58 protein-coding genes and 1 pseudogene (1 of these 59 only partly in view) are annotated in these 54,591 nt (G+C 56.8%); 33 read left to right on the plus strand and 26 right to left on the minus strand.

Features of this window, described 5'->3' with window-relative positions; genetic code table 11:
* Positions 1-418, plus strand: a 418-nt coding sequence (locus ACEN2J_RS03575; protein WP_442103349.1) for an IS4 family transposase, incomplete at its 5' end; no start/stop codon positions are given.
* A gap of 21 nt (positions 419-439) precedes the next feature.
* Positions 440-1,642: pseudogene (locus ACEN2J_RS03580) on the plus strand (cytochrome D1 domain-containing protein); the annotation flags it as partial.
* A gap of 169 nt (positions 1,643-1,811) precedes the next feature.
* Here the strand turns inward: ACEN2J_RS03580 and ACEN2J_RS03585 are convergent.
* From ACEN2J_RS03585 to ACEN2J_RS03615, 7 genes are all read right to left on the minus strand, one after another.
* Positions 1,812-2,651: an amidohydrolase family protein gene (locus ACEN2J_RS03585; protein ID WP_442103351.1), complete on the minus strand. Its 840-nt coding sequence runs from the start codon at positions 2,649-2,651 to the stop codon at positions 1,812-1,814.
* Position 2,652: 1 nt separating this feature from the next.
* Complete coding sequence (locus tag ACEN2J_RS03590) at positions 2,653-4,167, minus strand: UxaA family hydrolase (RefSeq protein WP_442103353.1); 1,515 nt, start codon at positions 4,165-4,167, stop codon at positions 2,653-2,655.
* Between the two features lie 9 nt (positions 4,168-4,176).
* Complete coding sequence (locus tag ACEN2J_RS03595; protein ID WP_442103355.1) at positions 4,177-4,971, minus strand: SDR family oxidoreductase; 795 nt, start codon at positions 4,969-4,971, stop codon at positions 4,177-4,179.
* A gap of 56 nt (positions 4,972-5,027) precedes the next feature.
* On the minus strand, positions 5,028-5,972 hold the full coding sequence (locus tag ACEN2J_RS03600; protein ID WP_442103356.1) for an ABC transporter substrate-binding protein: 945 nt from the start codon (positions 5,970-5,972) through the stop codon (positions 5,028-5,030).
* Between the two features lie 71 nt (positions 5,973-6,043).
* Positions 6,044-7,042 (minus strand): ABC transporter permease, encoded by a 999-nt coding sequence (locus tag ACEN2J_RS03605; protein WP_442103358.1) that lies wholly within the window; start codon positions 7,040-7,042, stop codon positions 6,044-6,046.
* Positions 7,039-8,559 carry a sugar ABC transporter ATP-binding protein gene (locus tag ACEN2J_RS03610; protein ID WP_442103360.1) on the minus strand — a complete coding sequence of 507 codons (1,521 nt, stop codon included), beginning with the start codon at positions 8,557-8,559 and terminating at the stop codon, positions 7,039-7,041. Before ACEN2J_RS03610 ends, ACEN2J_RS03605 begins: the two co-directional genes overlap by 4 nt.
* A complete protein-coding gene (locus ACEN2J_RS03615; protein ID WP_442103362.1) occupies positions 8,556-8,720 on the minus strand; it encodes a hypothetical protein in 165 nt (54 codons plus the stop codon). Before ACEN2J_RS03615 ends, ACEN2J_RS03610 begins: the two co-directional genes overlap by 4 nt.
* 127 nt (positions 8,721-8,847) lie before the next feature.
* Here ACEN2J_RS03615 and ACEN2J_RS03620 point away from each other — a divergent pair, with 127 nt between their 5' ends.
* Entirely contained in the window at positions 8,848-9,777 is a 930-nt protein-coding gene (locus ACEN2J_RS03620; protein ID WP_442103364.1) for a GntR family transcriptional regulator, read from the plus strand.
* Here ACEN2J_RS03620 and ACEN2J_RS03625 read toward each other — a convergent pair.
* Positions 9,761-10,183, minus strand: coding sequence for an RbsD/FucU family protein (locus tag ACEN2J_RS03625; RefSeq protein WP_442103366.1), 423 nt, complete (start codon positions 10,181-10,183; stop codon positions 9,761-9,763). The genes ACEN2J_RS03620 and ACEN2J_RS03625 overlap by 17 nt on opposite strands.
* A gap of 27 nt (positions 10,184-10,210) precedes the next feature.
* Entirely contained in the window at positions 10,211-11,134 is a 924-nt protein-coding gene (locus ACEN2J_RS03630; RefSeq protein ID WP_442103367.1) for a LysR family transcriptional regulator, read from the minus strand.
* Positions 11,135-11,233: 99 nt separating this feature from the next.
* Between ACEN2J_RS03630 and ACEN2J_RS03635 the strand changes: the two genes are divergently transcribed.
* The 4 genes from ACEN2J_RS03635 to ACEN2J_RS03650 all read left to right on the plus strand — a co-directional run bounded on the left by ACEN2J_RS03635 (position 11,234) and on the right by ACEN2J_RS03650 (position 14,250).
* Entirely contained in the window at positions 11,234-12,493 is a 1,260-nt protein-coding gene (locus ACEN2J_RS03635; protein WP_442103369.1) for a urate hydroxylase PuuD, read from the plus strand.
* Positions 12,494-12,542: 49 nt separating this feature from the next.
* Entirely contained in the window at positions 12,543-12,893 is a 351-nt protein-coding gene (locus ACEN2J_RS03640; protein ID WP_442103370.1) for a CidA/LrgA family protein, read from the plus strand.
* Complete coding sequence (locus ACEN2J_RS03645; RefSeq protein WP_442103372.1) at positions 12,890-13,606, plus strand: LrgB family protein; 717 nt, start codon at positions 12,890-12,892, stop codon at positions 13,604-13,606. The genes ACEN2J_RS03640 and ACEN2J_RS03645 overlap by 4 nt, the downstream gene beginning before the upstream one ends.
* Positions 13,607-13,761: 155 nt before the next feature.
* Positions 13,762-14,250 (plus strand): hypothetical protein, encoded by a 489-nt coding sequence (locus tag ACEN2J_RS03650; protein WP_442103374.1) that lies wholly within the window; start codon positions 13,762-13,764, stop codon positions 14,248-14,250.
* An 84-nt stretch (positions 14,251-14,334) separates the two neighbouring features.
* On the opposite strand, the gene dctP is transcribed toward ACEN2J_RS03650, so the two are convergent.
* The 6 genes from dctP to ACEN2J_RS03680 are packed head-to-tail and all read right to left on the minus strand — an operon-like array spanning position 14,335 to position 19,907.
* Positions 14,335-15,393, minus strand: coding sequence for a TRAP transporter substrate-binding protein DctP (dctP, locus tag ACEN2J_RS03655; RefSeq protein WP_442103375.1), 1,059 nt, complete (start codon positions 15,391-15,393; stop codon positions 14,335-14,337).
* Between the two features lie 29 nt (positions 15,394-15,422).
* Positions 15,423-16,712 carry a TRAP transporter large permease gene (locus ACEN2J_RS03660; RefSeq protein ID WP_442103377.1) on the minus strand — a complete coding sequence of 430 codons (1,290 nt, stop codon included), beginning with the start codon at positions 16,710-16,712 and terminating at the stop codon, positions 15,423-15,425.
* The gene (locus tag ACEN2J_RS03665; RefSeq protein ID WP_442103379.1) at positions 16,712-17,302 is read right to left on the minus strand and encodes a TRAP transporter small permease; all 591 of its coding nucleotides are present in this window, start codon (positions 17,300-17,302) and stop codon (positions 16,712-16,714) included. The genes ACEN2J_RS03660 and ACEN2J_RS03665 overlap by 1 nt, the downstream gene beginning before the upstream one ends.
* A gap of 45 nt (positions 17,303-17,347) precedes the next feature.
* Complete coding sequence (locus ACEN2J_RS03670) at positions 17,348-17,860, minus strand: flavin reductase family protein (protein ID WP_442103381.1); 513 nt, start codon at positions 17,858-17,860, stop codon at positions 17,348-17,350.
* Positions 17,860-18,750, minus strand: a complete 891-nt coding sequence (locus tag ACEN2J_RS03675) for an aldo/keto reductase (protein ID WP_442103383.1) — start codon at positions 18,748-18,750, stop codon at positions 17,860-17,862. The genes ACEN2J_RS03670 and ACEN2J_RS03675 overlap by 1 nt, the downstream gene beginning before the upstream one ends.
* Positions 18,750-19,907, minus strand: coding sequence for an LLM class flavin-dependent oxidoreductase (locus tag ACEN2J_RS03680; RefSeq protein WP_442103385.1), 1,158 nt, complete (start codon positions 19,905-19,907; stop codon positions 18,750-18,752). Before ACEN2J_RS03680 ends, ACEN2J_RS03675 begins: the two co-directional genes overlap by 1 nt.
* A 90-nt stretch (positions 19,908-19,997) precedes the next feature.
* Here ACEN2J_RS03680 and ACEN2J_RS03685 point away from each other — a divergent pair, with 90 nt between their 5' ends.
* The 5 genes from ACEN2J_RS03685 (at position 19,998) to ACEN2J_RS03705 (ending at position 25,356) form a co-directional block, all read left to right on the plus strand.
* A complete protein-coding gene (locus ACEN2J_RS03685; RefSeq protein ID WP_442103387.1) occupies positions 19,998-20,699 on the plus strand; it encodes a GntR family transcriptional regulator in 702 nt (233 codons plus the stop codon).
* 41 nt (positions 20,700-20,740) lie between these two features.
* On the plus strand, positions 20,741-21,859 hold the full coding sequence (locus ACEN2J_RS03690; protein WP_442103388.1) for a Gfo/Idh/MocA family protein: 1,119 nt from the start codon (positions 20,741-20,743) through the stop codon (positions 21,857-21,859).
* A gap of 353 nt (positions 21,860-22,212) precedes the next feature.
* A complete protein-coding gene (locus ACEN2J_RS03695) occupies positions 22,213-23,220 on the plus strand; it encodes a DctP family TRAP transporter solute-binding subunit (protein WP_442103390.1) in 1,008 nt (335 codons plus the stop codon).
* A 63-nt stretch (positions 23,221-23,283) separates the two neighbouring features.
* Positions 23,284-23,964 (plus strand): TRAP transporter small permease, encoded by a 681-nt coding sequence (locus ACEN2J_RS03700; protein WP_442103392.1) that lies wholly within the window; start codon positions 23,284-23,286, stop codon positions 23,962-23,964.
* A gap of 3 nt (positions 23,965-23,967) precedes the next feature.
* Positions 23,968-25,356, plus strand: coding sequence for a TRAP transporter large permease (locus ACEN2J_RS03705; protein ID WP_442103393.1), 1,389 nt, complete (start codon positions 23,968-23,970; stop codon positions 25,354-25,356).
* 96 nt (positions 25,357-25,452) lie between these two features.
* Here ACEN2J_RS03705 and ACEN2J_RS03710 read toward each other — a convergent pair whose 3' ends face one another.
* Positions 25,453-26,409, minus strand: a complete 957-nt coding sequence (locus ACEN2J_RS03710) for a LysR family transcriptional regulator (RefSeq protein WP_442103395.1) — start codon at positions 26,407-26,409, stop codon at positions 25,453-25,455.
* A 142-nt stretch (positions 26,410-26,551) separates the two neighbouring features.
* On the opposite strand from ACEN2J_RS03710, the gene ACEN2J_RS03715 reads away from it, so the two are divergent.
* The 9 genes from ACEN2J_RS03715 to ACEN2J_RS03755 are packed head-to-tail and all read left to right on the plus strand — an operon-like array spanning position 26,552 to position 34,037.
* Positions 26,552-27,337, plus strand: coding sequence for a transporter substrate-binding domain-containing protein (locus ACEN2J_RS03715; RefSeq protein ID WP_442103397.1), 786 nt, complete (start codon positions 26,552-26,554; stop codon positions 27,335-27,337).
* A 58-nt stretch (positions 27,338-27,395) separates the two neighbouring features.
* Positions 27,396-28,187 (plus strand): creatininase family protein, encoded by a 792-nt coding sequence (locus ACEN2J_RS03720; protein WP_442103399.1) that lies wholly within the window; start codon positions 27,396-27,398, stop codon positions 28,185-28,187.
* 8 nt (positions 28,188-28,195) lie between these two features.
* Positions 28,196-28,843: an amino acid ABC transporter permease gene (locus tag ACEN2J_RS03725; RefSeq protein ID WP_442103400.1), complete on the plus strand. Its 648-nt coding sequence runs from the start codon at positions 28,196-28,198 to the stop codon at positions 28,841-28,843.
* Between the two features lie 12 nt (positions 28,844-28,855).
* Positions 28,856-29,512: an amino acid ABC transporter permease gene (locus ACEN2J_RS03730; protein ID WP_442103402.1), complete on the plus strand. Its 657-nt coding sequence runs from the start codon at positions 28,856-28,858 to the stop codon at positions 29,510-29,512.
* Between the two features lie 11 nt (positions 29,513-29,523).
* Positions 29,524-30,294, plus strand: coding sequence for an amino acid ABC transporter ATP-binding protein (locus tag ACEN2J_RS03735; protein WP_442103404.1), 771 nt, complete (start codon positions 29,524-29,526; stop codon positions 30,292-30,294).
* 1 nt (position 30,295) lies between these two features.
* Positions 30,296-31,627 (plus strand): aminotransferase family protein, encoded by a 1,332-nt coding sequence (locus ACEN2J_RS03740; RefSeq protein ID WP_442103406.1) that lies wholly within the window; start codon positions 30,296-30,298, stop codon positions 31,625-31,627.
* The gene (locus tag ACEN2J_RS03745; protein WP_442103408.1) at positions 31,628-32,554 is read left to right on the plus strand and encodes a 3-keto-5-aminohexanoate cleavage protein; all 927 of its coding nucleotides are present in this window, start codon (positions 31,628-31,630) and stop codon (positions 32,552-32,554) included.
* Positions 32,551-33,018: a GNAT family N-acetyltransferase gene (locus tag ACEN2J_RS03750; protein ID WP_442103410.1), complete on the plus strand. Its 468-nt coding sequence runs from the start codon at positions 32,551-32,553 to the stop codon at positions 33,016-33,018. The genes ACEN2J_RS03745 and ACEN2J_RS03750 overlap by 4 nt, the downstream gene beginning before the upstream one ends.
* The gene (locus tag ACEN2J_RS03755; protein ID WP_442103412.1) at positions 33,015-34,037 is read left to right on the plus strand and encodes a histone deacetylase family protein; all 1,023 of its coding nucleotides are present in this window, start codon (positions 33,015-33,017) and stop codon (positions 34,035-34,037) included. The genes ACEN2J_RS03750 and ACEN2J_RS03755 overlap by 4 nt, the downstream gene beginning before the upstream one ends.
* Here the strand turns inward: ACEN2J_RS03755 and ACEN2J_RS03760 are convergent.
* From ACEN2J_RS03760 to msrB, 3 genes are read right to left on the minus strand one after another with little or no spacing between them, the layout of a single operon-like run.
* Positions 34,034-35,224, minus strand: a complete 1,191-nt coding sequence (locus ACEN2J_RS03760; protein ID WP_442103413.1) for a cation:proton antiporter — start codon at positions 35,222-35,224, stop codon at positions 34,034-34,036. The two genes, ACEN2J_RS03755 and ACEN2J_RS03760, sit on opposite strands and share 4 nt — an antisense overlap.
* A 58-nt stretch (positions 35,225-35,282) precedes the next feature.
* A complete protein-coding gene (msrA, locus tag ACEN2J_RS03765) occupies positions 35,283-35,795 on the minus strand; it encodes a peptide-methionine (S)-S-oxide reductase MsrA (RefSeq protein WP_442103415.1) in 513 nt (170 codons plus the stop codon).
* Positions 35,795-36,238, minus strand: a complete 444-nt coding sequence (gene msrB / locus ACEN2J_RS03770) for a peptide-methionine (R)-S-oxide reductase MsrB (RefSeq protein ID WP_442103417.1) — start codon at positions 36,236-36,238, stop codon at positions 35,795-35,797. Before msrB ends, msrA begins: the two co-directional genes overlap by 1 nt.
* A 230-nt stretch (positions 36,239-36,468) precedes the next feature.
* Here msrB and ACEN2J_RS03775 point away from each other — a divergent pair, with 230 nt between their 5' ends.
* From ACEN2J_RS03775 to ACEN2J_RS03795, 5 genes are all read left to right on the plus strand, one after another.
* Positions 36,469-37,311: a flagellar motor protein MotB gene (locus ACEN2J_RS03775; protein WP_442103419.1), complete on the plus strand. Its 843-nt coding sequence runs from the start codon at positions 36,469-36,471 to the stop codon at positions 37,309-37,311.
* Between the two features lie 115 nt (positions 37,312-37,426).
* Positions 37,427-38,737 carry a flagellar hook protein FlgE gene (locus ACEN2J_RS03780; protein WP_442103421.1) on the plus strand — a complete coding sequence of 437 codons (1,311 nt, stop codon included), beginning with the start codon at positions 37,427-37,429 and terminating at the stop codon, positions 38,735-38,737.
* Between the two features lie 12 nt (positions 38,738-38,749).
* Complete coding sequence (gene flgK / locus ACEN2J_RS03785) at positions 38,750-40,204, plus strand: flagellar hook-associated protein FlgK (protein WP_442103423.1); 1,455 nt, start codon at positions 38,750-38,752, stop codon at positions 40,202-40,204.
* Position 40,205: 1 nt separating this feature from the next.
* Positions 40,206-41,213 carry a flagellin gene (locus ACEN2J_RS03790; protein ID WP_442103425.1) on the plus strand — a complete coding sequence of 336 codons (1,008 nt, stop codon included), beginning with the start codon at positions 40,206-40,208 and terminating at the stop codon, positions 41,211-41,213.
* A complete protein-coding gene (locus ACEN2J_RS03795) occupies positions 41,210-42,307 on the plus strand; it encodes a flagellar basal body P-ring protein FlgI (RefSeq protein ID WP_442103427.1) in 1,098 nt (365 codons plus the stop codon). The genes ACEN2J_RS03790 and ACEN2J_RS03795 overlap by 4 nt, the downstream gene beginning before the upstream one ends.
* Positions 42,308-42,432: 125 nt before the next feature.
* Here the strand turns inward: ACEN2J_RS03795 and ACEN2J_RS03800 are convergent, their stop codons facing one another.
* Positions 42,433-43,014: a DNA-3-methyladenine glycosylase I gene (locus ACEN2J_RS03800; protein WP_442103428.1), complete on the minus strand. Its 582-nt coding sequence runs from the start codon at positions 43,012-43,014 to the stop codon at positions 42,433-42,435.
* Positions 43,015-43,150: 136 nt separating this feature from the next.
* On the opposite strand from ACEN2J_RS03800, the gene ACEN2J_RS03805 reads away from it, so the two are divergent.
* The 4 genes from ACEN2J_RS03805 to yddG all read left to right on the plus strand — a co-directional run bounded on the left by ACEN2J_RS03805 (position 43,151) and on the right by yddG (position 47,095).
* A complete protein-coding gene (locus ACEN2J_RS03805; protein ID WP_442103430.1) occupies positions 43,151-43,981 on the plus strand; it encodes an EAL domain-containing protein in 831 nt (276 codons plus the stop codon).
* A 145-nt stretch (positions 43,982-44,126) separates the two neighbouring features.
* The gene (locus ACEN2J_RS03810; protein ID WP_442103432.1) at positions 44,127-45,302 is read left to right on the plus strand and encodes an acetyl-CoA C-acetyltransferase; all 1,176 of its coding nucleotides are present in this window, start codon (positions 44,127-44,129) and stop codon (positions 45,300-45,302) included.
* Between the two features lie 92 nt (positions 45,303-45,394).
* Positions 45,395-46,117 (plus strand): acetoacetyl-CoA reductase, encoded by a 723-nt coding sequence (gene phbB, locus ACEN2J_RS03815; protein ID WP_442103433.1) that lies wholly within the window; start codon positions 45,395-45,397, stop codon positions 46,115-46,117.
* 117 nt (positions 46,118-46,234) lie between these two features.
* Entirely contained in the window at positions 46,235-47,095 is an 861-nt protein-coding gene (gene yddG, locus ACEN2J_RS03820) for an aromatic amino acid exporter YddG (protein WP_442103435.1), read from the plus strand.
* 5 nt (positions 47,096-47,100) lie between these two features.
* On the opposite strand, the gene ACEN2J_RS03825 is transcribed toward yddG, so the two are convergent.
* The 3 genes from ACEN2J_RS03825 to ACEN2J_RS03835 form a co-directional block, all read right to left on the minus strand.
* Positions 47,101-47,265 (minus strand): DUF465 domain-containing protein, encoded by a 165-nt coding sequence (locus tag ACEN2J_RS03825; RefSeq protein WP_442103436.1) that lies wholly within the window; start codon positions 47,263-47,265, stop codon positions 47,101-47,103.
* Between the two features lie 100 nt (positions 47,266-47,365).
* The gene (locus ACEN2J_RS03830; RefSeq protein ID WP_442103438.1) at positions 47,366-48,124 is read right to left on the minus strand and encodes a tRNA1(Val) (adenine(37)-N6)-methyltransferase; all 759 of its coding nucleotides are present in this window, start codon (positions 48,122-48,124) and stop codon (positions 47,366-47,368) included.
* A gap of 21 nt (positions 48,125-48,145) precedes the next feature.
* Entirely contained in the window at positions 48,146-48,361 is a 216-nt protein-coding gene (locus ACEN2J_RS03835; protein WP_442103673.1) for a putative signal transducing protein, read from the minus strand.
* 75 nt (positions 48,362-48,436) lie between these two features.
* Between ACEN2J_RS03835 and ACEN2J_RS03840 the strand changes: the two genes are divergently transcribed.
* Positions 48,437-49,438 (plus strand): polyprenyl synthetase family protein, encoded by a 1,002-nt coding sequence (locus tag ACEN2J_RS03840; RefSeq protein WP_442103440.1) that lies wholly within the window; start codon positions 48,437-48,439, stop codon positions 49,436-49,438.
* Here ACEN2J_RS03840 and ACEN2J_RS03845 read toward each other — a convergent pair.
* The 3 genes from ACEN2J_RS03845 to ACEN2J_RS03855 form a co-directional block, all read right to left on the minus strand.
* Positions 49,431-50,264, minus strand: coding sequence for a 4-(cytidine 5'-diphospho)-2-C-methyl-D-erythritol kinase (locus tag ACEN2J_RS03845; protein ID WP_442103442.1), 834 nt, complete (start codon positions 50,262-50,264; stop codon positions 49,431-49,433). The two genes, ACEN2J_RS03840 and ACEN2J_RS03845, sit on opposite strands and share 8 nt — an antisense overlap.
* Positions 50,254-51,996, minus strand: a complete 1,743-nt coding sequence (locus ACEN2J_RS03850) for a tetratricopeptide repeat protein (protein WP_442103444.1) — start codon at positions 51,994-51,996, stop codon at positions 50,254-50,256. The genes ACEN2J_RS03845 and ACEN2J_RS03850 overlap by 11 nt, the downstream gene beginning before the upstream one ends.
* Positions 51,997-52,106: 110 nt before the next feature.
* Complete coding sequence (locus tag ACEN2J_RS03855; protein ID WP_442103445.1) at positions 52,107-53,756, minus strand: 4Fe-4S dicluster domain-containing protein; 1,650 nt, start codon at positions 53,754-53,756, stop codon at positions 52,107-52,109.
* Between the two features lie 297 nt (positions 53,757-54,053).
* Here ACEN2J_RS03855 and greA point away from each other — a divergent pair, with 297 nt between their 5' ends.
* Both greA and ACEN2J_RS03865 read left to right on the plus strand, forming a co-directional pair.
* Positions 54,054-54,524, plus strand: coding sequence for a transcription elongation factor GreA (gene greA, locus ACEN2J_RS03860; RefSeq protein WP_442103446.1), 471 nt, complete (start codon positions 54,054-54,056; stop codon positions 54,522-54,524).
* Positions 54,525-54,578: 54 nt separating this feature from the next.
* A protein-coding gene (locus ACEN2J_RS03865; RefSeq protein WP_442103447.1) for a hypothetical protein crosses the window boundary here: on the plus strand, positions 54,579-54,591 show its beginning. Its footprint extends 995 nt past the window's final position; 13 of the gene's 1,008 nt are visible here — the first part of the coding sequence; its start codon is at positions 54,579-54,581; its stop codon lies off the right edge, out of view.

A 54,591-nucleotide genomic window follows, 5' to 3' on the forward strand; every position in this document is an offset into this window, starting at 1 on the left:
CGCGCTGCGCTGGAAGATCGAGACCTTCTTTCGGACCCTGAAAACCGGGTGCCGGATCGAAGAGATGCGCTTGGCCACGGCCGATCGCCTGGCCAACTGCATCGCGTTGTGCTGCGTCGTGGCCTGGCGCGTGTCATGGCTGACGATGCTGAGCCGCGAGGCACCGGAAGCAGCGCCGACTGCAGTATTCACCGAAACCGAGCGCCACATGCTCGAACAGGCTACACCGGAAAGAAAGCGACAAGCGCCGCGCAATCTTGATTTCTATGTCAGGGCGGTCGCGCGGCTCGGTGGTTATCTCGATCGCGCTTCCGACACGCCGCCGGGGACGACCGTCATATGGCGAGGCTTCTCACGCCTAGCCGATCTCGTCGAGGGAGCCCGCATCGCAACGTCGCCGCCAGACACTTATGGGTAACTGCAAGGGTCATCGACCGGTTACACCCCCGCCACGGCGCCGGTTTTCAAGGCCGACCCGACGAATATCACGCTGGTTGTGGAAACCGGCGACCACCATGTCTCGGTCTTGGATGGCGACACATTCGACGTGCTCGACCGGTTTGAAACCCCGTTTGCCGTGCATGGCGGGCCAAAGTTCAGCCCCGATGGCCGCTATGTGTTCATTATGTCGCGCGATGGTTGGGTGCAGAAATACGACATCTGGTCGCTGCAACAGGTGGGCCGCGTGCGCGCAGGCCTTAACTCGCGCAATATCGCGATGAGCCGTGATGGCAAATGGTTGGCTGTTGCCAATTATTTGCCGCGCACGCTGACCATTCTTGCCACCGATGATCTAAGTGTGGTGAAAGTGATCAATGTGGCAGGCCATGACGGCACGCCAAGCCGCGTTTCCGCCGTGTACCAAGCCCCGCAGCGCAACAGCTTTGTTCTGGCGCTAAAGGATGTGCCCGAGATTTGGGAGGTCGCGACCAACCCCAACGCGGGCCCGTTTTATGACGGTTTCGTCCATAGCCATGAAAAATCGATGGAGGAAGGCCTTGCCGCCGAGAAGGGTCTTTTCGCCCGCCGCAGGATTAAGATTAACGCGCCTTTGGATGACTTCTTTTTCACCCCCGATTACCAAAACCTGATCGGCACCAACCGCGATGGTAACAAAGGTGTGGTCGTTAATATGGTTGTCGGGCATGAGATTGCCGAGCTGCCCTTGCCCGGTATGCCGCATCTAGGGTCGGGCATCACTTGGACCAGCCACGGGCGCAAGGTTATGGCCACGCCGCATTTGCAAGAAGGTGTGCTGTCGGTGATCGACCTTGAAACCTTTAAGCTGGTGAAAACCATTCAGATGGAAGGGCCGGGGTTTTTCCTGCGCAGCCATGAAAACTCAGCTTACGTCTGGGCCGATGTGTTTTTTGGCCCGAACAAAGGCAAGATGCATATCATTGATAAAGAAAGCCTTGAAATTGTCCGCACGCTTGATCCGGCACCGGGTAAAACTGTGGCGCATACTGAATTTACCAAGGATGGCCGTTACGCGCTGGTCTCTATCTGAGAAGATGAAGGCGCGGTGATTGTCTATGATGCGAAAACCTTTGCAGAAGTAAAACGGCTGCCGATGCGCAAGCCTTCGGGGAAGTATAATGTCTGGAACAAAATCACCTTTAGCGACGGCACCAGCCACTAAAAGCTTGTGGGTTTTGGGGGCGCTGCTTTGGCCTTTTGCCACCTCGGCCGTGTCGATTAACCTATTTATGTTGGGTCTTTTAACCCAAGCGATTGGGCTGCCTGCCCTTGGGCTTGCCCGCCACCTATGCCGCAGCGCGCTGGGTGCGCAGCTTGATTGCGCAGGCGTCTTAGGCGGCTAGCCTATAGATGCGGCGGGCATTGTGCTGCGCAATCGCTTCGGCTTCATCCGGGCTAAGGGCGGCCAGCAGTGCGCGGCTTTGGTCGATCCATTTGGGCATGCCCGCACCGAGGTTTGCCACTGGCCAATCGCTGCCCCAAACAATCCGGTCGGGGCCAAAACAATCCAGCACATGGGCGACCCAAGGGGCAAGGTCATCGGTTTCAAACTTGTCCGGCGCGCAATAGGCGGTGATACCGGACAGTTTGCAATTCAGGTTCGGGAATGCCGCCAAGCGCCGCATTGACGCCGCCCAAGGCGTAAAGCCGCCGCCCGCAATATCGGGCACGCCGCAGTGGTCGAGCACAAAGACTTGGTCATCACAGGCCCGCAGTAATTCCTCGGCCACACCATGTTGGCGGGCAAGGAAGCACAGGTCAAACGGCAGACCTTTGGCCCCGATTTTGCGCAGGTTTCGGCGAAAGGTTTCCCCGCGCGACAGGTCATCGGGGGATTCGTGCAGAATGCGGCGATAGCCTTTGATGCCAAGATCGGGCGCTTCCTCCAGCCACGCGTCAAAGCCTGCATCGGTCTCGGGGCGGCAGGCCGCGACTTGGCCCAACAACCGCCCACCGATCAAGCCGACGATCAAGCGCGCCTCGTTTTGATAGTCGGCCTCATCTGCATCGGCTTCCATAAAGAGGGTGCCGATGATGCCTTTATCCTTGGTCAACGCGTCATAATCGGCCAGTGTGTAGCTGCCGTTTGACAAGGTCTGATGCGTTTCGACCCAGCCGTAGCTAAGTTCGTCGCGGTAGATAAGGTGTTGATGCGTATCTAGAAACTCCAATCTACATCACCGCCCCAATTTGCCACGGAACAAACTCTGCCCCGCCAAACCCCAAGCCTTCGGATTTCGTAATCTCACCTGATGCCACGCGAATAAACAGCTCAAACATTTCGGCACCTTTGGCAGCAAGGCTGACATCGCGGTCGATGATGTCGCCGGTGTTAAGGTCCATGTCTTCTTCCATGCGGGTGAACATGTCGGTGTTGGTCGCCACTTTGATACAGGGAACGGGTTTATAGCCGGAAACCGACCCGCGCCCTGTGGTAAACACAATCAGGTTCGCGCCCGAGGCCACTTGGCCCGTTACAGAACACGGGTCATAGCCGGGGCTGTCCATGAAAACAAAGCCCTTTTGGGTGATTGGCTCGGCGAATAAATACACGCCCGCCAATGGCGCAGACCCACCTTTAGCCACCGCCCCCAGCGATTTTTCCAAAATGGTCGTTAGCCCGCCGCGCTTGTTGCCAGGGCTGGGGTTGTTGTTCATCTCGCCCTTGTTGCGGGCGGTGTAATCTTCCCACCAGTGGATTCGATCGACCAGTTTTTGTCCTATTTCGGGCGTCACGGCGCGGCGCGTCAGCAGGTGTTCGGCGCCGTAAATCTCGGATGTTTCTGATAGGATCGTCGTGCCACCATGGCGCACCAACAGGTCCGAGGCGACCCCCAGCGCGGGATTGGCCGTAATGCCGGAATAGCCATCTGACCCACCACATTGCATGCCAATTACCAACTCGGAAACCGAAATAGGTTCACGCGTGCAGGCATCCGCCTTGATTGCCATTTCGCGCAGCATTTCGACTCCGCGCTCCACCGTGCGCCGCGTGCCGCCGGTTTGCTGAATGGTCATATAGCGAAAATTGCCATCATCGCGCATCCGTGCCGCACCGATCAGATCGGGGATCTGCATCACTTCACACCCCAACCCCACCAGCAGAATACCCGCAAAATTGGGGTTGCGGGCATAGCCTTGCAAGGTGCGAAATAGGGTGTCGTACCCCTCATTCTCACCCGACATACCGCAGCCGGAACTGTGGACGATTGGCACAATGCCATCGACGTTTTTCAACGCGCGGAACCAATCGGTTTTCTCAGCTTCTTCCGCGATGAACCGCGCGACCGAGCCAGAGCAGTTAACTGATGTCAAAACGCCCAAATAGTTGCGCGTGCCAGACCGGCCATCACTGCGGCGATAGCCTTGGAACACGCGCTGTTCCGTTATCGCGGGCAGGGGGGTGGCTTGCATCCCAAAGGCGTAGTCCTGCGCGTGATCGGCCATTGCAAGGTTTTGCACATGCACATGGGCGCCTTGCGCAATATCACAGGTAGCAGCGCCGATGATCTGGCCATAGCGGCGGATATTTTCGCCCGCTGCAATCGCTTGGTTGGCGATTTTATGGCCGCGCTTTACACCCTCGGAGACTGTGTAGCCGCCAGTGGCGTCGCCCGCCGTAAGATCGGCAAGAGCGATATCAACATTGTCTTCAACGTGCAGGCGGATGCTGGTTTGGTTGGTCATGGGCCACCTTTAGGCGTGGGGGGAAAGCGTAGAAAGCGAGCGGTCTAGGTGGGTATAGCCGCCATCGACAAACAGCCATTGCCCCGTGGTATGGCCCGCGCGGGGCGACAGGGTAAAAACGGTCGTCGCAGCGATTTCATCATCCAGCGTCATGCGCCCTTCTAGGGGAATGCGGGCGGTAATCTCGGCCAGTTTTGCAGTCGGATCATCCAGTGATTTCAGCCAGCGGTCATAGAGCGGGGTCATCACCTCGGCCGGAATAACGGCGTTTACGCGCACGCCATCCGCCGCCAGTGCCGCCGCCCATTCGCGCGTCAGCCCCAGCTGCGCCGCCTTGGCCGCGACATAGGCCGAGGTGTTGCCTTGCCCCGTCACGGCCGTTTTGGACGATATATTCACAATCGCGCCTTTGCTGGCCTTCAGATCGCCCACCAAAAGATGCACGAGCAGGTAGCAATGCACGAGGTTATTATCGAGCGAGGCGCGAAACGCGTCTGGCCCCGCTTCTAGCCCTACGCCGTCATTATTTCCGGCGTTATTGACCAGCCCGTAAACTTGGCCCCACCGTTTGCGCGTGGCGTCAACAGCGGCGCGGACCTGATCATCTTGCGACAATTCTACCTGTACCCAATCGCAGGCAGGCACCTGCGCTTGCAGGGCGGCCATGAATTCCGGATCGGGTTTGCTGCGGGCAAAGATAACCGGAATGGCCCCTTCTGCCGCCAGGCCACGGCTGATCGCGCCACCGATGCCAGCACCGCCGCCGGTCACAATCACAACTTTGTCTTTCAGACCCAAGTCCATCATTCGCTCCTAGAAAATAAGGGCGGCCCATGCGCACAAAGGCCACCCCATTTAGATCAATCGTACAAAACAGCGGCGATTTCAGGATCGGCCATATTGTTTTTGTCATACCAGTAGAAGCCGGTATCGATCAGCTTTGGCACCGCCTCACCCTTGGATGCCATGAGCGCCGCCTTGACGGTTTCATAGCCAATGCCCACAGGGTTTTGCGTGATAGCACCAGCCATCGTGCCTTCGGCAATCGCCGCTTTTTGCGCAGCACCAGAATCGTAACCGATGATGACGACTTCCGAGCGGCCGGTTTCTTTGACCGCGTTCAATACACCAATGGCCGAGCCTTCGTTGGCCCCGAACACGCCTTTTAGGTCGGGATGCGCGGTGAGGATCGCCTTGGTGATCTCGGTCGATTGCAGCTGGTCGCCGCCGCCGTATTGGATATCGACGATCTCGATATTCGGGTGCTTTTCCTTAATGCGGTTCACAAAACCATCGCGGCGGTCAATGCCGGTGCGCGAGGTTTGGTCATGCACGACAAGCGCCACTTTGCCAGCATCGCCAATCAGTTCGGCCATTTTATCGGCGGCAAGGCCAGCAGCAGCGGCGTTATCGGTGGTGGCGGTTGCGACCGGAATGTCGCTGTCTACGCCAGAGTCGAAGGCCACAATCGGAATGCCAGCCTCTTGCGCTTTGCGTAGCATTGGAATGGCGGCTTGGCTATCAAGTGCGGCAAAACCGATCGCAACAGGTTTTTTGGCCAAAGCGGCGGCCAACATATCCATTTGCTTATCAACTTGGGTTTCGCTGTCGGGGCCTTCAAAGGTGACTGTCACGTCAAACTCGGTGGCCGCCTTATCTGCGCCGGCCTTTACAGCCTGCCAGAACTGGTGCTGAAAGCCTTTGGAAATCAGCGCGATATAGGGCTTGTCCTGGGCAAGGCCAAAGCTGGTGGTGGCAAGCAGGGCCGTGGCGCTGACAGCCGCGAAAAGGGTTCTTCTGTTCATCATGGTTCTCTCTCCCGTTAGATTGGTTTTGATATGCGTGTGCGAATAGGTTGGCCCTATTTCTTCGTTTGTTAACTTAATCCGCGCCGCCGCATCATATCGGCGTAAACCGCGATGATGATGATCGACCCGGTGACAACGGTTTGCCATTCCTGCGCGACCGACATGATGCGCAGTCCGTTCAGCAAAACCGACATAATCAGCGCGCCGATGATGGTGCCCAGCACCGACCCTCGGCCACCGGCCAGCGACGTGCCGCCGATTACCACGGCGGCAATCGCGTCCAGCTCGTACCCCAGCCCCAGCGCTGGCTGCGCCGAGTTCAGGCGTGAGGCGATGATCAGCCCTGCGATGCCGCAAATCCCGCCAGCCAGCGCATAGATCGCCATTTTCCAGCCATCTGCATTGACGCCCGACAGGCGCACCGCCTCTTCATTCGACCCAAGCGCAAAGCAATAGCGGCCCAGCACCGTACGGTTCAGCACATAGCCAATCGCCAGCGCCAGCAGGAATAGGATCAGCACACCATTCGGCAGCGGCACCGATGGAATAAGCGTTGCCACCAAGGAGCCGGTGGAAATTTGATCAAACCCCGGTGTGTCGTTGAAATAGATTGGCTTGGTGCCTGAAATCACCAGCGACAGGCCCTTAAGGATCAGCATCATCCCCAAGGTTGCGATAAACGGCGGCACCTTCATTTTGGCGACCAGCGTGCCCGAAATCAGCCCGCAACCTGCGCCGGCAGCCACTGCCGCCACAACACCCACCGCAAAGGGCAGGCCGGCATAGGTCAACACCACGCCCGCAATCACGGCGGTAAACGTCATCAGCGTGCCGACCGATAGGTCAATCCCGCCGGTGATAATCACCAATGTCGCCGCAATCGCCAGCACGCCATTCACCGACGTCGCCTGCAAAATCGCGAGGATGTTTGAGGTTTGCATAAAGTTGGGCGAGGCTACGCTGAAAAACACCAAGAGCACGATCAAACTGGCAAAGGCCCAGAGTTTTTGCTGCGCACCGTTGGCTTTGGGTTTGGCTTTGGCAGAGAGTGCTGGGGCAGTTGTCATGCTGTGGCTCCTGTAGGTTCATCGGCACGCAAAGTGGCCAAATGCATAATCTCTTCTTGGCTGGTACCCGGCCCGCCCGGCAAAATGCCGGTCAAGCGGCCTTCGCACATCACGGCGATGCGGTGTGACAGGCGTAACACCTCGGGCAGTTCGGCGCTGATCACGATCACGGCCTTGCCCTGTGCCGCAAGCGATTGCAGCAGCTTGTAAATCTCGGCCTTGGCGCCGACATCAATGCCGCGCGTGGGTTCGTCAAAAATCAGAATGTCACAATCGCGCAGCAGCCATTTCGCGATGACCACCTTTTGCTGGTTGCCCCCCGACAGCAGCCGTACCTCTTGCCGCGCCGAAGGCGTGCGGATGGACAGGGTTTTGATATAGCTATCGGCCGTGGTGCCCAGCTCGGCATCATTTATCACGCCAAGACGGTTGCCAAAACGCGGCAGGCTGGCCATCGCGATGTTGTCGCGCAGGTCTAGCCCGAGGGCGAGGCCGAAATGCTTGCGATCCTCGGACAGATAGCCAATCCCTGCGGCCACCGCATCCTTTGGGGTGCTAATCTGCACAGGCTTGCCATGCACCAAAATCTCACCGCTTTCGCGTTTGTCGGCCCCGAAAATTGCACGGGCCACCTCGGTTCGGCCTGCGCCCATCAGGCCGGCAAAGCCCAAAATCTCACCCTGTTTCAGGGTAAAGCTGACATTGCGGACAAGCCGCCCCCGGTTCAGGTTTTTCACCTCAAGCGCCATGGGGGCGTCTGTTAAATCAGGAATATCAACGTGAACTTGCTCCAATTCGCGGCCCACCATCATCGAAATAATCGTGTTGATCGGGGTATCCTTGGCCTGCACGCTGCCGATATAGGCCCCATCGCGCATCACGGTGACACGGTCGGAAATACGCTTAATCTCATCCATTTTATGGCTGATATACACCACGCCCACGCCTTCGGATTTCAGTTGGCGGATGATGGTAAACAGCTCATTCGTTTCTGCATCATTCAGCGCGGCGGTGGGCTCGTCCATAATCAAAACGCTGGATTTGAACGACAGTGCCTTGGCAATTTCAACCATCTGTTGCTTGGCTACCGACAGGCTGCGCACCTCGGAGCGGGGGTCGATATGGACGTTCATCGCGGCAAAAATCGCCTCGGCTTGGGCATTCAGCGCCGCCTCATCCAAGCGGCCAAACCGCAGGCGGGGTTCGCGGCCAATAAAGATGTTTTGCGCGACGGATAGATCATTCATCAAGGCCAGTTCTTGGTGAATAATTCCGATCCCAAGGTCTTGGGCGGCGCGGGGGCCATTGATGGTGACGGTTTTTCCGCCCACCGCAATGCTGCCGCCATCGGGTTGGTAAATGCCCGACATCACCTTCATCAACGTCGATTTTCCAGCGCCATTTTCACCCATTAGGGCGTGAACCTCACCGGCTTTCAGATCAAACTGCACAGATTTTAGCGCATGAACGCCGGGGAAATGCTTGTCGATACCCGTCATGCGGACCAGTTCGGTCATGCGGCCTCCTCGGTCGAAAAAACGACGATTACGTTGAGGGTTGCAGCGCGCTTGGCGACCCGTTCAGGTAACCGCGCGGGCAAAGACTTTAGTCCCAGCACCTCACAACGAGTGGGGGCGGTGCAAATGCCGCACTGCATGGTTTCGCGTTGCTGATCCATTGGTCCTCCCCTACCGCTGAATTTAGATTTTCATCTTGGGCACAGTTAAGCAGGGCAGCGCGGCCTTGCCTATTGTTTTTAATCTTTCTATACAAAAAACATTCAGACTACGGATGCGAGGCGGCAAATGGCGCGTACTGATGAACGGTTTAGAACAGCGTTTAACGACTGCTTAACCTTGATCGCCCAACATAAGGTTGGCGACAGCCTGGTTGCCGAAACGGCGCTGGCCGAGCGTCTAAAGGTAAGCCGTACGATTGTAAGAGCGGTCCTTACGGCGCTGTGCGATGGGGGTATAGTGCGATGGCAGGGGCGCAGCAAAACCATTCTGCGCTTGCCGGTCAAGGAGGACCGGCTGCCATTGCGTGGGGATTATGTACCGCGTGATATGCTGGAACGGCGCTTTCTGGAATGGGTTTTGCGCTTTGATGTGCCGGCGGGTACGCCGTTGAATGTGGCAAAGCTGGCCAAGGAGTTTTCGGTGCCGCCGCATGCGCTGCAAGAGTTTCTGTCCGGTCTTAGCCAATCGGGGTTGGTCGCGCGCAGGCCGCGCGGGGGCTGGCTGTTGCTGGGGTTTACCGCCAGCTATGCGATTGAACTGTCCGAGCTGCGCGTGCTGTTGGAGCTGAACGCGGTGCGCAAGCTGGTGCACCTGCCCAAAACCCACGCGATCTGGCCAGAGTTGGACGCGCTAGAGCATCAGCATCACGATCTTGCCGAGCGCATCGACACCGATTTCCATGATTTCTCGCGGCTGGACGGTGCGTTTCACTTGGCGCTGAATTCAGTTGTCGAAAACCGCTTTGTGTCGCAGTTTCAGAAAAGCATCTCGTTGATTTTCCACTATCATTACCAGTGGGACAAGCGGATGGAACGGCATCGGAATGAGGCCGCGATTGCCGAGCATCTGACGCTGATTTCTGCGCTGAAAGCTGGGGATGAGGTTGCAGCGGTTGCGGCGGCCCTGGCGCATCTTCGAACGTCCAAGGCCACGCTTTTGGGGTCTTTGCGGGGGAATGAGCTTATTCCGCCAGATGCGATTACGCCGGTGGAATGACCCCTTTGGTCAGAATGATGTTGCCATACAGCCGCCCCTCGCCGGTTTGCACAATCGCAAAACACCGTTTTGCGCGTTCATAAAACGCAAAGCGTTCGACCGAGCCGACGCGGCCCCGCGCGCCGATGATCGCGGTGAATTCGGCAACCGCCTCGGGCACGGCCTTGGCATCACCGACCACCTGCATCACATGGGCGCTGTGTTCGACGTAACTGTCCAGCGGCAGCAGCGACAGCACAGCATCCAGGGCAGTCGTGGCCGAAATGCCATCCACCCGGATCAGCCGTTTGGCGCAGGATGTGGCGGGAAAATTGCTATCCACAATCGCAATTTCATCGCCGTGTCCCATCGCGGCGAGCGCGTGCAACAGGTCGGGCGACAGCAGCGGGTTCAGGCCTATCAGCATCGGATCTCCTTGGGGGTTTGCATAGGATCAGGCCAGAGGGTCCAGCCGCAGATCACCGATGTTCTTGGTAATGCGGGTGACCATAAAGTCAATGAACAGCCGCGCTTTTGGGTCTTGTTTGCGGCGGTGTGAATAGAGGCAGGCCATCTGGATCGGCACGGGGGGGTGCTGCGGCAACACGGCCAGCAAGCGTCCGTCTTTGATATGGTCAGCGACCTCAAACAGCGGCTTCATAATGATCCCAAGGCCTTGCAGCGCCCAGTTGGTCAGCACATCGCCGTCATCGCATTCAAAGGGACCGTTCACCTCTATGCGTTTTACGCCGTCTTTGGTTTGCAGCGGCCACTGAAATTCGGGTGCGCCGGGGTAGCGCAGGTTTAGGCAATCATGCTCGGCCCGCAAGGCGGCGATGGTTTTCGGGTCGCCCCGTTGGGCGATATAGGCGGGCGAGGCGCAGAGAACCCGTTCGCAATCGGCGATTTTGCGGATGCGCAGGCTGGAATCTTCGGGCACGCCTTGAAAGAACGCAACATCCAGCCCTTCAGTCGCCAGATCGATCTTGCGATCCGACAGGCGTAGGCGGATTTTGATCAGCGGATATTCGGCGTGAAAGGCGGCCACTTCGGGCGCAATCAACCGGCGGCCAAGGCCCAATGGTGCCGACACATGCAGCACACCGCGCGGAGCCAGCGTGACCTCGTTCACCTCATCTTCGGCCTCGTCTACCGCCTCAAGGATCTTGCGCGCGCCAGGGTAAAAGATATTGCCCTGCTCGGTCGGGTTCAGCATTCGCGTGGTGCGCTGAAACAGCCGCACGCCAAGATGTTCCTCTAGCTGCGAAATCCGCGCCGAGGCAACCGCTGCAGAAATGCGCATATCGCGGGCAGCCGACGACATGTTGCCCAATTCATAGACGCGGATAAAGGTTCGGATGTTGTCTAGGTATGCCATAGCCTATTGTTAGTACTATTTTGAAACAGCTAGAAGTCTTTTTGTAATACAATCAAATCACGCCACGGTTTAGGCTTAGGGAAAATAAGGGAGAACGACATGCAAGAGATGGCGATCATCTGGGATTGGCTGGGGTTTGCCGTGCGTTGGGTGCATGTCATCACAGCGATGGCGTGGATTGGGGCGTCGTTCTACTTTATTGCGCTGGATTTGGGGCTGCGTAAGGTGCCCAACATGCCCGAGGGTGCCTATGGCGAGGAATGGCAGGTCCATGGCGGCGGTTTTTACCACATCCAGAAATATCTGGTCGCGCCAGCGAATATGCCTGACCACCTGATCTGGCACAAATGGCAAAGCTATATGACCTGGGTGTCGGGCGCGGCTTTGTTGATGATCGTCTATTGGGCGGGCGCCGAGTTGTACCTGATCGACGCGCAAAAGGCCGACCTTTCGGCGCTGCAAGGCATCGTGATTTCAGCAGCCTCATTGACATTGGGCTGGATGATCTATGATTTTCTGTGCAAATCCCCGCTTGGCAACCGGCCGACCTTGCTGATGGTGTTGCTGTTTGTGTTGCTGGTAGTGATGGCGTGGGGCTATAACCAGATATTCACGGGCCGTGCCGCGTTGCTGCATCTGGGTGCGTTTACCGCGACGATCATGACCGCGAACGTGTTTTTCATCATCATGCCGAACCAGCGGATTGTGGTGAAAGATTTGCAAAACGGGCAGGTGCCCGATGCGAAATACGGTAAGATTGCCAAACTGCGGTCTACGCATAATAACTATCTGACGTTGCCAGTCATTTTCCTGATGCTGTCCAACCACTACCCGTTGGCCTTTGCGACCGACTATAATTGGCTGATCGCGGCCTTGGTGTTTTTGATGGGCGTCACGATCCGGCATTATTTCAACACGATGCACGCGACAGGCAGAGGCCCGCATTGGACGTGGCTGGTGACAACGGTTCTGTTTATTTTGATCATGGCGCTGTCTACCGCCCCTTTGATGCAAGATACCTATGAGGACTCAGAAGCCCGCGCCCTAACCCCGCGTGAGCAGATTTTTGCAAGTGCGTCAGGGTTTGATGAGGCGAGTTCGATCATTCCGGGCCGTTGTGCGATGTGCCATGCGAGGGAGCCGAGCTATGATGGCATCCACCGTGCGCCCAAGAATATCTTGCTGGAAACCCCCGCCGATATCGCAAAAAATGCGCGGCTGATCTATATTCAAGCCGGCGCGACCGAGGCGATGCCGCCAGCGAATGTGTCTTTTATGGAAGAGCCCGAGCGGTTGGCCATTCGTAAATGGTACCGTGCCGCCGCAAAAGATTTGCCTTTTACCATGGCCGCAGACTAACCCTTGGCTAATAGGCGCTTTGGGCGCAGTTTAAAAAGGGGGCTTTGGGATGATCGTACATCTTGCCATGCTTTTGGCGTTTCAATTGGCGGGCGAAACCCTGTCGCGCGGTTTGGGGCTGATTATCCCTGGCCCGGTGATAGGCATGGTTTTGCTGCTGGTCTTCTTTATCGCGGCCCCAAAGGCAGCGGCGGCCGCACAACCGACAACCCATGGGCTTTTGTCGCATCTGTCTTTGCTGTTCGTGCCTGCGGGCGTGGGGATTGTGGCCCATCTTGATAAGCTGGGCGAGGATGGTTTCCCGATCCTTATCGCGCTTTTGGTCAGTACCGCGCTGTCGATTGCGGTGGGGGCGCTGGTGTTCGTGGGCTTGGCGCGCTTGGTCGGGGGACGCATATGAACAGCCTGCCCGAAATATGGACCTATCTGGCCCAAGAGCCGCTGCTGTGGCTGACCGCGACATTGGTTGCCTATGCGGTGGGCGATGCCTTGTTCCGCGCCTCGGGCAGGCGGCCGTATGTTAATCCGGTGCTGATTGCGGTTGTTTTGCTGGCCTCGTTGCTTTGGGTGGCTGGCATATCCTACCCGACCTATTTTGAAGGGGCAAAGTTTGTCCACTTCATGCTTGGCCCTGCCACGGTGGCTTTGGCGGCCCCGCTTTACGCCAACCTTGGCAAGATCAAAACATCGGCCATTCCAATGATCGGTGCTCTGGTTGCAGGCTCTGTCACTGCGATCGTCTCGGCGCTGGGCATTGCCTATGCGATGGGCGTGCGGGGTGAGGTGCTGTTGTCCTTGGCTCCGAAATCGGTGACTGCGCCTGTGGCACTCGGGGTGTCCGAGGCGATTGGCGGCTCGCCCACGCTCACTGCGGTTTTGGTGATTTTGACCGGCATCATGGGGGCGGTGATGGCGACGCCTTTGCTGAACCTGTTGCGGATCAAGAATTGGCAGGCGCGGGGCTTTGCGGTTGGGGTTGCATCCCACGGGATCGGCACGGCGCGGGCGTTCCAAGTGAATGAAACTGCAGGGGCGTTTGCAGGGATAGGCATGGGGCTGAATGCGGTTTTGACCGCGATCATCGCACCGTGGATTGTGCGGTTTTTTCTATGAACGTGGGCGCTGCCCGTGTGCCGCCAATCTTACGGATCAACCGGACCTCCGCCCTTATGACTTTATTGGGAACAGGTGTTATCAAACGTTAATTGCTCATGGTTTTGGTCACCCATAGGGAGGTGCGACCAAAACCTAACCTTAGAAAGAGCATAATGTTATCTTTGAAACCACACCTGCGGCAGAGTGTTGTGTTGCCTGTCATCCTTGCCGGACTGATCGGAGAAATTGCTTTCGAAATTTACGCGTGGTTGATCTCTCCACTGCTGTTTGGCGTGATTTTGCAGCCCTCTAATTTGGTCATCGCGATCACGGCCAAGCTGACAGGTGGTCAGATTTCACACGTTCTGGCGTTTCCCATCCACTTTGCAATCGGGTCGCTTGGTTTTGGACTTTTTGTTTATGTGATGCGGTTGGCGCTACCTGCGCGCACGTGGCTGGCCGGGTTCGTGGCCGGGTTTGTGTTGTGGTTTATAGCCCAAGGCATGTTGGCCCCGTTCATCGGGCGCAGTTTTATGATGGATTTCGGAACCTATACGCAATCGTCATTCATCGGCCATGTCGGGATGACAGTGTTGATGTCCTATTTGATGGAGCGGTTTTTGAGCAGCTTTGAGGCCAAATTGGCAACGGCGTCAGCCTGAATACATCAGCTTTTCGGTGCCGATTAAAAAACGGCGCGCAGTTTCCTGCGCGCCGCTCTAAATTTCAAACAGGCCTAGGTCTGCTTATTTCAGTTCCAGCGCGCGTTCGCCGTCTACGACGCCTTGCGCTTGGTCAACAGCGGCGGTGAAGTCGGCCAGAACTTCTGGGCCGCCTTTTACGCTCGATTTGAACCATTCGAACACGGGTGCAGCGGCGGCTTTGAAGGCTGCCTTTTCATCGGCTGTTGGCACATAGATATCGCCGCCTTCTGCTTTGAAATCAGCATAAGCTTGGATTTCTTTGCGTTTCGGGCTGGCGAAAGTTGCCTGTTGCAGGGCTGCGAAACCATCAACAACCACTTGCTTTTGTGCGTCTGTCAGGCTGGCAAAACGGTCTTGGCCCATCCACCAGAACGCACCCATATAGCTGTGGCCGTCAAGTGTCAGGTACTTCAGGCCGGCATCGGGGAACTTCATGTTCATGATGTCGGTGATGCCGTTTGCTGTGCCTTCAACAACGCCGGTTTGCAGTGAGGTAAACAGCTCTGGCCATGCGATCGGGGTTGGCGACGCACCCACGGCGCGGGCCGATTCTTGTGGCAGATCGGCAGGCACGGTGCGCATTTTCAAGCCAGCAAGATCGGCAGGCCCGTGAACGCGCTTTTTGGTGTTGGCATAGTTGCGCCAGCCGCCGGTGTTACCGATGGTCATCAGGCGGATTTTATCGCCAGAATCTGCCATAACCATGCCGCGCAGTTTCGAGGTGAAATCGGTGCTGGTCAGCACGGTTTCAGCAACGCGGTCATCCGACATCAGGTAGGGCAGGTCGAGAACCTGAATGTAAGGGAACAGGCCAGCGGCGCCGCCCGAGGTGGAAATGTAGACGTCAATCGAGCCATCTGCCACGCCTGCGAGGCATTCATCACCTTTGGCGCAAAGCTGTGTGCCGATGAACAGCTCAACCTTGATTTCGCCGTTCGAGGCGTTCTCGACATAGTTTTTAAAGACAACTAGACCGTCATAGTCTTCGTCGTTTTCATTCGAGTTAGCGGTGGCGCGCAACGTGATCGCCTCGGCCATTGCCATGCTGGTTGTGCCTGCCAACAATGTGGCGAGCAGCAGGGTTTTCATCGTATTTTTCATGTGGTCTTCTCTCCCTAGTGGTTTGGTAGTCAGTGGACGAACCCGAAAAAGCGCGGGACGGTAAGGCTGATCGCCGGGATGTAAGTGATCATAAAGATGACCAGCACTTCGACGGCGAGGAAGGGTAATGTGGCGCGGGCGATCGTTTCGACACGCAGGCCCGAGACCGAGGATGTGACAAACAGCACAAGGCCCATCGGTGGTGTCAGCAGGCCTACGGTTAGGTTGACAGCCATGATGATAGCGAAATGCACCGAGTCAACCCCGAGCGAGGTAAAGATCGGCCCGAGGATTGGCCCAAGGATAATGATCGCGGGGCCTGCATCAAGGAACATGCCGACGATAAACAGCAGCAAGTTGATAAGGAACAGCAAAATCAGCGGGTTATCAGACAGGCCAAGGATGATTTGCGCTAGCAGTTCGGGCGTGTGGCTAAGGCTGGCCACTGTTTTGAACGCCATAGCAGCGCCAACCAACAGGAGTACTACAGCCGATGTCATGCCCGCATTGGTCAGGATTTCCGGCATATCGCGCAGTTTCAGCGTGCGCATGACGAAGAAGCCAATGAGGGTAGAATAGCCGACAGCAACCGCCGCAGCCTCGGTTGGGGTAAAGACGCCGCCGAGGATGCCGCCGAGGATGATGACAGGGGTCATCAAAGGCCAGATTGCCTTGACGCTGGCCTGTCCGCGTTGGGCCCATGTGGCACGCTGGGTGCGGGCGGGCAGGTCGTATTTATCGGCGAGGAAGTGGATCATCAGCATCAAGCCGCCGCCGATCATAATGCCCGGCACGATACCGGCAAGGAACAGCGCGGCCACGCTTTCGCCCATCACATAGGCGTAGATAATCATGATGCCTGAGGGCGGAATGATTGGCCCGATGATGGAACTGGCGGCGGTAATCGCTGCAGCAAAGCTGCGGGTATAGCCTTGTTTTTCCATCGCGGGGATCAGCATAGAGCCGAGCGCCGAAACATCAGCCACAGCCGAGCCGGACAGCCCCGCAAACAGCATCGACGACAGCACGTTTACATGTGCCAAACCGCCGCGCAGGTGGCCCATCATCGCTTGGGAAAACTCGACCAGACGCATGGTGATGTTGGATTTGTTCATCACCTCACCGGCCAGCATAAAGAACGGGATCGCCATCAGCGGAAAGCTGTCCATCCCGTTATAGACGTTGCGGTACAGCAGCACGATGTCGCGCTCTTGTCCGTTCATCCACAACAGGATTGCAGGGGCGGCGATCAGGCCGAAAAATACGGGCAAGCCAAGAAGCAGCAGCACGAGGAACAGGGGCAAGAAAAGCGAGAGCATTATTCGGCGCCTCCCATTACGGAATAGGGTATCTCATTCAGGTTTTCGGCGTGCCCAACAAGGGTGATAAGGCTGCGCAGGATGAGTTCGACACAGACAGAAATCAACATGCCGAGGCCAACGACGAGCGAAAGCATCATCCAGCTTTTCGGCACTTTTTGGATGGTGTTGAAATCAAGGGTTGTCGGGTAGTGCAGACTGTCGGTTGCAAAGCGCCCGCCAAGGCCTGTCACCTCACTCCAGCCGATTTTAACGCCGACGATCAGCACGACAAGCGATAGGCCCAGCAGCACCAGCGACAGGATGGCCGAGGCGGCTGTGGGCAAAAGACGGGTCAGCATTTCGATCGACACAAATCCGCCGCGGCGAAAGGCCGTGGGGGCCATAAGGCCCGTCATCCACAGCATCAGGAAACGCGATGCCTCTTCTGGCCAAGCCAGCGCATTGCCAAGGACATAGCGAAAAAACACCTGCAGCAGAATGACAATCACCATAACGGCGACCATGCTGGCCCCGATGCGGCGGCCAAGTGTTAAAAGGGCAGCGTTTACCGCACCCAGCCCGTTGGTCAGGCCCAAAACTGCGCCCATGGCGCTCTCCTCCCATTTCACCCGGCCTTATGGCCGAGGGTCGTTTCAGTTGGCGGTAAACCCGCCATACTGACCTTTTGTAAACACCAGTGGTGCGCCGTCACGCATTGCGCAACGTAGCACACGACCCACGACGATCAGGTGATCGCCTCCCTCATGGGTGGCATTTTGTTCGCACTCAAACCGCGCCAAAGTGTTGGGTATCAGCGGCACCCCTTCGGCGTTGCGGTGATAGGACATGCCTTCAAACCCTAAACCGCCGCGAATAAAGCGTTGGATCAGGTCTGATTGGTCATCCGCCAAAACATGGATCGCATAGTGTTTCGCATCTGCATAATGCGCGAAACGCTGCGAAGATTTGGCTGGCGACCACAGCACCAAAGGCGGGTCCATCGACAAAGCCGTAAAGCTGTTGGCGGTAAAGCCCATTGGCCCGTGCTCGGTTTGGGTGGTGACAATCGTAACCCCTGTTGCAAAACAGCCCAAAGCATCACGAAACGCGCGTGATTGGCTAGCATCAGGGACAAAGCATGTCTCGGATGGTGGTGTGTTTGTCATCAGGCCACCTCATGCCCCATGACGAGCGTGTACAGCTCAAACCATGTCTGGCGATCAAGTTTGATATCCATCGCCGTCCCGATTGTGCCGATGCGCGCAAGGCTGTTGGTGCCCATAACCGGAATAATCCGTGCGGGGTGGTGCAGTAGCCATGCGACAGCGGCGGCAGACCAATCGGTGCCATGTGCGGCGCCAATCTCGGTCAACCGGTTGCGCAGGACCTCACTCGATTCTGCCAGCAAGCGACCACCGGCAAGCGGCGACCACGCCATAGGGGCAATGCCGCGCTCTTGGTGGAATGCGATGTCGCCATTGGTAAACGCCTCATGCGCCACAAGGCTAAGCTCGATCTGGTTGGTGACCAGCGGCGATTTCATGCCCGATTGAAGCAGTGTGAAATCCCAAGGGCGGAAGTTCGACACGCCAACGGCACGGACCTTGCCCGATGCGACCAAAGCATCAAGTGCCGCACCGGTTTCCATATGGTCCATCAGCGGGTCGGGGCGGTGGATCAGCAGCAGGTCGATATGGTCAATCGCCATGTCTTTCAGGCTGGCATCAACAGACGCATTGATATGCGCGGCCGAGGTATCATAGTGTTTGACCCGCGCGGCAGAATGGCGGCCAACCGGTGCCACAATATCGCATTTGGTGATGATTTCCATCTTGTCGCGCAGCTGCGGGGCCGCACGCAGGGCATGGCCCAGCAGCGCCTCGGCCTCATACCCGCCATAGATGTCGGCTTGGTCAAAGGTGGTGATGCCTTGGGCAAGGCAGGATTCGATCTTGGCCTGCACATGTTTGGCGCTGGTGTCGGCATCGTCGCCCAGCCGCCACATGCCATAAACCAGCCGCGACAGCTCAACCTTGCCCAGTGTAATCCGTTCCATTAGCGCCGTTCTCCAATTCCAAGTGGTGTGGCCGGTGTGCTGGCTGGCACCCGACCGTAAGCATGTGGCAATGAGCAGGTTTTAAGCTGCGGCAAAACCTTGGTGCCAAAGTGATCGCATTCATCCAAATGCGGATAGCCCGAGAAGATGAACGCGCGGATGCCCATTTTCTGGTATTCCTCGATTTTCGACATAATCTGATCGGTCGAGCCGACAAGGGCAGCACCACAGCCCGAACGGGCGCGGCCGATACCTGTCCACATATGCGGTTCGATATAGCCGAATTGGTCGGCCAATTCGCGGGCGCGTGACTGGTGTGCCACACCCAGCGAAATGCTGTCATGCGCGCGGTCGCGGATCAGTTTGCCGTATTCGTCATCAAGCTTGCTGGCGATGTAGTCGGCGTATTCTTTGGCCTCGGCCTCGGTATCACGCACAATCATATGAACGCGCAAACCGTAGTCGAGTGTGCGGCCATGCGCCTCGGCGCGGGCGTGAACGTCACGCATACGCTGGGCTAATTGGTCCTTTGGCTCGGGCCACATCAGGTAAACGTCGCATTGCGCGCCGCAAAGTTCCAACGCATCGGGGGAATAACCACCGAAATAGAGCAGAGGGCCGCCGTTTTGTTGGTACGGCTTGGCCGGGTCGGCAGACACTTTGCTGATCTGGTAAACGTCGCCGGAATATTCGATGTGATCTTGGGTCCAAGCTTGGCGCAAAATCTCGACAACTTCGTGGCTGCGCTTATAGCGGAATTTGCTTTCGGCCACTTCGCCCGGAAAATCCGAAGAAATGACGTTCAGCGTCAGCCGACCTTTTAGCATGTGGTCCAGCGTGGCCACGGTGCGCGCCAGCATAACCGGCTGCACCTCGCCGCAGCGAATGGCGGCTAGATAATTGATGTTTTCGGTGATTGGCGCACAACCTGCAACGAAAGACAGCGTGTCTTGGCCGACTTGGTAAGACGACGGGCAAAGGATGTTGCGAAAGCCGTGGCTCTCGGCGCGTTTCACGATACCCGAGCAATGCTCCCAAGAGGAGCGAAGCGCGCCGTCGGGCTGGCCGAGGAACTGGTAATCATCCGAGCACAGGGCGGCGAACCAACTTACTTCGGCGGCATCCAGATCGGGGGATGTGATGGGAACGACGGTCATTGATTCTCTCTCCCTGAGATTCAGCTTTTCACTTGCGTAGCATCGCATTTGATGTAGATCAATACTGTATCAATTATTTTGGACCCGCCAATGCAAGCCCCAGGTTCTTTGCCCATGTTCATGCAGATCAGCGAATTGCTGATCCGTGACATTGCGGCTGGGCGGTTGATTGATGGGGAAAAGCTGCCGCCCGAACGTGAGATGGCGTCGCAGTTGGGCATAGCTGTTGGGACCTTGCGGCAGGCCCTAAAGGAACTGGTTGCCAAGGGTATGTTGGTGCGGGTGCAGGGCTCGGGCAACTATATCCGCGCGGTCAGCGATCCGGCCTCGGTCTATGCGATGTTTCGGTTGGAACTGGTTGCGGGGGGCGGGTTGCCCACAGCGCGTGTTTTATCGGTGGACCGCTGTGTGAAAGACGCAAGCTTGCCCGCATTCGGGGACGGCGCCGAAGGGCACCGCATTCGCCGTTTGCGCTTTTTGTCGGGCAAGCTGGCGGCGATCGAAGAGATTTGGTTGGATGGCAGCTATGCGCAGGCCATTGCCAGAAGTGACCTCTCGGAATCGCTGTATTTGTATTACCGGGAACGGTTGGGCCTGTGGATTGTGCGGGCCGAAGATCGGGTTGGCCAGGGGCCTTGCCCCGATTGGGTGCCTGCGGACTTTCCGCACAAAGCAGGGGTGCCCTTGCCAAAGATCACCCGCGTCAGTTGGGGGCAAGATGGCCAGCGGGCCGAGGCCTCGGTGACGTGGTACGACCCAGATATCGCGCAGTATGTTGCGCGTTTAAAATGAGACCCGGCGCTAGAGGATGCGTCAATTATGAGGAAATCAGGATGAAAACGGTTCGGTATGGCATCATCGGCTGCGGCATGATGGGGCAAGAGCATTTGCGCAACATCGCTTTGTTGCCGCAGGCCGAGGTGGTGGCGATTTATGAGCCAGACGCCGATATGGCCGCGCGTGCGCAGGCCTTGGCGCCGGATGCGGTGATGGTCGGGTCAGTGGCCGAGGTGCTGGCGGTTGAGGCGGTGAACTGCCTTATGATTGTCAGCCCCAACTTTATGCATTTGGCACAGCTCGAGGAGATCGCAGCCATTCGCCCGCTGCCGGTTTTGTGTGAAAAACCCTTGTTCACCGACCCCGCCGATGCACCGCGCCTTGAGGCTTTGCGCGCGGCATACCCTGCGCCGATTTGGGTGGCGATGGAGTACCGCTATATGCCGCCAGTCGCGCATTTGATCGCGCAGGCCGAGGTGGCGACAGGCGGCATTAAAATGCTGACCATCCGCGAGCACCGCTTTCCATTCTTGGAAAAGGTCGGCGATTGGAACCGCTTTAACCGCAACTCGGGCGGCACTCTGGTCGAAAAATGCTGCCATTTCTTTGATTTGATGCGGTTGGTTGCGGGCTGTAATCCCGTGCGGGTTATGGCATCCGGCGGGCAAACCGTGAACCATCTGGATGAGGTGTACGGCGGCGAGACATCAGACATCTGGGACAATGCCTATGTGATCGTTGATTTCGAAAACGGCATGCGGGCGATGTTAGAGCTGTGTATGTTCGCCGAAGGGTCACGCTATCAGGAAGAGATTTCGGCAGTGGGGCCAAAGGGTAAGATTGAATGCCAAGTGCCGGGGCCGGGCCGGTTTTGGCCTGCGCATTTGGGCGCGGCACCTGTGCCGCAGGTCACCGTCAGCCCGCGTGATCCGGCTGGCCCGATTGTGCTGGATGTGCCTGTGGACCCATCGCTGCTGGCGGCAGGCGACCATAACGGATCGACCTTCTATCAGCACCGCGGCTTTGCGGATGTAGTGGCCAATGGCACGCAGCCTGACGTAGGGCTGGACGATGGTTGGTGGGCTGTGGTCATGGGCATGGCGGCGCAAATTTCAGCGACCGAGGGCCGTGTGATCGGCGCAGACGAATTGCGCAGTATGGCGCCAAAGGCCTGATCTTGGCCCCTGGGCTGTGCGGCCCTAGGTGAAAGCCTTGGGCCTGTCACTCTACCGCTGGCGAAAACTCGCCAGCGGTTTGGCAAGATTTCCCCAGTGATTTTGGAAATGTTAGCGCAAAAGGTTTGGTTTTTGCGCCGTTTGCCGCCAAACTGGCAGCGGGCGTAGATGGCTTCGCCCAAAAAACAAGGAGGGCGGAGGACTTTCTGTATGCGCTGTGCGCGCCAACAGGGGGTATGTTTGTATAAGCGCAGACAAGTTTTTAATAAAACTTTCGTGACAAGCCATAACAAATCCATATGACTATACAGCCTAACGGTCGAAAACGGCCGATGTTATCTAGGGAGAGAGACATGAAATTCACCAATCTAGCCATGACTGCCGCCGCTTTGGCGCTGACAACAACCGCAGCTTTTGCCAGCGCAGGCTGTGACGAAGGCGAAGTCGTCATCAAATTTGCGCATGTGACCAACGGCGACAAGCACCCAAAAGGCATTGCTGCGCAGTTGTTTGCTGACCGCGTGAACGCCGAGATGGACGGTAAAGCCTGCGTTGAGGTTTTCCCGAACTCGACCCTTTATGATGACGACCAAGTGCTTGAGGCGATGCTGCAAGGCGACGTGCAGCTTGCCGCGCCTTCGCTGTCGAAATTCGAAGCCTTTACCAAGGTTTTCCAGATTTTCGATCTGCCCTTCATGTTTAAAAACATCGAAGCTGTAGACGAGTTCCAAAACTCGGACACCGGCCAAGCGATGAAAGATTCGATGGTGCGCCGTGGCTTGCAGGGTTTGCAGTTCTGGCACAACGGCATGAAGCAGTTTTCGGCCAACAAGCCGTTGCTTATGCCGGAAGATGCAACGGGTTTGAAATTCCGCGTGCAGCCGTCTGACGTGATCGTGGCGCAGATGGAAGCATTGGGCGCAAGTCCTCAGCCGATGGCGTTTTCGGAAGTGTATGGCGCGTTGCAGACCAAGGTTGTGGACGGTCAGGAAAACACATGGTCAAACATTTATGGCCAGAAATTCTATGAAGTGCAGGACGGCACCACAGAAACCAACCATGGCTTGCTGGACTATATGGTCGTAGCATCCGTTGATTGGCTGGACAGCCTTGACCCAGCCGTGCGCGACCAGATGACCACGATCTTGAAAGAGGTCACCGAAGAGCGCAACGCAGCCGTGAACGAAGTTGATCTTGCTGCGCGCAAGTCGATCGTGGACGCAGGCGGTGTTATCCGTGAACTGACACCAGAGCAAAACCAAGCTTGGCTTGAAGCGATGAAGCCGGTTTGGGCCAAGTTTGCCGAAGGCGTTGGCCAAGAGAACATCGACGCTGCTCAGGCGATCAACGCAAAGCACTAAACGCAGACATGGCGGCGCGTGGGGATCTGCGCGCCGCACCACACTTCCTTGGGAGGGGATGCGATGAGCGGGAAATACGCGCCGCGAACGGCTTTAGGCCGGGCTGTCAATACATTGGAAGAAACTGCGATTGCCCTGATTTTGGGTGTGATGACGCTGCTAACCTTTGCGAATGTGGTTTTGCGTTATGGGTTCAACAGCTCTATCTTTTGGGGATTCGAATTTACGCTATCGCTGTTTGCGTGGCTGGTGCTGTTCGGCATGTCTTATGCGGTCAAGGTGACGGCGCATTTGGGTGTCGATGCGGTGATCACGATGTTTCCCAGTAAGACGCGGCGCATTCTGGCTATCATTGCGGCGGCGCTGTGCATTCTATACGCAGCTTTGCTGTTGAAAGGCGCTTGGGATTATTGGGCGCCCTTTGGCGGGTTTCAACAAACGGGCGGGCGCTGGTTTCCTGAAGGGTTTATAAAAACGCGCGACCAAGGCTGGTATGAGACGGAAACGATCCCCATGCCCGATTGGCTGCGGTTTATTGAAGGCACGTTCAACGCGGGCGAGCATTATGGCAAGCTGCCGCGGTTTATTCCCTATTTCATGCTGCCCTTTGGCAGTGCTTTGCTGCTGTTCCGGTTTGTCCAAGCGGGTTGGGGTATCCTAAAGGGCGACCGTGAAGGCTTGATCGTAAGCCACGAGGCGGAAGATGCCATCGAAGACGTCCGCCACATGAATTACGAGGAATAAGCCATGGAAGTCGTACTTTTATTCGTGATGGTCATTGGCTTTATGCTGATTGGCGTGCCGATTGCGGTGTCTCTCGGCCTGAGCTCGATTTTGTTTTTGCTTATGTTTTCAGACGCTTCACTGGCGTCGATTGCGCAGACTTTGTATCAGGCGATGGAAGGGCACGCGACGTTGTTGGCCATTCCGTTCTTCATTCTGGCCTCGTCGTTTATGTCGACGGGTGGCGTGGCGCAGCGGATCATCCGCTTTGCGATTGCCTGCGTCGGGCATTTGCCGGGCGGCTTGGCGATTGCGGGCGTGTTGGCCTGTATGTTGTTTGCCGCACTGTCGGGGTCTTCGCCTGCAACAGTTGTGGCGATTGGGTCGATCGTGATCGCAGCGATGCGGCAGGTTGGCTATTCCAAGGATTTCGCGGCCGGTGTGATCTGTAACGCCGGCACCTTGGGGATTTTGATCCCGCCGTCGATTGTGATGGTGGTCTACGCCTCTGCGACCGATGTTTCCGTGGGCCGGATGTTTTTGGCAGGTGTTATTCCAGGGTTGCTGGCCGGCTTTATGCTGATGGCGACGATTTTGGGCATCGCGATTGTGAAAAAGCTGCCCAAAGGCGAGTGGAATGGCTGGGGTGAGGTGTGGGAGAGTTTCCGCGATGCCTTCTGGGGCTTGATGCTGATCGCTATTATTATGGTCGGCCTGTATGGCATTCCGGGCATTACGAGCGGCATTTTCACGCCAACCGAGGCGGCGGCGGTTGCAGCAATCTATGCGTTCTTTGTGGCGAATTTTATCTATCGCGACATGGGGCCGTTGCAGAATGATAAGGGCAATGTCGCCCTGTGGCGCAAACCGCAGGCGATTTTAACCAGCTTTTTCCACCGTGACACGCGTGACACATTGTTCGAGGCCGCGAAGCTGACCGTGACCTTGATGTTTATCATCGCCAACGCGCTGATCCTGAAGCATGTTTTGACGGATGAGCAGATTCCGCAAAAGATTACCGAGGCCATGCTTGGCGCGGGTCTGGGGATGATTACCTTCCTGATCATTGTTAACGTGATCTTGCTGATTGGCGGCCAGTTTATGGAGCCTTCGGGGCTGATTTTGATCGTGGCACCATTGGTGTTTCCGATCGCGATTGAGCTGGGGGTCGATCCGATCCATCTGGGCATCATCATGGTGGTGAACATGGAGATCGGGATGATTACGCCACCGGTGGGGTTGAACCTGTTTGTGACCTCGGGCGTGGCGGGAATGCCAATTATGCGGGTGGTAAAGGCCTCGCTGCCGTTCTTGGCGGTGCTGTTCGTGTTCTTGATTATGATCACCTATATCCCGATCCTGTCGACATGGTTGCCGACGTCGATCATGGGGCCGGAAACGGTTATCAAATGACCAAGCGGGGGCGCTCGCGCCCCCCTTCGCCTTACGGCGAATTCCCCCCTGAGGATATTTGGGCCGAACAGAAAGCGCTGTCTTGACGGGTGGGCCTTAGCGGTAAGTACGGTCGCTAAGCGGAGTTTGACTGAGGGTGGTCGTGAGGTTTTGCAACAGGCCAGCTTCGGCGCTGTTTTTGGTGCGTTTTGGGTTGGTGATTAAGTAAATATCGACCGCAGGCAGGTTGGAGTAGGGCGGCAGTTGCCACAGCAGGCCATTGGCGACATCGCGCTGTGCGACATGCACCGGCAAGGCACCGATGCCGATGTTTGAGATAATCATCCGCCGCACCTCGGGGAGGGAAGAGGAGACACCTTTTAGCCCCGGCTTCATACCCGCCTGTTGGCGCAGACCTGCGACGCCGAACAGTGGGCCGTTCATCTCATCCGTTTGAAAAGAAACTGCATTTTCGCCTTTTAGTTCGGCCATGCGGATATCATCGCGGCCAAAAAGCCGGTGTTTGGGCCCGCAATAAAAGCCAAAATATTCCCGATAGAGGATTTGGGTTTCCAGCCGCAAAGGGGGTTCTTGCAGCAGGCATATGCCCAGCGTGGCGCGGTTTTGTTGCACATGTGCGACCACCTCGGCGCTGTCTATGGTTGAAATAGAATAGGTGACCTGCGGGTGGGCGGCGTTGAACTGTTCCAGCACGGCGTCAAAATGCTTGGAGACCACATGGCTGGCAACTGCGATGCTGATATGGCCGGTGACTTGGTCGTCCATCCCGCTCATCAGATTGGGCAGTTGCGAGATGGTGCCAAAGACCGTGCAAGCCTCGGCATAGAGCACCTGCCCCAAGGGGGTGACGCTAAAATGGTTGGGCGAGCGGTTCACCAGTTTGCGGCCAAAGCTATCTTCGAGGCGTTTTAGCGCCGCCGAGATAGTCGGTTGTTTCAAGCCGAGGAAGTTGGCGGCGGGGGTGATGCCGCCTTCATCGACCACAACCATAAAGGTGCGCAGCAGGTTCCAATCGAGTTGCCAAGGCAGGCGTTGTTCGTATTTTTTGAGCATAGATCAAATCTATCTAAAGCATTTTCATTATCTATTTGCCCTATGATGCCCAGCAATGCAACCTTGTGCTACAGATCGCCTCTGGGCGCGCAAGCCGCGCAGTGGCCAAAAAATAAGCCATATAACCGGGAGAAAATTGAACATGGGTAAAATTGGAAACATTCTGCGTCGTAGCGTTTTGGCGGGTGGCGTTGTTGCTATGGGGATGGCGCTTGCGCCTGCGGCCTTTGCCGATGAGCTGGCCGCGATCAAAGAGCGTGGCGTTTTGAAAATTGCGATGAGTGGGCAGTATCCGCCGTTTAACTTTGTGAATGAGAAAAACGAAGTTGTCGGGTTTGACCCAGCGATTGGTACCGAGATTGCCAAGCGGATGGGCCTGAAGACCGAGATTATCACCACCGCTTGGGATGGGATTATCGGCGGGCTATTGGCCAATAAATATGATGCGGTTGTGGGGTCGATGTCGATCACTGAAGAGCGCGACAAGGTGATTGATTTTGTCGGGCCGTATTACACCACCAAGCGCGCGATTTTCACCAAGGCGGGCTCGGCTATTACCAGCGTAGAGCAGCTGAAGGACGTGAAGGTTGGCGTGACCTTGGGCGAGACGCATGAGCAATGGGCGCGTGACCAAGGCTATGACATCAACACTTATAAGGGCCTGCCCGAATTGCTGTTGGAGCTGACCAATGGCCGTGTCGATGCAATCGTAAACGATTCGATTCCTGTGATGCTGGCGATGAAAGCTGGGCAATACGACCTTGCGGTGATCGAAGATCCTTCGGCCGTGCCGATCGGTGCGGGGATTGCCATTCGTGAGGGTAACCCAGACCTGGCGGCGGCGATGAAGGCCGCGCTGGACAGCATGATGGAAGACGGCACCTATCTGGCGATTGCCAATGAATGGGTTGGCGGCGACATTCGCTAACTGTGAAATCTGGCCTGTCGGGTGTTCCGGCGGGCCATTTTTGCTTTGGGGGCAGCGCGTGACGACAACATATGGACATTTGACGTGGGAAAACGTGCGCGATGCCGATAAGGATCGCGTGGTTATTCTGAACGTTTCCGCGACCGAAGATCACGGGCCGCATATGCCGCTCGATACCGATACGGTTTTGGGCATGGCGGTGGCCGAAGGGGTGGCCGCTGCTGCACCGGATGAGGTGTTTGTGATGCCTGCCGTGCCTTATGGATTCAATGAGCATCATAAGGATTTTCCGGGGGTGATATGGATTCAGCCCGAAACCTTGATCGCCTTTGTGTGTGATATCTGTAAGTCATTGGCGCACCATGGATTTAGGCGGATTTTGCTGCTGAACAGCCATGGGTCTAACCATCCGGTCTTGGATTTGGCGGCGCGTAAAACTGTTATTGAGACAGGGATTATCTGTGTTTCGGCAAGCTATTGGAACCTGATGTCGGCGCGAATCAATGAAATTCGTGCCTCGGACATGGGAGGAATCGCCCATGCGGGCGAGTTTGAGGCAGCGATGTACATGCACCTGCACCCTGAACGGGTGGATTTGTCACGCGCTACCGCGCAAATTGTGCATGACCCGAACAGCAAGTTTTTCAACCTTGATCTGGCGGGCAAAGGCGGGGGCGCGATGTTGATGCGTTGGTGGTCGGCGGCGTCACCCGATGGCACGATGGGCGACCCGACTGTCGCCACGGCGGAAAACGGCAAGCGGTTTTTGGCTGCGGCGATTGAAGAAACCACCGCCTTAGTGCGTGAGATCCGGGCCTTGCCGATCTTGCCGCGCGTTGATCATCATTAGGGGGCGGTATGGATTTTGAACTTATCCTGCGGGTCTATCCGTTTTTCCTTGAGGCGGCGTGGGTTACGATTGAGCTGTCGATTCTGACAACCATTCTGGGCCTGACCTGCGGTGCGCTGGGGGCAGCGGCGCGGATGTCGCGCAGCATGGTTTTGCGGGCGATTGGTGCGACCTATGTCAGCATATTTCGCGGTACCCCTGCGCTTATCCAACTGTTTATATTGTACTTTGGTGGGCCGCAGATCGGCATTCAGCTGGATGCGTTTGAGGCGGGCGTGATCGGGCTTGGCGTAAACATCGGCGCCTATATGGCCGAAACCATGCGTGGGGCGATCCAGTCCGTTGATAAAGGCCAGACCGAGGCTGCGCGCACGCTGGGGATGAGCCGTTGGGAAACCATGCGCAAGGTAGTGCTGCCACAGGCGATGCGGATGATGATCCGGCCTTTGGGCGTGAACATCAACGCGTTGATCAAAGGCACGGCGCTGGTCGCGGCGATCTCGGTGATTGAGCTGACCTATACGGCGCAGCGTTATATCGGCAGCACCTATAAGCCGTTTGAGATGTTTTTGCTATCTGGTGCGCTGTACATGGTCATTATTTATGTGGTCGGCCAAGGGGTTGCCTGGCTGGACCGCAGGGCGCGGATCACATGAGGGGGCATGGCTATGGGGCTTGATTTTAGCGTGGTGCCTAGTTATTTTGGCGTGCTTTTACAGGGCATGGGGTGGACGGTAGCCATCACCATCGGCGCAGGGCTGCTCTCGTTTTTCGGCGGGATCGTGTTTGCCGTGGCGGCGCTTTACGCGCCATGGGTCATCCGCCTGCCGATGCGCAGCTTTGCCTTTTTGTTCATGGGCACGCCGCTGCTGCTGCAACTGTTTCTTATCTATTTCGGGCTTATTCAGGTGGGGATTGACCTGCCTGCCTTTGTGGCTGGTGTGATCGGGTTGGGCCTGCATTTTGCGGTTTATAATTCGGAACTGATACAGGCGTCGATTTTGGCGGTCGATAAAGGCCAATATGAAGGCGCGCGCACGCTGGGCCTGTCGCGCGGGCAAACTGTTCGGCGGATCATCATTCCGCAAGCGGTGCGGGCGGTTATTCCACCGATGGGCAACAATATGATTGCCCTGCTGAAAGACAGCGCCTTGGTCTCGGTGATCGGCGTGATGGAACTGACGCTGGCTGCGCAGCAGGCGATTTCGCGCACCTACCGGCCGTTCGAGTTCTACCTTGCCGCCGCCTTTTGCTATTACATCATTAACCTCGCGCTAGAAGCGGGCCTGCGCCGGCTGGAACGCCGCATTGCCGCGTCGCGTTGAAAGGGATTGCCATGACCACATCGGCCTTTGTCGAAATCAAGAATGCCGCCAAGAGTTTTGGCAAGTTACAGGTGCTGCGTGACATCAACTTGACGGTCGATCGCGGGCAGATCGTGGCCATCATCGGGCCGTCGGGTTCGGGCAAATCCACGCTGCTGCGCGCGATAAATGAGCTGGATCCGCTGACCTCGGGTGAGGTGTGGTTGGAAGGGGTGCAGATTAACCGCAAGCTGCCGCACCGCCAGTACGAGGCGCATGTGAATCAAGTGCGTCAAGATATTGGTATGGTATTTCAACACTTTAATCTGTTTCCGCATTTAACCGTGCGCGGCAACATCACGCTCGCGCCGCGTATGCTGAAGGGGCTGAGTGAGGCGGATGCGAACAAGCTGGCCGAGGAACAACTGACCAAAGTGGGGCTGCTGGAAAAGATCGATGAATACCCGTCGCGCCTGTCGGGCGGGCAAAAACAACGGGTCGCGATTGCGCGCGCCCTGGCGATGAAGCCCAAGGTGATGCTGTTTGATGAGGCGACCAGCGCCTTGGACCCAGAGCTGGTTGAGGAGGTTAACATGGTGATGAAGCAGCTGGCCGAAGAGCACATGACCATGATTATCGTCACGCATGAGATGGATTTCGCGGCCTCGGTCTGTGACCGCGTTTTGTTTATGGATCAAGGGGTTGTGGTTGAAGAAGGCCCGCCCTCGGTGATCTTTCAAAACCCCAAGGAAGAGCGCACCCGCAATTTCCTGCGCAAACATCTTGCACGGAACGGGGGCTAATATGTCGAACCTATTCTACCAAACCAAATCCCCGCGCCCGGTGCTGGACCGCGCCGAGGGCATCTATATGTGGGACGTAAACGGCAAGCGCTATATTGACGGATCATCCGGCGCGATGGTGTCGAACCTTGGCCATTCCGACCCTGCGGTTCTGGATGCGATGCGGGCGCAGATGGACAAATCTACTTTTGGCTACCGGCTGCATTTCCAGACCGAGAGTTCCGAAGAACTGGCGCGGATGACGGCGGATCTGGCTCCCGAAGGCCTGAACAAAGTGTTCTTTGTTTCAGGCGGGTCCGAGGCGGTGGAAAGCACGCTGAAACTGGCGCGGCAATATGTGATTGCCCAAGGCGAGCCCCAGCGGTTTAAGGTGATCTCACGCTATCCCAGTTATCACGGTTGTACGCTGGGGGCCTTGGCGATTACCGGCTATGCGCCGATGTCCGCCCCCTTTGATCCGATGATGCAGCGCATGCCGAAAATTTCGGCACCTAGGGCCTATCTGGATGGGCTGGATGCGGATGATCCGGCAACGGGGCTGCACTATGCCAACATGTTGGAAACGGCGATTTTGCAAGAAGGGCCAGAGACGGTTTTGGCCTTTATTGTCGAACCCATCGGTGGGGCATCAACGGGCGCTTTGGTGCCACCTGCAGGCTATATGCAGCGTATTCGTGAGATTTGTACCCAATATGGTGTGTTGCTGATCCATGATGAGGTGATGACAGGTGGCGGCCGCACTGGGCAGTTTTTCGGGGCGGAACACTGGGGCACGACGCCGGACTTGATCGCTTTGTCCAAGGGGTTCGGCGCGGGCTATGCGCCGCTTGGTGCGATGATCGCGCGGGATGATATCGTCGAGGCGGTGATGGCTGGTGGCGGTTTCATCCACGGGTTTACCTATGCGGGTAACCCGCTGGCCTGTGCAGCGGGCGTGGCGGTGCTGACACAAATTGCCAAGCGCGATTTGGTAGGAAATGCGGAACGGATGGGCACGGCCCTGAAAACGCGGCTAGAGGGATTGATGCAACGCTATGCGCTTATCGGCGACGTGCGTGGCAAAGGGCTGATGACGGCGTTTGAACTGGTCGCCGATCGCGCTACGATGGCGCCGCTGGACCCTGCGTTACATGCCCATGCGCGGCTGGTTGATATTGCCTATGACAACGGGTTGATCATCTATTCCCGCCGCACGCGGGGCGGTACGTCGGGCGATCATTTCCTTGTCTGCCCGCCACTGATTACGACAGAGGCGCAGCTGGATGAGATCACGGATTTGCTGGATCGGTCGCTGGCGCAATATGTGGCGGAATTGCCCGCTGGTGTGGCCTGAATGTCGAAAATCATTATCACTTGTGCGATCACGGGGTCTATTCATACACCGTCTATGTCGCCGTATTTGCCAATAACGGCGGATCAAATCACTGAAAACGCTGTAGATGCAGCCGAGGCAGGCGCGGCGATCTTGCACCTGCATGCGCGTGATCCGGTGGATGGCAGACCTTCGGCTGCGCCTGAACATTTTATGGCATTTTTGCCACGTATTAAACAAGCCTCGGGTGCTGTGCTGAACATCTCAACCGGTGGGAGCGCGACGATGACGCTGGACCAACGACTGGCCGCGCCGAAATTGGCCGCGCCAGAGATGTGCTCGCTGAACATGGGCACGATGAATTTCGCGCTGTACCCAGCAGCCGCGCGGATTACCGATTGGAAATTTGACTGGGAAAAGCCGTTTTTAGAAGGCTCGGACGATCTGGTATTCAAAAACACCCCGCGCGATATGGCGCATGTTTTGGACCAGATGGGCACGCAACGCGGCGCGAAGTTTGAGTTTGAATGCTATGATATCAGCCATCTGTATATGCTGCGGCATTTCAAAGATCGCGGGTTGGTGCAGGGGCCGCTGTTCATTCAGTTCGTGTTTGGCGTACTCGGCGGCATGGGGCCGGACCCGGAAAACCTGACGCATATGAAGCTGATTGCCGACCGACTATTCGGCGACGACTACATGTTTTCCGTGCTCGCAGCCGGGCGGCATCAGATGCCGCTGGTCACCATGTCGGCGATTCTGGGCGGGCATGTGCGCGTCGGGCTGGAGGATAGCTTGATGATCTCACGCGGGGTTTTGGCGCGGTCAAACGCCGAGCAAGTTCTGAAAATACGCGGGATTGTTGAGGCCTTGGGCCGCACGGTGGCCACGCCCGCCGAGGCGCGCGCGATGTTGCAGCTCAAGGGCGCAGATCGGACGGCGATGTGACCGATATTGCGATTGCACAAGTGACCTGTGACGATGTGGATCTGCTGCATCAGGCGTTGACGCAGTTGTCGCGGGATTTGGGCGATACGCATATGGCCAGCGTTTCTGCGTTGGAGGCGGCGGGTTTTGGGGCCTCGCCTGCGTGGCGGGCGCTGTTGGCGCGGCGTGGCGATGTGCCGGTTGGGGCGCTTCTGGCGTCACCTTTGTTTTCCACCACGCGGGGCGGGTTGGGGTTGTTTGTGTCGGACCTTTGGGTTGATGCGGGGATGCGCGGGCAGGGGCTGGGGCAGCAGTTATTGGGGTATGCCTTGCGCGAATGGGCCCCCGTTTTTGTAAAGCTTTCGGTGTACGAGACCAACTTGGACGGCCATGTGTTTTATACGCGCACAGGGTTTACAGCCCAAGACGATACCAACATGATTTTGCACGGGGCGGCGCTGGAGCGCCTGAAAGGACAGCCATGAAAGCGATATTTGACGACCGGCAATGGAAACACACGCCGCAGCATTTCATGGCCAATGGCGCGATTTTGCCCAACCCCGAACAGGCCGAGCGGATTGATATTTTGCTGGCTGGCGCAGGTGCAGCGGGCTGCGAAGTGGAAGCGCCTGTGGATGCGGGGCTGGGGCCGATTGCGGCGATACACTCGGCCGAATACCTGACATTTTTGCAGAATATTTATGCGCGTTGGCGGCGGATCGAGGGCGCGGGTGAAGAGGTTATTCCCAACATTCACCCCGCAAATCGCGGCGACAGCTATCCGAAGTCGGCCATAGGCCAAGCGGGGTATCATCAGGCCGATACAGCGTGCCCCATTGCCTCGGGAACATGGGAAGCGGCGTATTGGTCGGCGCAATCCGCTGTGACGGGGGCTGACGTTTTGCTTGGGGGCGAGCGGGCGGCCTATGCCCTATCGCGTCCGCCGGGGCATCATGCGTTTGGCGATTTGGCGGGGGGGTTTTGCTTTCTGAACAACTCGGCCATCGCGGCTGAACGTTTTTTGGCCAAGGGCTTACGGCCTGTGATTTTGGATGTTGATGTGCATCATGGTAATGGCACGCAGGGCATATTCTATGGCCGCCGCGATGTTTTGACGGTGTCTATCCACGCCGACCCTGCACGGTTCTACCCGTTCTTTTGGGGCCATGCGCATGAACGCGGGGAAGGGGCAGGCTTGGGCTATAACCTGAACCTGCCTTTGCCGCGCGGCACGGATGATGCGGGGTTTTTGGCAACTTTAGATGTGGCCTTGCAGCAAATCCGCAGCTTTGGCGCGGATGTTGTCGTCGTGGCCTTGGGGCTGGATGCATATGAGGGCGACCCGTTCAAGGGCCTCGCGGTGACAACCCCCGGCTTTGCGCGGATAGGGGCAGCGATTGCGGGGCTGGGGTTGCCCACGCTGTTTGTGCAAGAAGGTGGCTATATTTGTGACGCATTGGGCGACAATCTGACCAGCGTTTTGGGCGGGTTTGAAGAGGCCTAGTGTGGCGGCTTGCCAATCCTGTCGGACAAGGGGTTGGCCGTTAGCCCGTGCAGCAAGATTGATAGGCCAATGGTCAGCGATACTGTGGCAAGAAACGCCTCTTCCTTGGGGAAATCGAACTGGTCGATCATCAGCAGCGTGAACAAGATTGACGCGATACCGCGCGGCCCGAACCAGCCGAGAAACAGCTTTTCGCGCAAGAGCAGACCTGTGCCGACAAGCGACAGAAAAATCGGCAGCATCCGCACGAGAGTTAGAAACAGCAATGATAGCAGCACCGTGCCGGGGGTCGCATAGGCCAAGCCCAAAGGCAGCAAGAACGCGCCAAACATGATAAAGGCGGCCATGGTCAGTAATTGGCCTTCGCCATCCATAAAGGTGCCAATCGTGTGGCTGTTGTGGCGATAGGTATTGCCAAAAACCATACCCGCAACAAACGCTGCAATAAAGCCGTTGCCACCCACCAACCCTGCAAGAAAAAAGGCTGTAAAGGCAGTGCAGAGAAAGACAACAGCGCCTGCGGCTTGGTCCATCGTGTCGCAGGATTTTGCCCAATCCATCGCACGCGCGGCAAGCCAGCCCACGGCGATGCCCGTCAAAGGCCCAAGGATTACCTGTTGCAGCGCCTCTAGCGCCAGACCTTGGGTTTGGGCCGCGCCCGTTGTCGACGCCAAGATCGCGCCGAGCAGCACGAATGGCAAGGCCAGCCCGTCGTTCAGCCCGCTTTCAATATTGATGGTTTGGCTTAGATGGGCGGGCACCTTGGCGCTGGTCACCACGGTTTGGCCCAAGGCGGCATCGGTGGGCGTTAGCACTGCGGCAGTGAACAGCGCCATCGCCCAGCCCGACGCGGGGTGCAGCCAATAGGCAACAACGGTGCCCAAGGCGATGGTCAGCGGCAAACCAATCACCAGCATACGCGCGGGCAGTGTCCATTCGGTGGCCAGTTTGCCAAAACGCACATGGCTGGCATCGGAAAACAACACCAAAACAAGTGTGACCTCGGCCAGAATCTTTTTACCCTCATAGATAACGCCAGCGGGCAGGGACGCCTGCAGCGTTTGTGACAGGGCAAGGCCCAAAGCCGTGAAAAGGATGGGAAGCGTGATGACCGAGCGCGAAATAGATTTGCTGAACAAGGAGTAGACGGCAAAGGCCAGCAGGATAATCAACGCAGCAAGGGTCATAGGGCCGGTCCGTTGTAAATGGCTTGCCCCGCGTTTGGGGGCAAGCCAGAGGATAAGATTATTCGGCAGCCTGTTCGGGCGTGCGTTTCGGCAAAACCCAATCGGCGCGTGGAAAATGGCATGTATATCCGTTGGGAAGGCGCTCAAGATAGTCTTGATGTTCAGGCTCGGCCCGCCAAAAATCGCCTGCCGCCTCAACCTGCGTGACAACCTTGCCCGGCCAAAGACCGCTGGCGTTGACGTCGGCGATGGTATCAACCGCTAACTGTTTTTGGTCGTCCGTTGTGTAATAGATCGCCGAACGATAACTGGCACCGCGATCATTGCCTTGGCGGTCAATCGTGGTCGGGTCGTGGATTTTGAAAAAGAATTCCAACACCGCGCGATAGCTGGTTTTCGCCGGATCGAACTTAATCTCAATCGCCTCGGCATGGGTGCCATGGTCGCGGTAGGTAGCGTTTTGCACATCGCCGCCGGTATAGCCGACGCGAGTTGCCGTAACGCCGGGCAGCTTGCGGATCAGGTCTTGCATGCCCCAAAAGCAGCCGCCAGCGAGAATTGCGGTTTCCATTAGTTTTCCTCTACTTGGCTTAGGTAGGCGCCGTAACCTTCGGCCTCCATCTGGTCGCGTGGCACAAAGCGCAGGCTGGCCGAATTGATGCAATAGCGCAAGCCGCCCATCTCGCGCGGGCCATCATTGAAGACATGGCCTAAATGGCTATCAGCGTGTTTTGAACGCACCTCGACGCGGCGCATCCCGTGGCTGCTATCGCTGATTTCTGTGACCATATCGTGATCAACCGCCTTGGAAAACGCAGGCCAGCCGCAGCCGGAATTGAACTTGGACGAGGATGCAAACAGCGGCTCGCCCGAGACAATGTCGACGTAGAGACCCGCCTCGAAATGCTTGTCATATTCGCCGGTAAAGGCGCGTTCTGTGCCGCTGTTTTGCGTTACCTCAAATTGTTGAGGCGTCAGCTGGGCAAGGGCTTCTTTGGTTTTTTGATAGGTCATCTTCACCTCTTGTTCATGGCGTGGTTATGTACACGCCGTTTCAGGCATATTCCCTATTTGGGGCGTCACACCCCAAAAATCAAATAACCTGTGTTTGTGCTTTGGAAACAAAGAACAAAACATAGTCACATTGCCCTGAACCCAACGGTAACTCTGAAAATTGTACAGGTTAAGAAAGCGTTCATCCCTTTGCAGTAAACCTGATGTTGGGTGAATAAAAGGGTGGTGTGATGGACGGGCAATCAAATGCCAGACCAGTCATCATTAAGCGAAAGAAAATCATACAAGGCGGCGGGCACCACGGTGGGGCGTGGAAAGTTGCCTATGCTGACTTTGTGACGGCCATGATGGCCTTCTTTATGCTTATGTGGCTGCTGAATGCGACAACTGAAAAACAACGTAAAGGTTTGGCTGATTATTTCAGCCCGACGATTCCGATTAACCGCATTTCTGGAGGCGGGGATGGGGCCTTTGGCGGTGATAACATAGCCTCGGAAGGGCAAGATATGGAAGGTGGGAGGGGCGAATTGTCGTCTTTTTCTACCGAGGATGCCTCGGTTGGTAGCGAAGGCGTTGTGGATTCTGCGCTTGCCAAAACAGAAATGGAGGCTCAGGCGGCCGAGGTTGAAAAGGCGCTGGCTGCGCGCGGCGGCGAGAGCATGACGATGGAACGCGCGCTGCGTCATGTCACGACAAGGGTCACGGATGAAGGGCTGATTATTGAGATCTTTGATCTGGATGATGCGCCGCTTTTCGAAGGCATAACTGCGGCACCCACGCCGATGCTTAAGCAGATTGCGGTGGTTGTTTCCGAGGTTTTGGCCATTACAACCAATAAATTGGCGATAAACGGCTATGTGCGCGCTTTTCCCATTATGCTGATTGAGAATCCGGCATGGGCCTTAACGGCGGCGCGTGCGCAAGCCATGCGTGACCTTCTTCAAGAGGAGGGGAGCGATTCGGGGCGTGTTCAACGTGTTAGCGGTTTTGCCGATAGAAAACCGATAACCGCAGACCCGATGGCCATTCGCAACAACCGATTAGAGGTCGTTTTGTTGCGGCGAAACCGTTGAGAAAGGCGTTTTTGCAGGGAAGTCAGATCAAGTTTTAGCTATTAGGGTGATCTTAAGGCGCAGCATGCAGTTTGGGCTAAGACCAGAGGTCCTAGCAGCAGAAAGGCGCTAACTTATGACGATTTCCTCTTCGCTCAATGCCGGGGTGGCAGGGCTAAATGCCAACGCCACCCGTCTTGCGACAATTTCCGATAACATCGCAAATTCTGGCACGTATGGCTATAAACGGGCCGATGCCGATTTTCAAAGTATGGTTGTGACCAATGCTGCAGGGGCGGGCATATATTCTGCTGGCGGTGTTCGGGCTACAAGCAATCGGATGATCGACCAACGTGGTGCTTTGGTGGGCACGTCAAACGCGCTTGATATTGCCATTTCGGGGCGTGGCATGCTGCCCGTTGCCTCGGCCGTCAGTGTTACGGCTGAAGGGGTTGGCGACGGCAGGATGTTGATGACGACGACTGGGTCCTTCCGTTCGGATTCGGATGGCGTTCTGCGCACCGACTCTGGTTTGGTGCTTTTGGGGTGGCCCGCAAATTCAGATGGAACAATCCCCGTGTTGCCGCGCGACACTGTTACTGGGCTAAAGCCTGTTACGATTAACGCGAACCAACAAGCGGGTGATCCGACCACAACGATGAAGCTGGGCGTTAACCTTCCTGCAACCAGTACAATGACAGGTGCGTCAGGGGACCCACTTCCGCTTTCTATCGAATATTTTGGCAACTTGGGTACGTCAGAGACGTTGGATGTTAGCTTTACTCCAACGGTTCCTGCGACCGGTTCTTCGAATGAATGGACCATGGTTATCACCGACACCGCGCAGGGCGGGGCGACAATTGGTTCTTATACCCTAACGTTTGACGATTCACGCGGATCTGGCGGCACGTTAAGCTCTGTGGTCGCGCTGTCTGGCGGTGCCTACAATGCTGCTGATGGCACGTTGGATCTGACTGTGGCTGGGGGCCCCATGTCGATGAAGATCGGGAGCCTGGGCGATCCAAACGGTTTAACGCAGCTTTCTGACAGTTTCGCGCCGACTTCGGTCACCAAAAACGGGTCTCCGGTTGGGAATTTGACAGCGGTAGAGATTGATGAAAACGGCTATATCAATGCCACATATGATACAGGTTTTACGCGGCGCTTGTATCAAATTCCGATGGTTGATGTTCCAAACCTGAATGGCCTTGTTGCGTTGAACAATCAAACCTACCAAATCTCACCAGATTCGGGTTCGTTCTTTTTGTGGGACGCAGGCGATGGCCCTACGGGTGCCGTAGTTGGCTACGCGCGCGAAGGGTCCACTACCGATGTCGCTGCAGAGTTGACCGCACTCATTCAAACGCAGCGTGCATATTCATCCAACGCAAAAGTCATTCAGACTGTTGATGAGATGTTGCAAGAAACCACCAATATTAAGCGATAGGAGGCCTAAAGGATGAGTATTTCAGGATCCATGTCGAGTGCGCTTTCCGGGCTGACGGCTGCCGCGCGATCCGCAGAATTGATCTCGTCAAACATTGCGAACGCGTTGACCGATGGTTACGGTCGGCGCGAGTTGCAGGTAAGCGCGCAAAAGCTGGGAAGCACTGGCCAGGGCGTTCATATTGTCGGTGTTTCGCGTGACATAAATCAGGCTCTTGTGGCCGATCGGCGGATTGCCGATGCCAGCGCTTCAAATATGGGCCAGCGCTTGGAATTTTTGACACAGTTGAGCGTGGCACTTGGCAGCCCGGAAGAGGGCTCTTCGTTAAGCGGCAGGTTGGCGTCATTTGACAGCGCCCTGATCGCGGCCGCCGCCGAGCCTGAAAGCAGTGTAAGGCAAGGCAATGTCGTAGAAACGGCACGATCGGTTGCTTCAGGAATTCGCTCGGTCTCAACCCAAATTCAGTCAGCGCGCGCTGAAGCGGACGCTCAAATTGCGACCGAGGTCGGCACGATCAACAGTGCTTTGGTTTCGATTGCAAAGCTGAACACGAATATCGCCTCAACGAGTGGCGGTGGACAGGATATCTCTGCATTGCTGGATCAGCGTCAACAGTTGATTGATAAGATATCCGCATTTGTTCCGTTGCGCGAGATTCCGCGTGAAAACGGCAAAGTGGCTTTGTACACGACTGGCGGCGCGGCGTTACTCGATGGCTTGCCGGCGACGCTTGGGTTTTCCTCTGTGAACCTAATCACTCCTGATATGACTTTGGCATCGGGCGCCCTGTCAGGGTTAACAATTAATGGCCGTGCGATTGATACCGGAGATAAAGGGACAATCGCAGGGGGCTCTTTGGCCGCAAATTTTGCGATACGCGACGATTTGGCGCCAGCGGCGCAAGCCGAATTGGATGCGGTGGCGCGGGATTTAATCACACGTTTTCAGGATCCTGCGGTGGATACAACCTTGTTGGCGACGGATGCTGGCCTGTTCACTGATGGCGCTGCGGCCTTTTCGGCGTTGAACGAAGACGGGGTCGCCGCGCGGATCGGGCTAAATGCTGCGGTCGATCCGTCAAATGGCGGCGCCGTTTGGCGGGTTCGAGATGGTATCGGCGCAACATCGCCTGGCTTAGCTGGGGATTCGACGCTTTTCTCTGCGATGCAAACGGCTTTGAATGGCGCGCGAACAACTGCAACGGGGCAGTTCGCTGGCGGTCAAAGCGGTGCCGTGATGTTGACGGCAAAGCTTATGTCCTCGGTCGCGAGCGACAAGCTGACACTGGAAACGGAGACCGGTTTTGCCTCTGCAAGGGCTACAGCCTTGTACAGTTTAGAACTGGAAGGCGGCGTGGATACGGACAGCGAACTTCAAGATCTGCTTTTGGTTGAGCAAGCCTATGCGGCGAATGCGAAAGTCATCCAAACCGCAGACGATATGCTCCAAATTTTGTTGGGAATGTAAAATGGATATGAATGGCATCGGGGATATGGCGCAGACTGCGAGTATGCGTCGTTTTTCAACAGGGTTGAAACAATCGGCCAACACCGCAGCGCAAGAGTTAACCACAGGCTATACGGCTGATGTCGGGCGAAAGCTTGGTGGTGAGCTTTCGAATCTGACGGGGCTGGAAACCAGTCTCACCCGATTGAGTGGTTACAAGGTGGCCACCGATGCGGGGGCAAGACTAACCGGCGGCATACAAACGGTTCTGGAGCAGATGGATTGGCTGACCGATGGCATGGGGATTTCTTTGATGAATGCAGCGACGATTTCACAGCCGGGGTTTTTGGAAGGTATGGTTGCCGATGGGGCCAATAAATTTGAATCGCTTTTATCTTCACTGAATACCCGCGTTGGCGAAAGAACTTTATTCGCAGGCGTTGCCAGCGGTGGCCCGGCAGTTGCCAGCGCGGACGTTATTCTTTCGGCTATCGAGGCCGCAATTGTGGGGGCCGGCGCTGTATCTTCTGTTGATATAAAAGCGGCGGTCTCGGCCTGGTTTGACGACCCAAGTGGCTATCGGGTCGTTGGGTATCTGGGGGGCGAGGCAGCCGCAGCTCTCTCCGTCTCGGCAGAAGACAAGCTTGATATCGGCTTCACAGCGGCGGATCCGGCCATTCGAGATACGCTTAAATCCATGGCGATGGTTGCGCTGGTCGATCGGGGGACCGTTATTGCCGATTCAGAAACTGGCGCCGAGCTGATCTTTGTAGCCGGGAACCAGATGCTGCAAAATCAGGCTGATCGTGCTGTTCTTGCCGGTCGGGTAGGGCTGGCGCAGGCGCGGGTTGACCTCGCGCGGACACGGAATGAGGCTGAAGGGTCTGCCCTCCAATTGGCGCGTTCAGATCTTTTGGCGGTTGACCCTTATGAAGCAGCGACCCGCATGGAGGCGGCGCAGACACAGCTGGAAACACTGTATTCGGTGACCGTGCGACTGTCGCGCCTGAGCTTGGTGGATTTTCTATGATCCTTAGACTCCTCTTTATTTTGCTGTTCTTTCCGAGTTTGGCGTTTTCAGCCCCGATCCGGATCAAGGATCTTGTCGAGTTTGATGGGGTTCGTGGAAACGATTTGGTCGGTTACGGGCTTGTTGTTGGCTTGAACGGCACAGGGGATGGCATGCGCAACGCGCCATTCACAGAAGAGATCATGACCAATCTGCTGGAACGTTTGGGCGTAAATGTGAACGGCGAACAGTTTCGCCCTAAAAACGTTGCAGCGGTGTTCGTGACAGCGGCATTGCCCCCGTTTGCGCGTATGGGTGGCAGAATAGATGTGACCGTATCGGCAATTGGCGATGCAAAAAGCCTTTTGGGGGGGACATTGGTGATGACGCCATTGAATGGTGCCGATGGGCAAGTTTATGCGGTTGCGCAAGGGACGATTATTGCAGGCGGAGTCGCGGCTGAGGGGGCTGCGGCGAGGGTTGTCCAAGGTGTGCCCACTGCGGGTGTCATTCCTTCTGGTGCGCGCGTCGAACAGGAGGTGGATTTTGATTTTTCGGGCCTAAAGACAATTCGCCTCGCTTTGCGAACGCCTGATTTCACAACAGCGGGGCGAATTGAGGGGGCGATCAATACCAATTTTGGCCGTGGCGTGGCTGTGATGCTGGATGCTGGTACTGTCGCTTTTAATATGGGGGCATCGCGTATGCCCTCTCCTGCGCATGCCATCGGGCGGATTGAGAATATTTTAGTCGAGCCGGAAACGCGGGCGCGGGTTGTCGTTGATCAGCGTTCAGGCACAATTGTGATGGGGGCCGATGTAAGAATTAGCCGTGTTGCAGTTGCGCAGGGCAGCTTGACGCTGCGGGTAGAAGAGACGCCAATGGTTGTACAACCAAACCCCTTTACGGAAGGCGAGACAATCGTCGTTCCGAGGACAAAAGCAAGCATTACGCCAGCGCCGGGGACAGGAATGGCGGAGGTTGACGGATCAACGAACCTTTCCGAGGTTGTAGCTGGTCTAAATGCGCTGGGCGTTGCCCCGCATGACATGATCGACATCCTTAAAAGCATCAATGCCGCTGGCGCGCTTCATGCGGAGTTCCTCGTGCATTAGGGGGCAATGCTGGAGGCGCGCTATCTAGCACCTTTTTTGATGGCATGGAGGTGCCGCTTAGGTACTCTCGGCCCGCAGCATAGGAAGCTCTTCAGCCTAACGTGATATCCCTTGAAGGCGTAATGTCAAATTATTGGGCGTTTAACCATTTTGGCCACTTTCGCGTGGCACGGACAGCCAATTATGTGGTCGTTCACCATTCCCGTGGCTTGCATGAAGGCATAGACAATTGTGGGGCCGCAAAAGGTGAAGCCAGCCTTCTTCAAGTCCTTTGAAAGTTGGGTGGAGAGCGGTGTGAAGGCCGGCACATCGGCCATGGTTTGCATTTGGTTTTGCAATGGCGTCCCGCCGACATAGGTCCAAATCCAATTGGAAAACCCCGTATCCGCTTCAATTTTTAAATAGGCGCGGGCGGATTTAATCGTACCTTCGATTTTGCCACGATGCCGCACGATGCCGGGGTTCGCGAGCAAACGCTGTACATCGTCATCGCCCCATTCTGCAATAATTTCGGGGTGAAAGCCTTCAAACGCGAGGCAAAAGGCATCACGTTTTTTGAGAATCGTAATCCACGACAACCCAGCCTGAAAGCCATCGAGGATAAGCTTTTCCCAAAGCGCGCGACCATCCCATTCCGGCACGCCCCATTCGGTATCATGGTAGGCAAGATACATTGGATCGGTGCCGGGCCAAGTGCAAGTGGTCATCATGGTTCTTTCTATTGATGGACGAGAAGTACGTAAAATTGGAACAAGCAGTGAATTTTTACCAGTCCTTTACGTCGATCGTGGCAAGATAACGTAACGGTTCGGGGGATTCCCCATCAATTGCTGGGGGCAAGACATGGTATTTCTCAATCGGATTGAGCGGCAATTGGGCGATGAAAGCCCTTTGTCGGCCGTGATCAAAGCGCGAGACGGCGAAACCATGGCGATGGTACGTCAAGCGATTCATGAAAAACGTATGCGGCTTGCCTATCAGCCGGTGGTTGTGTCGGCGGATCCGTCGCGGATCGCGTTTCATGAAGGGCTAATGCGGGTGATTGACCCAATGGGTAGGGTCATTCCTGCAAAAGATTTTATTGATGCGGTTGAGGCGGACGAACTGGGGCGGCAAATTGATTGCCTCGCCTTGGATATTGGCCTCACGACCTTAACCAGATTTCCTCAGGTGCGTTTGTCGATCAATATGTCGGCGCGGTCGGTTGGTTATCCACGCTGGATGAAAATTTTGCGCAAAGGTCTCGCAACTGACAAAACGATTGGAGAGCGCCTTATTCTTGAGATCACGGAAAGTTCGGCTATGATGGTGCCAGAACTGGTGATTGCATTTATGGACGACCTGCAGGCGCAAGGTGTTTCATTCGCGTTGGATGACTTTGGGGCTGGGCAAACCGCCTTTCGCTATTTCCGTGATTTCTTTTTTGATGTGATCAAAATTGACGGGCAGTTTATCCGCAACATCCACCGTGACCCCGACAATCAGGCTCTGACCCGTGCGTTAATGTCGATTGGGCAGCATTTTGATATGCTGACGGTCGCAGAATCGGTGGAAACACAACAGGAGGCAGAATGGCTACAAGCCGCAGGCATTGATTGCATGCAGGGATATGCTTTTGGTGCACCAACCGTTCGCCCTGCCTGGCTTGCAGATCGCAAGGCCAAAACCGCATAGCCATTTCCCCTGCGTCACTTATGCTGCATTTAACTGCGCCCAGATCCTTGATTTTTGGTTGTGCTGGTCTTAGCCATAAAGCTGAGCGGATCGGGTGACCCCTTCCGCACTTCGGCACTCTGCCGGCTTTAGGGAAGGACCAACCATGACCAATGTTGTAATTGTTTCAGCAGCGCGGACTGCTGTCGGAAGCTTTAATGGCGCATTTGCCAATACGCCGGCGCATGAACTGGGGGCGGCTATGATCGCCGAGGTTGTTGCGCGTGCGGGCATTGATAAAGCCGAAGTAGAAGAAACCATTTTGGGCCAAGTGCTGACCGCTGGCCAAGGCCAAAACCCAGCACGCCAGGCCCATATTCTTGCCGGGCTGCGGCAGGAAAGCAGCGCTTGGTCGTTGAACCAAGTGTGCGGTTCGGGCCTGCGCGCGGTCGCTTTGGGCGCACAGCATGTACAGCTGGGTGATGCCGCAATTGTGGTCGCTGGTGGTCAGGAAAACATGTCGATGTCGCCCCATGTTGCGCATTTGCGTGCGGGCACCAAAATGGGTGACATGAAGATGATCGACAGCATGATCAAAGATGGCCTTTGGGATGCATTTAACAACTACCATATGGGTCAAACCGCTGAAAACGTTGCTGAAAAATGGCAGATTAGCCGTGAAATGCAGGATGCTTTTGCGGTAGCCAGCCAGAATAAGGCCGAAGCCGCACAAAAGGCGGGCAAGTTCGCGGATGAGATTTTAGCCTTCACCATCAAAACCCGTAAGGGCGACATCACGGTCAATGCCGATGAATATATTCGCCACGGTGCCACTCTCGAATCGATGCAAAAACTGCGCCCGGCCTTTACCAAAGACGGCACTGTTACGGCTGGGAACGCTTCGGGCCTGAACGATGGCGCAGCCGGCGTTTTGCTGATGTCCGAGGCCGAAGCCGCAAAGCGCGGTCTGACCCCGCTGGCGCGCATTGCGTCGTATTCCACCGCAGGATTGGATCCGGCGCTCATGGGTGTTGGCCCGATTTACGCCAGCCGCAAAGCGCTGACCAAAGCTGGCTGGAATGCAGCAGACCTTGATTTGGTTGAGGCGAACGAAGCCTTTGCCGCCCAAGCTTGCGCCGTGAACAAAGACATGGGTTGGAACCCAGATGTGGTGAACGTGAACGGCGGCGCTATTGCGATTGGTCACCCGATCGGCGCCTCGGGCGCGCGTATTCTCAACACCTTGCTGTTTGAAATGAAGCGCCGCGATGCCAAGAAAGGCCTTGCTACGCTGTGCATCGGCGGCGGTATGGGCGTGGCTATGTGCCTTGAGCGTCCATAAAATCTTTAAGTGAAAATGCGGGCGCAACATTGTTGCGCCCGCGCGCTACTTTCGATAACACTATTTCAAAGCAATCTCGTGGAGGAGTTATTATGTCTAAAGTCGCCCTTGTTACTGGAGGGACGCGCGGAATTGGCGCAGCCATCGCTGTTGCTCTGAAAAATGCCGGCTACACCGTTGCGGCAAACTATGCTGGCAATGACGAAGCTGCCGCTAAATTCACCAGCGAAACCGGGATCAAAACCTACAAGTGGAACGTGGCGGATTACGACGCTTCCAAATCAGGCATTGCGCAGGTCGAGGCCGATCTTGGCCCAGTGGAAATTGTGATTGCAAATGCAGGTATCACCCGCGATGCGCCGTTCCATAAAATGACGCCAGAGCAATGGCATCAGGTGATCGACACCAACTTGACCGGCGTTTTCAACACCGTTCACCCGATCTGGCCCGGTATGCGTGAGCGTAAGTTTGGCCGGGTTGTCGTGATTTCGTCGATCAACGGCCAAAAGGGTCAGTTCGCCCAAGTCAACTATGCCGCAACCAAAGCAGGCGACCTTGGCATCATCAAAAGCCTTGCCCAAGAAGGCGCGCGCGCTGGCATCACGGCAAACGCTATCTGCCCAGGCTATATCGCGACCGAGATGGTCATGGCCGTGCCTGAAAAGGTGCGCGACTCAATTATTGCAGGTATTCCGGCGGGCCGTCTGGGTGAGCCAGAAGAAATCGCGCGCTGCGTCGTGTTCCTCGTTTCCGATGATGCTGGCTTCATCAACGGCTCGACGATCAGCGCAAACGGCGCGCAATTCTTCGTCTGATCCTATCCATACTATCGAAAGGGGCTGGCACCGCTGCTGGCCCCTTTTTGCTGTTGCGGCTTCATCTTGGCCCAAATACCTAAATCCCGCAGCCGCCACCACGCAAAGGCCTCAAAAGTGACGCGCAGCACTGCAACAAACATCGGTTTTTCCGCAGTCCTGATGTGGGCGCTGTTGGCGCTGCTCACCATCGGTTCTTCCCCCGTTCCGCCCTTTCTGCTCAGCTCGATGTGCTTTGGAATTGGCGGGGCTATCGGTTTGGTCTGGACCGCAAAAGACGCGGGCTTAGGGGTTTTGAAAACAGTACCGTGGTACTTCTATCTCTTTGGCACCGTTGGTCTTTTTGGCTATCATGCGCTGTATTTCACGGCGTTCCGTCTTGGCCCTAATGCTTCCACCGGTTTGATAGCCTATCTTTGGCCGCTGCTTATCGTATTGTTTTCAGGCCTGTTGCCGAATGAGCGGTTGCGCAAGGGGCACATTTTGGGCGCGTTAATCGCATTGGCTGGTGCCGCGATGATCGTGCTTTCGAGGCAATCCGATGCGGCCACGTCCTTGCCAGCACTTGGCTTGGCGTTTCTTTGTGCGCTTACATGGTCCAGCTATTCGGTCATCTCGCGTCGCTTTGGGACGGTGCCAAGCGAAAGCGTGACGGTCTTTTGCCTTGCAACGGCCGTTTTATCGCTGCTCGCGCATCTGGGGTTTGAACAAACGCAATGGCCCAATGGCGCAGTTGGCTGGGGCTCGGTTCTGGCCTTGGGCATCGGCCCTGTTGGCACTGCTTTTTTCACTTGGGATATCGGGATGAAGCGCGGCGATATTCAGCTTTTGGGCGTCGCATCCTATGCGGCACCTTTGCTCTCGACGCTTGTTTTGGTCGCGGCAGGCATATCAAAACCCACCTTGGGCCTTGGCATAGCAACCGTTCTTATCACCTTGGGTGCAGCACTGGCGGCGCGCGCCAGTGCTGTGCGTTGAACCCGTTATTGGGCCAGGCGCGAAATCTCTTCCTTTAGCTTAAGCTTTTGTTTTTTAAGGTCGGCGACCTTAAGGTGGTCCGCGCCGGGTGTACGCTCGGCTTTTTCCACGATGGATGAAAGGTTCTCATGCTTGCGGCGCAGTTCTTGTATGTGCGAAGCGACAGTCATTCATTTCCTCCTATAGTCGGTTTACGTAACACCAGTGCAACACACCTTTTGAGTCTTGTCACGAAAAACCGAACCGCCTCGGCCAAGCTTTGCCTAAAAATTATGTGAACAGCTGTTCGAGCCCCGCGCCGCGTCTAAAAACTGCCTCGGCTTGCGGCGAATGGTTGTCACCATCGCCCGGATGTTCGGCGCCGGCATGCAAGATCAACGGCGCGAGCAGCCGCATACCCGCGCGCCCGCCTTTTCGGGTGCGGATAATGACGCGCCCCGCCTCGCGCCCCACCCGCGCGGCAATTGGCAAAATAGAAATCGTGCCCATGCTGCTGCCCAAACCGGCCAGTGCGTCACCCATGCGGTCGGCCCGCACGATCAGCGTCAGCCAGCCCAAAGGGGCCACCCGCCGTTTGGCTGCATCTACCCAAGCATGGATCGAAACCGCCTCTCGCAATGCAAGATCGCGGCCCAAATCGGCGGCGGGTGTGCCAATCGGCAGGTAATAGGGCGGGTTGGTGATGACGTGGTCAAAGTTGATACGCAGCGGTTTGGGCATATCCAGCACTGACCCTTCGACCACCGTTAGCCCAACCTCCGCCCGTGCGGCATTGCGGCGGGCCAGTTCGGCATAGGCGGGTTGCAATTCCAGCCCCGACAGGGCCAGCCCAGCCACCCGCGCCCCAAGGCAAAGTGACGCGGCCCCCGCGCCGCACCCTAGATCAAGCACCGTCTGGCCTGGCTTGGCAGGGCAGCAAGCCGCCAGCAAAACCGGATCGGTCGCCGCGCGGTATCCGCGTTTGGGCTGCCACAACTGCACGCGCCCGCCCAGAAAGGCATCATCCGTCAATGCGTCGTCTGGGAACATAAAACCCCTTGTTCGCTTGGCCTATTTGCCAGTCGGAATATCATTGTCTTTCAAAATCGCCCGCGCAAGGTACAGATCGCGGCTGGCGACCATCAGCCGGCGTGGCAAGATCCCCATCGATCCGTCCAGCACGCTCATGTGAACGTCAAACTCAAAGGTTTCTATACCTTCGCCTTGCAAGATGGCGGTTGCCCAAGGAATAATCGTCGGGTCGGTGGTGCGCAAAAGTTCTTCCATAACCAAGACATAATCGTTAGGCATTGGTCTGTCGAGGTCGCTGATATACAAGTGATACGGCGTAAGGGGTGTTGAATGACTATGGATAGTGAAATCGCAAAACCGCAAGATCGGTTGGCCCAATATTTGGCCGCAGATATGGCGGCGGTGAATGACCTGATTCGCACGCGCATGGCATCCGAACACGCGCCGCGCATCCCCGAGGTAACCGCCCATTTGGTCGAGGCAGGCGGCAAACGTCTGCGCCCGTTGCTGACCTTGGCCGCAGCTAGGTTGTGTGGCTATGACGGGCCGTTCCATGTGCATCTGGCGGCGACCGTCGAATTTATTCACACCGCAACCTTGCTGCATGATGATGTGGTTGATGAAAGCAAACGCCGCCGTGGCCGCCCCACCGCCAATCTGCTGTGGGATAATAAAACCTCGGTTCTGGTCGGCGATTACCTGTTTTCACGCAGCTTTCAGTTGATGGTTGAAACGGGGTCTTTGCGGGTTTTGGACATTCTGGCCAATGCCTCGGCCACGATTGCCGAAGGTGAGGTGCTGCAACTGACCGCCGCCCAAGATCTGGCGACGACTGAGGCCGTTTATTTGCAAGTGGTGCGTGGCAAAACAGCTGCCTTGTTTTCGGCCGCAACCGAGGTGGGCGGTGTCATCGCAGGCGCGCCCGAGGCGCAGGTTAAGGCGCTTTATGCTTATGGCGATGCGCTTGGCGTGGCTTTTCAGATCGTGGATGATTTGCTCGATTATGGCGGTTCGGCGCAGGCTATTGGCAAAAACACCGGCGATGATTTCCGTGAGCGCAAGCTGACCTTGCCAGTGATCAAAGCCGTAGCACTGGCCAGCGCCGAGGAGCGCGCCTTTTGGCAGCGCACCATCGGCAAAGGCGACCAGAACGATGGCGATCTGGAACAGGCGATGGCAATTATGGCCCGTCACGGCTCAATGGATGCCGCCCGCAGCGATGCGCTGGATTGGGCCGCCAAGGCCCGCGACGCCTTGGCCGTTTTGCCTGACCATGATTTGCGCGATATGCTGGCCGACTTGGCCGATTATGTGGTGTCGCGGATTAGCTGACGGGTAGTACCGCGCCAGCGGCGGCCCACCAATCGGGGCGCAGTTGCGCAATGCTGGCTGCGGCACGTTCGGCCTTATCTGGCGGGTAAAGTCCAAAGCAAGTGGCCCCAGACCCCGACATCCCCGCAAACAAGCACCCCGTGGCCCGCAACAGCCCCAGCGTTTCGGTGATTTCCGGCGCAATGCTGGCCGCAGGAGCCTGCAAATCATTGCGCTGCGCCGCCAGCCAAGTGCAAAACGCCGCTGCATCGGGCCAATTTGGCAGCATGTCAGCCATAGGTGGGTTGGTTTTCTGCACCAGGGCTTTGAAGACTTGCGGCGTTTGCACGGCTACACCTGCGTTCACCAGCACAATATCCAGCGCGGGCAAGGGGGGCAAAGGCGAGATGACCTCGCCAATCCCGCGCATGCGCACAGGGCGGCTGGCCAAACAAACCGGCACATCGGCACCCAATTCTGTAACTGCGGCCATCTCTGGCAAGCCCAGCCCCCACAGCTGCGCCAAAGCCCGCAAGGTCGCCGCCGCATCGGCCGATCCGCCACCGATACCCGAGGCAATGGGCAGGTTTTTTGTCAGGCGGATCGCGGCCATACGGTCGGGCGCCAACAGCCGCGCGGCCCGCAGCACGAGATTATCGGACCCCGCCAATCCCGCCCCATAAGGCCCATCAATTTCCAAGCTTAACCTGTCTGCGGGCTCGACGCGGATTTCATCGTAAACCCCTGCAAACACGACCAAACTGTCTAGCAGATGATAGCCGTCATCCCGCTGGCCTTTCACATGCAGGGTCAGGTTTACCTTGGCGCAGGCCCGCTCAGTTACCATTCTTAACGTCGGCCAACGGTTTCGCGCCTTCCTCGGCCAGTACGGCATCTAAACCAATCTCAAGCTTGCGGCGGATGCGGGTTGCCAAATCTTCCTTGGGGTCGAACGACAAAGCGCGCCGCCACTGGAAATTCGCTTCCAGCTTGCGGCCCACGGCCCAATAGACATCGCCCAGATGGTCGGTGACGGTTGCATCGACCGGTTCCAGCAATGAGGCCTTTTCCATCGGCAAAACCGCATCGGTATAGCGGCCAGCAAGGAAATAGCCCCATGCCAGACTGTCAACAATATAGCCGCTTTCGGGGCGTTGGGCGACAGCACGCTCGATCATCGACAGCGCCTCATCGTAATTCTCGCCGCGTTCCAGATAGCTGTAGCCAAGGTAGTTCAGCACTTGGGGCTGATCGGGGGCCAATTCCAGCGCCTTGCGGAAATCGGTTTCGGCACGGTCCCATAGCTTTTGCCGCTCAAACGCAATCGCGCGGCTGTAATAGACCGACCAATACCCCGAAGGTGCAGGTTGCGGTGCCAGTTTCAGAACCTCATCATAGGCGGCAGATGCCTCCTCCCAGCGTTCGGCGCCGCGCAGCATATCGGCCAGCGCCAGACGCACCGGCGTTTGGTTTGGGTTGGCTCTGATTTGGGCGTTCAACACCGCGAGTGCGTCGTCCAGCTTGTCAGCACCCAGCAAGGCGCGGGCGCGGCCAATCTCGGCGGCGAAAAAACCACCCTCGGATGGTGCCAGTGTGGTGTAAATCTCGGTCGCAAGATCGTATTGTTTCAGGTTTTCCAGCAGCGTCCCAGTCAGCAAAATCGCTTCGGGGTGGTCTGGGCGCAAAAACAAGGCGGCGCGGGTGTATTGCAGGGTGAAGGCGTCATCCGCCTCGCCATTCAGGGCCAGCGCAAGGGTGAAAAACACCTCGGCCACGCCATCGGCCGGAGTGCGCACGATGTCAAAAGGCACAGGCTCGCCTGCGACCAGCCGCGCGCGCAAACCGGTAATTGCGGGGTCGGTGTCGCCCGCAAAGGCCTTGTCCAACAGGGCAATCGCATCGGGGTTGCGCTCTAGCTGGCTAAGGATTTGGATATGGGCCATGGTGCCGCGCCGCATCACTTCGATCGCGGGGGCCGCAACGCCCGCCATTATCGCCTCGGCGCCTTCAAAATCACCTGCCGAGGCCAAGGCTAAAGCTTTGTGAAACATCGCAAAACCGTTAAGCCCTTCGATTTTTCCGAGCGTGTCAAAAGCGGCAAGGGCATCGGCCATCTGGCCTTTGCCAAACTGGCCCCAAGCATACATCAACCCGTCAAGCAGGCTTGCGCCGGTGCGCCCCAACTCGGGCTTGACTTGCAAGGCGTCAAAATCGCCGCGCTTGGCCTCATCTGAAATCAGCACCACCTCGGCCGTCGGAGATTTCAGGCCGGTTGCCTTGAGCCGCGTGGCCACAGCGATTGCAGCTTCAAAGTTGCCAGCAGCAACCTGTGCCAAAACGGTGCCTTCCATCAGGGACATATCATTCGGCGCGGCCAGCAAGGCACGGGTAAACCAATGCGCCGCTTCGCGGAAATTATTGTCGGTCCCCGCGACACGCGCGGCAAGATAGGCACCGCTGTCGATCGGTTCTTCAACGGCGGGGGGCTCGGCTTGCACGGCTGGGGTTTGGGCGTGCAGCGCTGGGGCCTGCGCCCAAAGAACCAGCATAGTGGCGGCGATTACGGGGCGAAACTGCATAGATGGCCTCCAATTCTTTGGATCAAGCTAGTGCGCGGCGTAGGGCAAGGCAATGCGTTACACATGGGAAAGGCGGGGAATGGCCCCGCCTCTCGAAAATGTTAACCCGATTACATGTTTGGATAATTAGGCCCGTCGCCGCCTTGTGGCGTGGTCCAGTTGATGTTCTGGCTTGGGTCTTTGATATCGCAGGTTTTGCAATGCACACAGTTTTGAAAGTTGATCACAAAGCGCGGATCTTTGCCATCCTCGGCCACAACCTCATACACGCCCGCCGGGCAATAGCGTTGGGCGGGTTCGGCATATTCGGGCAGGTTCACCGAGATCGGAATTGACGCATCTTTCAGCTTTAGGTGCGGGGGTTGCGATTCTTCGTGGTTGGTAAAGGAAAACGCAACGTTGGTCAGCCTGTCAAACGATAGCACGCCATCGGGGCGCGGGTAATTGATCGGCGCAAAGTCAGCCGCCTTGCCGGTCGCGGCTGCATCGGTTTTGCCGTGGGACAACGTGCCAAACAGCGAAAAGCCAAGTGTGTTGGCCCACATATCCAAACCACCGCCCATCAGCGACGCCACTAGACCGAATTTTGACCACAATGGTTTGACGTTGCGTACTTTTTTCAGGTCAGCCCCAATGGCGCCGCCACGCACGTCGGTCTCATAATCGGCCAATTCGTCGCTGGAACGGCCCGCGCCAATCGCGGCAAAGGCCGCCTCGGCTGCTGCTTTGCCCGATAGCATGGCGTTATGGTTGCCCTTAATCCGCGGCACGTTCACCATGCCAACCGAACAGCCCAGCAGCGCAACACCCGGTGCCACCATTTTCGGCATCGACTGATAGCCGCCTTCGGAAATTGCCCGCGCACCGTAGGCCACGCGTTTGCCGCCTTTTAGCAGTTCGGCCACCATCGGGTGATGCTTGAACCGCTGGAATTCCATGTAAGGATACAGATGCGGGTTTTGATAGTTCAGGTGAACCACAAAGCCGACGTAAACCTGATTGCCTTCAATATGATAGATGAAGGACCCGCCGCCCGCGTTGCTGCCCAAGGGCCAGCCCATCGTATGGGTCACGGTGCCGAGTTTATGCTTTTCGGGGTCTATTTCCCAGATTTCCTTCATGCCGAGGCCGAATTTCTGCGGCTCGTGGCCCGATGACAGGTCGTATTTCGCGATCACTTCCTTGGCGAGGCTGCCGCGCACGCCTTCGGACAGGAACACATATTTGCCATGCAGCTCCATCCCCGGCTCGTAATTCGGGCCGGGGGTGCCATCGGCGGCAAGGCCCATCACGCCTGCCACAACGCCTTTAACCTCGCCTGCGTCACCATAAACCAGTTCGGAACAGGACATGCCGGGGAAAATCTCAACGCCCAAGCCTTCGGCCACCTCGGCCATCCAACGGCAAACATTGGCCATCGACACGATATAATTGCCGTGGTTGTTCATCAAAGGCGGCATCGGCCAGTTGGGAATGCGCACTTGGCCGCCTTCGCCCAGCATATAAAAGTTATCCTCAACTACCGGCGTTTTGATCGGTGCGCCCATGTCGCGCCAATCGGGCAGCAGGGCGTCAAGGCCCGATGGGTCCAAAACCGCGCCCGACAGGATATGCGCGCCAACCTCGGACCCTTTTTCCAGCACAACGACGTTCAAATCGCTGTCCAACTGCTTGAGCCGGATCGCAGCCGACAGGCCCGCAGGCCCCGCGCCGACGATAACAACGTCATATTCCATCGCTTCGCGCTCTACTTCGGCCATCTGGCTACTCCCTTGCTTCATTCGTGGCGCAAATCTGCGCATATCCGACATATTCTTTCGCGTGTGGCTACCCTAGCCGCGCCGCTATTTCAATTAGAACTACAGCGAAAACACAGGCGCAATTGTGCAAAATGCGTCACTCCGTGGCCTAGTGGTGACGTTATAGGCAAGGTGGCGCGCAGTTGCGCCATTCTGCTTGCATTTGCGGCGTGGCTGCTATTGGGTGTATGGCAGCAAACCTGAACCAAGGTCATGGCCCGCAATGGCCATGGCTTTCTTACTTTTAAATGTAGGCTTATGGAAAAAATTCCGATGACACGCGCGGGCTTTACCGCGTTGGACGATGAACTGAAGCTGTTGAAATCGGTAGAGCGCCCGGCTGTGATCCGCGCGATTGCCGAAGCGCGTGAGCATGGCGATTTGTCGGAAAACGCCGAATATCATGCTGCCCGCGAAAAGCAGAGCTTTATCGAAGGGCGGGTCAAAGAGTTAGAAGCGATTATTTCGTTGGCCGACGTCATTGATTTCAGCAAATTCACTGGCACCGTAAAGTTCGGCGCCAAGGTGACGCTGGTTGATGAGGATACCGACGAAGAGCGCACCTATCAGATCGTGGGCGAACCCGAGGCAGATCTGGAGCGCGGGTTGCTGAACATCAAATCGCCCCTTGCCCGTGCCTTGATTGGCAAAGACGAAGGCGACACAGTCGAGGTGAAAACCCCCGGCGGCCAGCGCGGCTATGAAATTCTGTCGATTAAATACATTTAAGCCGTTGTTTTTTACGGCCTAAATGGTGCCATGACACCTAGGCGGATCTTACGTATGAGCGAACTGA

The sequence above is a fragment of the Pseudorhodobacter sp. W20_MBD10_FR17 genome, from assembly GCF_052119765.1.
In the GTDB taxonomy this organism is placed as follows: Bacteria; Pseudomonadota; Alphaproteobacteria; order Rhodobacterales; family Rhodobacteraceae; genus Pseudorhodobacter.

What these genes read in the sequence shown, in the direction of transcription:
- ACEN2J_RS03740 (WP_442103406.1), top strand. Translation starts at nt 30,296, where the DNA reads ATGTCGAACCTATTCTACCAAACCAAATCCCCGCGCCCGGTGCTGGAC.
- ACEN2J_RS03845 (WP_442103442.1), bottom strand. Translation starts at nt 50,264, where the DNA reads ATGGTAACTGAGCGGGCCTGCGCCAAGGTAAACCTGACCCTGCATGTG.
- ACEN2J_RS03795 (WP_442103427.1), top strand. Translation starts at nt 41,210, where the DNA reads ATGATCCTTAGACTCCTCTTTATTTTGCTGTTCTTTCCGAGTTTGGCG.
- phbB (WP_442103433.1), top strand. Translation starts at nt 45,395, where the DNA reads ATGTCTAAAGTCGCCCTTGTTACTGGAGGGACGCGCGGAATTGGCGCA.
- ACEN2J_RS03760 (WP_442103413.1), bottom strand. Translation starts at nt 35,224, where the DNA reads ATGACCCTTGCTGCGTTGATTATCCTGCTGGCCTTTGCCGTCTACTCC.
- ACEN2J_RS03660 (WP_442103377.1), bottom strand. Translation starts at nt 16,712, where the DNA reads ATGCTCTCGCTTTTCTTGCCCCTGTTCCTCGTGCTGCTGCTTCTTGGC.
- ACEN2J_RS03855 (WP_442103445.1), bottom strand. Translation starts at nt 53,756, where the DNA reads ATGGCCGAAGTAGAGCGCGAAGCGATGGAATATGACGTTGTTATCGTC.
- ACEN2J_RS03645 (WP_442103372.1), top strand. Translation starts at nt 12,890, where the DNA reads ATGAACAGCCTGCCCGAAATATGGACCTATCTGGCCCAAGAGCCGCTG.
- ACEN2J_RS03620 (WP_442103364.1), top strand. Translation starts at nt 8,848, where the DNA reads ATGGCGCGTACTGATGAACGGTTTAGAACAGCGTTTAACGACTGCTTA.
- ACEN2J_RS03680 (WP_442103385.1), bottom strand. Translation starts at nt 19,907, where the DNA reads ATGACCGTCGTTCCCATCACATCCCCCGATCTGGATGCCGCCGAAGTA.
- ACEN2J_RS03850 (WP_442103444.1), bottom strand. Translation starts at nt 51,996, where the DNA reads ATGCAGTTTCGCCCCGTAATCGCCGCCACTATGCTGGTTCTTTGGGCG.
- ACEN2J_RS03610 (WP_442103360.1), bottom strand. Translation starts at nt 8,559, where the DNA reads ATGACCGAACTGGTCCGCATGACGGGTATCGACAAGCATTTCCCCGGC.
- msrB (WP_442103417.1), bottom strand. Translation starts at nt 36,238, where the DNA reads ATGACCTATCAAAAAACCAAAGAAGCCCTTGCCCAGCTGACGCCTCAA.
- ACEN2J_RS03590 (WP_442103353.1), bottom strand. Translation starts at nt 4,167, where the DNA reads ATGACCAACCAAACCAGCATCCGCCTGCACGTTGAAGACAATGTTGAT.
- ACEN2J_RS03675 (WP_442103383.1), bottom strand. Translation starts at nt 18,750, where the DNA reads ATGGAACGGATTACACTGGGCAAGGTTGAGCTGTCGCGGCTGGTTTAT.
- ACEN2J_RS03800 (WP_442103428.1), bottom strand. Translation starts at nt 43,014, where the DNA reads ATGACCACTTGCACTTGGCCCGGCACCGATCCAATGTATCTTGCCTAC.
- ACEN2J_RS03695 (WP_442103390.1), top strand. Translation starts at nt 22,213, where the DNA reads ATGAAATTCACCAATCTAGCCATGACTGCCGCCGCTTTGGCGCTGACA.
- ACEN2J_RS03735 (WP_442103404.1), top strand. Translation starts at nt 29,524, where the DNA reads ATGACCACATCGGCCTTTGTCGAAATCAAGAATGCCGCCAAGAGTTTT.
- ACEN2J_RS03840 (WP_442103440.1), top strand. Translation starts at nt 48,437, where the DNA reads ATGACTATGGATAGTGAAATCGCAAAACCGCAAGATCGGTTGGCCCAA.
- ACEN2J_RS03830 (WP_442103438.1), bottom strand. Translation starts at nt 48,124, where the DNA reads ATGTTCCCAGACGACGCATTGACGGATGATGCCTTTCTGGGCGGGCGC.
- ACEN2J_RS03755 (WP_442103412.1), top strand. Translation starts at nt 33,015, where the DNA reads ATGAAAGCGATATTTGACGACCGGCAATGGAAACACACGCCGCAGCAT.
- ACEN2J_RS03625 (WP_442103366.1), bottom strand. Translation starts at nt 10,183, where the DNA reads ATGCTGATAGGCCTGAACCCGCTGCTGTCGCCCGACCTGTTGCACGCG.
- dctP (WP_442103375.1), bottom strand. Translation starts at nt 15,393, where the DNA reads ATGAAAAATACGATGAAAACCCTGCTGCTCGCCACATTGTTGGCAGGC.
- ACEN2J_RS03665 (WP_442103379.1), bottom strand. Translation starts at nt 17,302, where the DNA reads ATGGGCGCAGTTTTGGGCCTGACCAACGGGCTGGGTGCGGTAAACGCT.
- ACEN2J_RS03805 (WP_442103430.1), top strand. Translation starts at nt 43,151, where the DNA reads ATGGTATTTCTCAATCGGATTGAGCGGCAATTGGGCGATGAAAGCCCT.
- ACEN2J_RS03710 (WP_442103395.1), bottom strand. Translation starts at nt 26,409, where the DNA reads ATGCTCAAAAAATACGAACAACGCCTGCCTTGGCAACTCGATTGGAAC.
- ACEN2J_RS03745 (WP_442103408.1), top strand. Translation starts at nt 31,628, where the DNA reads ATGTCGAAAATCATTATCACTTGTGCGATCACGGGGTCTATTCATACA.
- greA (WP_442103446.1), top strand. Translation starts at nt 54,054, where the DNA reads ATGGAAAAAATTCCGATGACACGCGCGGGCTTTACCGCGTTGGACGAT.
- ACEN2J_RS03640 (WP_442103370.1), top strand. Translation starts at nt 12,543, where the DNA reads ATGATCGTACATCTTGCCATGCTTTTGGCGTTTCAATTGGCGGGCGAA.
- ACEN2J_RS03670 (WP_442103381.1), bottom strand. Translation starts at nt 17,860, where the DNA reads ATGACAAACACACCACCATCCGAGACATGCTTTGTCCCTGATGCTAGC.
- ACEN2J_RS03650 (WP_442103374.1), top strand. Translation starts at nt 13,762, where the DNA reads ATGTTATCTTTGAAACCACACCTGCGGCAGAGTGTTGTGTTGCCTGTC.
- ACEN2J_RS03725 (WP_442103400.1), top strand. Translation starts at nt 28,196, where the DNA reads ATGGATTTTGAACTTATCCTGCGGGTCTATCCGTTTTTCCTTGAGGCG.
- ACEN2J_RS03630 (WP_442103367.1), bottom strand. Translation starts at nt 11,134, where the DNA reads ATGGCATACCTAGACAACATCCGAACCTTTATCCGCGTCTATGAATTG.
- msrA (WP_442103415.1), bottom strand. Translation starts at nt 35,795, where the DNA reads ATGGAAACCGCAATTCTCGCTGGCGGCTGCTTTTGGGGCATGCAAGAC.
- ACEN2J_RS03790 (WP_442103425.1), top strand. Translation starts at nt 40,206, where the DNA reads ATGGATATGAATGGCATCGGGGATATGGCGCAGACTGCGAGTATGCGT.
- ACEN2J_RS03595 (WP_442103355.1), bottom strand. Translation starts at nt 4,971, where the DNA reads ATGGACTTGGGTCTGAAAGACAAAGTTGTGATTGTGACCGGCGGCGGT.
- flgK (WP_442103423.1), top strand. Translation starts at nt 38,750, where the DNA reads ATGAGTATTTCAGGATCCATGTCGAGTGCGCTTTCCGGGCTGACGGCT.
- ACEN2J_RS03635 (WP_442103369.1), top strand. Translation starts at nt 11,234, where the DNA reads ATGCAAGAGATGGCGATCATCTGGGATTGGCTGGGGTTTGCCGTGCGT.
- ACEN2J_RS03810 (WP_442103432.1), top strand. Translation starts at nt 44,127, where the DNA reads ATGACCAATGTTGTAATTGTTTCAGCAGCGCGGACTGCTGTCGGAAGC.
- ACEN2J_RS03730 (WP_442103402.1), top strand. Translation starts at nt 28,856, where the DNA reads ATGGGGCTTGATTTTAGCGTGGTGCCTAGTTATTTTGGCGTGCTTTTA.
- ACEN2J_RS03825 (WP_442103436.1), bottom strand. Translation starts at nt 47,265, where the DNA reads ATGACTGTCGCTTCGCACATACAAGAACTGCGCCGCAAGCATGAGAAC.
- ACEN2J_RS03780 (WP_442103421.1), top strand. Translation starts at nt 37,427, where the DNA reads ATGACGATTTCCTCTTCGCTCAATGCCGGGGTGGCAGGGCTAAATGCC.
- ACEN2J_RS03600 (WP_442103356.1), bottom strand. Translation starts at nt 5,972, where the DNA reads ATGAACAGAAGAACCCTTTTCGCGGCTGTCAGCGCCACGGCCCTGCTT.
- ACEN2J_RS03690 (WP_442103388.1), top strand. Translation starts at nt 20,741, where the DNA reads ATGAAAACGGTTCGGTATGGCATCATCGGCTGCGGCATGATGGGGCAA.
- ACEN2J_RS03715 (WP_442103397.1), top strand. Translation starts at nt 26,552, where the DNA reads ATGGGTAAAATTGGAAACATTCTGCGTCGTAGCGTTTTGGCGGGTGGC.
- ACEN2J_RS03685 (WP_442103387.1), top strand. Translation starts at nt 19,998, where the DNA reads ATGCAAGCCCCAGGTTCTTTGCCCATGTTCATGCAGATCAGCGAATTG.
- ACEN2J_RS03835 (WP_442103673.1), bottom strand. Translation starts at nt 48,361, where the DNA reads ATGGAAGAACTTTTGCGCACCACCGACCCGACGATTATTCCTTGGGCA.
- ACEN2J_RS03605 (WP_442103358.1), bottom strand. Translation starts at nt 7,042, where the DNA reads ATGACAACTGCCCCAGCACTCTCTGCCAAAGCCAAACCCAAAGCCAAC.
- ACEN2J_RS03615 (WP_442103362.1), bottom strand. Translation starts at nt 8,720, where the DNA reads ATGGATCAGCAACGCGAAACCATGCAGTGCGGCATTTGCACCGCCCCC.
- ACEN2J_RS03775 (WP_442103419.1), top strand. Translation starts at nt 36,469, where the DNA reads ATGGACGGGCAATCAAATGCCAGACCAGTCATCATTAAGCGAAAGAAA.
- ACEN2J_RS03700 (WP_442103392.1), top strand. Translation starts at nt 23,284, where the DNA reads ATGAGCGGGAAATACGCGCCGCGAACGGCTTTAGGCCGGGCTGTCAAT.
- ACEN2J_RS03705 (WP_442103393.1), top strand. Translation starts at nt 23,968, where the DNA reads ATGGAAGTCGTACTTTTATTCGTGATGGTCATTGGCTTTATGCTGATT.